Source organism: Xanthomonas vasicola pv. musacearum NCPPB 4379 (assembly GCF_000277895.2).
GTDB classification, from domain to species: domain Bacteria; phylum Pseudomonadota; class Gammaproteobacteria; order Xanthomonadales; family Xanthomonadaceae; genus Xanthomonas; species Xanthomonas vasicola.
In genome coordinates, this window is the sequence record NZ_CP034655.1 from 2,535,190 (window position 1) to 2,592,027 (window position 56,838).

General features: G+C 63.9%; 50 protein-coding genes, 1 tRNA gene, 2 other RNA genes and 6 pseudogenes (1 of these 59 only partly in view). 29 read left to right on the plus strand and 30 right to left on the minus strand.

Annotated elements, in window-relative coordinates; all coding sequences use genetic code 11:
- Positions 1–369: 369 nt before the first annotated feature.
- Positions 370–1,518, minus strand: coding sequence for a pyridoxal phosphate-dependent aminotransferase (locus KWO_RS11835; RefSeq protein ID WP_017112375.1), 1,149 nt, complete (start codon positions 1,516–1,518; stop codon positions 370–372).
- A 227-nt stretch (positions 1,519–1,745) separates the two neighbouring features.
- On the opposite strand from KWO_RS11835, the gene ccmA reads away from it, so the two are divergent.
- The 12 genes from ccmA to KWO_RS11895 all read left to right on the plus strand — a co-directional run bounded on the left by ccmA (position 1,746) and on the right by KWO_RS11895 (position 11,199).
- Positions 1,746–2,390, plus strand: coding sequence for a heme ABC exporter ATP-binding protein CcmA (gene ccmA / locus KWO_RS11840; protein WP_008573812.1), 645 nt, complete (start codon positions 1,746–1,748; stop codon positions 2,388–2,390).
- On the plus strand, positions 2,387–3,082 hold the full coding sequence (gene ccmB, locus KWO_RS11845; protein ID WP_010382229.1) for a heme exporter protein CcmB: 696 nt from the start codon (positions 2,387–2,389) through the stop codon (positions 3,080–3,082). Before ccmA ends, ccmB begins: the two co-directional genes overlap by 4 nt.
- A 94-nt stretch (positions 3,083–3,176) precedes the next feature.
- Positions 3,177–3,929, plus strand: coding sequence for a heme ABC transporter permease (locus KWO_RS11850; protein WP_010382232.1), 753 nt, complete (start codon positions 3,177–3,179; stop codon positions 3,927–3,929).
- Positions 3,926–4,096: a heme exporter protein CcmD gene (locus KWO_RS11855; protein ID WP_010372903.1), complete on the plus strand. Its 171-nt coding sequence runs from the start codon at positions 3,926–3,928 to the stop codon at positions 4,094–4,096. The genes KWO_RS11850 and KWO_RS11855 overlap by 4 nt, the downstream gene beginning before the upstream one ends.
- Complete coding sequence (gene ccmE, locus KWO_RS11860; RefSeq protein ID WP_010372901.1) at positions 4,093–4,563, plus strand: cytochrome c maturation protein CcmE; 471 nt, start codon at positions 4,093–4,095, stop codon at positions 4,561–4,563. The genes KWO_RS11855 and ccmE overlap by 4 nt, the downstream gene beginning before the upstream one ends.
- 171 nt (positions 4,564–4,734) lie before the next feature.
- Positions 4,735–6,672: a heme lyase CcmF/NrfE family subunit gene (locus KWO_RS11865; protein WP_010372899.1), complete on the plus strand. Its 1,938-nt coding sequence runs from the start codon at positions 4,735–4,737 to the stop codon at positions 6,670–6,672.
- Positions 6,665–7,267 carry a DsbE family thiol:disulfide interchange protein gene (locus tag KWO_RS11870; RefSeq protein ID WP_010372897.1) on the plus strand — a complete coding sequence of 201 codons (603 nt, stop codon included), beginning with the start codon at positions 6,665–6,667 and terminating at the stop codon, positions 7,265–7,267. The genes KWO_RS11865 and KWO_RS11870 overlap by 8 nt, the downstream gene beginning before the upstream one ends.
- Positions 7,264–7,698, plus strand: coding sequence for a cytochrome c-type biogenesis protein (locus KWO_RS11875; RefSeq protein WP_010382240.1), 435 nt, complete (start codon positions 7,264–7,266; stop codon positions 7,696–7,698). Before KWO_RS11870 ends, KWO_RS11875 begins: the two co-directional genes overlap by 4 nt.
- Positions 7,698–8,711 (plus strand): tetratricopeptide repeat protein, encoded by a 1,014-nt coding sequence (locus KWO_RS11880; protein ID WP_010372891.1) that lies wholly within the window; start codon positions 7,698–7,700, stop codon positions 8,709–8,711. Before KWO_RS11875 ends, KWO_RS11880 begins: the two co-directional genes overlap by 1 nt.
- Positions 8,712–9,097: 386 nt before the next feature.
- A complete protein-coding gene (gene metX, locus KWO_RS11885) occupies positions 9,098–10,300 on the plus strand; it encodes a homoserine O-acetyltransferase MetX (RefSeq protein ID WP_010372890.1) in 1,203 nt (400 codons plus the stop codon).
- 149 nt (positions 10,301–10,449) lie between these two features.
- A complete protein-coding gene (locus KWO_RS11890) occupies positions 10,450–11,064 on the plus strand; it encodes a DUF1294 domain-containing protein (protein ID WP_010372887.1) in 615 nt (204 codons plus the stop codon).
- 58 nt (positions 11,065–11,122) lie between these two features.
- Positions 11,123–11,199, plus strand: a non-coding RNA gene (locus tag KWO_RS11895) — sX9 sRNA.
- Positions 11,200–11,271: 72 nt separating this feature from the next.
- Here KWO_RS11895 and cydC read toward each other — a convergent pair.
- Both cydC and cydD read right to left on the minus strand, forming a co-directional pair.
- On the minus strand, positions 11,272–12,951 hold the full coding sequence (gene cydC, locus KWO_RS11900) for a thiol reductant ABC exporter subunit CydC (protein WP_010382245.1): 1,680 nt from the start codon (positions 12,949–12,951) through the stop codon (positions 11,272–11,274).
- Positions 12,948–14,660, minus strand: coding sequence for a thiol reductant ABC exporter subunit CydD (gene cydD, locus KWO_RS11905; protein WP_010372882.1), 1,713 nt, complete (start codon positions 14,658–14,660; stop codon positions 12,948–12,950). Before cydD ends, cydC begins: the two co-directional genes overlap by 4 nt.
- 259 nt (positions 14,661–14,919) lie before the next feature.
- Here cydD and KWO_RS23640 point away from each other — a divergent pair.
- The 6 genes and pseudogenes from KWO_RS23640 (at position 14,920) to KWO_RS11930 (ending at position 19,314) form a co-directional block, all read left to right on the plus strand.
- A pseudogene (locus tag KWO_RS23640) lies at positions 14,920–15,713 on the plus strand (cytochrome ubiquinol oxidase subunit I).
- Positions 15,617–16,467: pseudogene (locus KWO_RS23645) on the plus strand (cytochrome ubiquinol oxidase subunit I). The pseudogenes KWO_RS23640 and KWO_RS23645 overlap by 97 nt, the downstream one beginning before the upstream one ends.
- 16 nt (positions 16,468–16,483) lie before the next feature.
- Positions 16,484–17,633 (plus strand): annotated as a pseudogene (gene cydB / locus KWO_RS11915) (cytochrome d ubiquinol oxidase subunit II).
- Positions 17,634–17,717: 84 nt separating this feature from the next.
- The gene (cydX, locus tag KWO_RS11920; RefSeq protein WP_010372880.1) at positions 17,718–17,828 is read left to right on the plus strand and encodes a cytochrome bd-I oxidase subunit CydX; all 111 of its coding nucleotides are present in this window, start codon (positions 17,718–17,720) and stop codon (positions 17,826–17,828) included.
- A gap of 59 nt (positions 17,829–17,887) precedes the next feature.
- Positions 17,888–17,964 (plus strand) — tRNA-Pro (locus KWO_RS11925).
- Positions 17,965–18,087: 123 nt separating this feature from the next.
- Positions 18,088–19,314, plus strand: a complete 1,227-nt coding sequence (locus KWO_RS11930) for a CynX/NimT family MFS transporter (RefSeq protein ID WP_017113931.1) — start codon at positions 18,088–18,090, stop codon at positions 19,312–19,314.
- On the opposite strand, the gene KWO_RS11935 is transcribed toward KWO_RS11930, so the two are convergent.
- From KWO_RS11935 to KWO_RS12000, 14 genes are all read right to left on the minus strand, one after another.
- Entirely contained in the window at positions 19,295–21,208 is a 1,914-nt protein-coding gene (locus KWO_RS11935) for a CocE/NonD family hydrolase (RefSeq protein ID WP_010382252.1), read from the minus strand. The two genes, KWO_RS11930 and KWO_RS11935, sit on opposite strands and share 20 nt — an antisense overlap.
- 359 nt (positions 21,209–21,567) lie before the next feature.
- Positions 21,568–22,812 carry a glutamate-5-semialdehyde dehydrogenase gene (locus KWO_RS11940; RefSeq protein WP_010382257.1) on the minus strand — a complete coding sequence of 415 codons (1,245 nt, stop codon included), beginning with the start codon at positions 22,810–22,812 and terminating at the stop codon, positions 21,568–21,570.
- Positions 22,813–22,971: 159 nt separating this feature from the next.
- Positions 22,972–24,126, minus strand: a complete 1,155-nt coding sequence (gene proB, locus KWO_RS11945) for a glutamate 5-kinase (RefSeq protein WP_017112372.1) — start codon at positions 24,124–24,126, stop codon at positions 22,972–22,974.
- Positions 24,127–24,139: 13 nt separating this feature from the next.
- Complete coding sequence (locus KWO_RS11950; RefSeq protein ID WP_010382260.1) at positions 24,140–24,400, minus strand: YciI family protein; 261 nt, start codon at positions 24,398–24,400, stop codon at positions 24,140–24,142.
- Positions 24,400–24,765: a cupin domain-containing protein gene (locus KWO_RS11955; RefSeq protein WP_010372858.1), complete on the minus strand. Its 366-nt coding sequence runs from the start codon at positions 24,763–24,765 to the stop codon at positions 24,400–24,402. Before KWO_RS11955 ends, KWO_RS11950 begins: the two co-directional genes overlap by 1 nt.
- Entirely contained in the window at positions 24,765–26,060 is a 1,296-nt protein-coding gene (locus KWO_RS11960; protein WP_010372855.1) for an argininosuccinate lyase, read from the minus strand. Before KWO_RS11960 ends, KWO_RS11955 begins: the two co-directional genes overlap by 1 nt.
- A 75-nt stretch (positions 26,061–26,135) precedes the next feature.
- Positions 26,136–27,086, minus strand: a complete 951-nt coding sequence (gene argC / locus KWO_RS11965; RefSeq protein WP_010372851.1) for an N-acetyl-gamma-glutamyl-phosphate reductase — start codon at positions 27,084–27,086, stop codon at positions 26,136–26,138.
- Positions 27,083–27,694, minus strand: a complete 612-nt coding sequence (locus KWO_RS11970; protein ID WP_010382263.1) for a GNAT family N-acetyltransferase — start codon at positions 27,692–27,694, stop codon at positions 27,083–27,085. Before KWO_RS11970 ends, argC begins: the two co-directional genes overlap by 4 nt.
- A 5-nt stretch (positions 27,695–27,699) precedes the next feature.
- Complete coding sequence (locus KWO_RS11975) at positions 27,700–29,043, minus strand: acetylglutamate kinase (RefSeq protein ID WP_010372847.1); 1,344 nt, start codon at positions 29,041–29,043, stop codon at positions 27,700–27,702.
- A gap of 39 nt (positions 29,044–29,082) precedes the next feature.
- Positions 29,083–30,183 carry an acetylornithine deacetylase gene (locus KWO_RS11980; RefSeq protein ID WP_010372844.1) on the minus strand — a complete coding sequence of 367 codons (1,101 nt, stop codon included), beginning with the start codon at positions 30,181–30,183 and terminating at the stop codon, positions 29,083–29,085.
- Positions 30,180–30,641, minus strand: coding sequence for a GNAT family N-acetyltransferase (locus KWO_RS11985; protein ID WP_017112371.1), 462 nt, complete (start codon positions 30,639–30,641; stop codon positions 30,180–30,182). Before KWO_RS11985 ends, KWO_RS11980 begins: the two co-directional genes overlap by 4 nt.
- 247 nt (positions 30,642–30,888) lie before the next feature.
- The gene (locus tag KWO_RS11990; RefSeq protein ID WP_010382269.1) at positions 30,889–32,127 is read right to left on the minus strand and encodes an argininosuccinate synthase; all 1,239 of its coding nucleotides are present in this window, start codon (positions 32,125–32,127) and stop codon (positions 30,889–30,891) included.
- A gap of 51 nt (positions 32,128–32,178) precedes the next feature.
- Positions 32,179–33,210, minus strand: coding sequence for an N-acetylornithine carbamoyltransferase (locus KWO_RS11995; protein ID WP_010382271.1), 1,032 nt, complete (start codon positions 33,208–33,210; stop codon positions 32,179–32,181).
- Between the two features lie 312 nt (positions 33,211–33,522).
- Positions 33,523–34,017 (minus strand): hypothetical protein, encoded by a 495-nt coding sequence (locus KWO_RS12000; protein ID WP_010382274.1) that lies wholly within the window; start codon positions 34,015–34,017, stop codon positions 33,523–33,525.
- A gap of 176 nt (positions 34,018–34,193) precedes the next feature.
- On the opposite strand from KWO_RS12000, the gene cysS reads away from it, so the two are divergent.
- From cysS to KWO_RS12015, 3 genes are all read left to right on the plus strand, one after another.
- Positions 34,194–35,618, plus strand: coding sequence for a cysteine--tRNA ligase (gene cysS / locus KWO_RS12005; RefSeq protein WP_017112369.1), 1,425 nt, complete (start codon positions 34,194–34,196; stop codon positions 35,616–35,618).
- A 213-nt stretch (positions 35,619–35,831) separates the two neighbouring features.
- The gene (locus KWO_RS12010) at positions 35,832–36,269 is read left to right on the plus strand and encodes a SufE family protein (RefSeq protein ID WP_010382278.1); all 438 of its coding nucleotides are present in this window, start codon (positions 35,832–35,834) and stop codon (positions 36,267–36,269) included.
- Positions 36,266–37,516: an MFS transporter gene (locus KWO_RS12015; RefSeq protein ID WP_010382280.1), complete on the plus strand. Its 1,251-nt coding sequence runs from the start codon at positions 36,266–36,268 to the stop codon at positions 37,514–37,516. The genes KWO_RS12010 and KWO_RS12015 overlap by 4 nt, the downstream gene beginning before the upstream one ends.
- 337 nt (positions 37,517–37,853) lie before the next feature.
- On the opposite strand, the gene dksA is transcribed toward KWO_RS12015, so the two are convergent.
- Positions 37,854–38,216, minus strand: a complete 363-nt coding sequence (gene dksA / locus KWO_RS23575) for an RNA polymerase-binding protein DksA (RefSeq protein WP_223293187.1) — start codon at positions 38,214–38,216, stop codon at positions 37,854–37,856.
- A 115-nt stretch (positions 38,217–38,331) separates the two neighbouring features.
- Here dksA and KWO_RS23580 point away from each other — a divergent pair, with 115 nt between their 5' ends.
- The 6 genes and pseudogenes from KWO_RS23580 to KWO_RS12045 all read left to right on the plus strand — a co-directional run.
- Entirely contained in the window at positions 38,332–38,961 is a 630-nt protein-coding gene (locus KWO_RS23580; RefSeq protein WP_227479764.1) for a hypothetical protein, read from the plus strand.
- Entirely contained in the window at positions 38,961–39,260 is a 300-nt protein-coding gene (gene yidD, locus KWO_RS12025; protein ID WP_010372813.1) for a membrane protein insertion efficiency factor YidD, read from the plus strand. The genes KWO_RS23580 and yidD overlap by 1 nt, the downstream gene beginning before the upstream one ends.
- Positions 39,257–40,606, plus strand: a complete 1,350-nt coding sequence (locus tag KWO_RS12030; protein ID WP_010382288.1) for a dihydroorotase — start codon at positions 39,257–39,259, stop codon at positions 40,604–40,606. The genes yidD and KWO_RS12030 overlap by 4 nt, the downstream gene beginning before the upstream one ends.
- Positions 40,606–41,445: a M23 family metallopeptidase gene (locus KWO_RS12035; protein WP_010382291.1), complete on the plus strand. Its 840-nt coding sequence runs from the start codon at positions 40,606–40,608 to the stop codon at positions 41,443–41,445. The genes KWO_RS12030 and KWO_RS12035 overlap by 1 nt, the downstream gene beginning before the upstream one ends.
- Before the next feature lie 624 nt (positions 41,446–42,069).
- A pseudogene (locus tag KWO_RS12040) lies at positions 42,070–43,005 on the plus strand (amino acid permease); the annotation flags it as partial.
- A pseudogene (locus KWO_RS12045) lies at positions 43,002–43,271 on the plus strand (ethanolamine ammonia-lyase light chain EutC); the annotation flags it as partial. The pseudogenes KWO_RS12040 and KWO_RS12045, both read left to right, overlap by 4 nt.
- A 54-nt stretch (positions 43,272–43,325) precedes the next feature.
- Here KWO_RS12045 and KWO_RS12050 read toward each other — a convergent pair.
- Both KWO_RS12050 and KWO_RS12055 read right to left on the minus strand, forming a co-directional pair.
- Positions 43,326–43,616: a hypothetical protein gene (locus KWO_RS12050; protein ID WP_010372801.1), complete on the minus strand. Its 291-nt coding sequence runs from the start codon at positions 43,614–43,616 to the stop codon at positions 43,326–43,328.
- A gap of 352 nt (positions 43,617–43,968) precedes the next feature.
- A complete protein-coding gene (locus KWO_RS12055) occupies positions 43,969–44,472 on the minus strand; it encodes a pyridoxamine 5'-phosphate oxidase family protein (RefSeq protein WP_026112462.1) in 504 nt (167 codons plus the stop codon).
- A 479-nt stretch (positions 44,473–44,951) separates the two neighbouring features.
- Between KWO_RS12055 and KWO_RS12065 the strand changes: the two are divergent.
- Positions 44,952–46,094 (plus strand): annotated as a pseudogene (locus KWO_RS12065) (pectinesterase family protein).
- 344 nt (positions 46,095–46,438) lie between these two features.
- On the opposite strand, the gene KWO_RS12070 reads toward KWO_RS12065, so the two are convergent.
- The 7 genes from KWO_RS12070 to efp all read right to left on the minus strand — a co-directional run bounded on the left by KWO_RS12070 (position 46,439) and on the right by efp (position 51,600).
- Entirely contained in the window at positions 46,439–47,128 is a 690-nt protein-coding gene (locus KWO_RS12070; RefSeq protein ID WP_010382298.1) for an isoprenoid biosynthesis enzyme family protein, read from the minus strand.
- A 28-nt stretch (positions 47,129–47,156) separates the two neighbouring features.
- Positions 47,157–47,849, minus strand: a complete 693-nt coding sequence (locus KWO_RS12075) for a phosphoglycolate phosphatase (protein WP_010382300.1) — start codon at positions 47,847–47,849, stop codon at positions 47,157–47,159.
- Between the two features lie 85 nt (positions 47,850–47,934).
- On the minus strand, positions 47,935–48,654 hold the full coding sequence (gene ubiG, locus KWO_RS12080; protein ID WP_010372777.1) for a bifunctional 2-polyprenyl-6-hydroxyphenol methylase/3-demethylubiquinol 3-O-methyltransferase UbiG: 720 nt from the start codon (positions 48,652–48,654) through the stop codon (positions 47,935–47,937).
- Between the two features lie 30 nt (positions 48,655–48,684).
- Positions 48,685–50,022, minus strand: coding sequence for a TRZ/ATZ family hydrolase (locus KWO_RS12085; RefSeq protein ID WP_026113191.1), 1,338 nt, complete (start codon positions 50,020–50,022; stop codon positions 48,685–48,687).
- The gene (locus KWO_RS12090) at positions 50,019–50,819 is read right to left on the minus strand and encodes a PA3715 family protein (RefSeq protein WP_471629707.1); all 801 of its coding nucleotides are present in this window, start codon (positions 50,817–50,819) and stop codon (positions 50,019–50,021) included. The genes KWO_RS12085 and KWO_RS12090 overlap by 4 nt, the downstream gene beginning before the upstream one ends.
- Positions 50,820–50,831: 12 nt before the next feature.
- Positions 50,832–50,907: non-coding RNA, sX9 sRNA (locus KWO_RS12095), on the minus strand.
- A gap of 126 nt (positions 50,908–51,033) precedes the next feature.
- Positions 51,034–51,600, minus strand: a complete 567-nt coding sequence (gene efp / locus KWO_RS12100) for an elongation factor P (protein WP_010372769.1) — start codon at positions 51,598–51,600, stop codon at positions 51,034–51,036.
- A 101-nt stretch (positions 51,601–51,701) separates the two neighbouring features.
- Here efp and epmB point away from each other — a divergent pair, with 101 nt between their 5' ends.
- A complete protein-coding gene (epmB, locus tag KWO_RS12105; protein ID WP_017112363.1) occupies positions 51,702–52,730 on the plus strand; it encodes an EF-P beta-lysylation protein EpmB in 1,029 nt (342 codons plus the stop codon).
- Positions 52,731–52,851: 121 nt separating this feature from the next.
- Here epmB and KWO_RS12110 read toward each other — a convergent pair whose 3' ends face one another.
- From KWO_RS12110 to KWO_RS12120, 3 genes are all read right to left on the minus strand, one after another.
- Positions 52,852–53,823, minus strand: a complete 972-nt coding sequence (locus KWO_RS12110) for an IS110 family RNA-guided transposase (RefSeq protein WP_010372761.1) — start codon at positions 53,821–53,823, stop codon at positions 52,852–52,854.
- Positions 53,824–54,131: 308 nt separating this feature from the next.
- Entirely contained in the window at positions 54,132–56,249 is a 2,118-nt protein-coding gene (locus tag KWO_RS12115; protein WP_010372758.1) for a putative bifunctional diguanylate cyclase/phosphodiesterase, read from the minus strand.
- Positions 56,246–56,838, minus strand: the 3' portion of a protein-coding gene (locus KWO_RS12120; RefSeq protein WP_017112362.1) for a phosphate/phosphite/phosphonate ABC transporter substrate-binding protein. The gene runs 337 nt beyond the window's last position; the window shows 593 of its 930 coding nt (coding positions 338–930); its start codon lies beyond the right edge, outside the window; the stop codon is at positions 56,246–56,248. The genes KWO_RS12115 and KWO_RS12120 overlap by 4 nt, the downstream gene beginning before the upstream one ends.

The following is a 56,838-nucleotide window of genomic DNA, read 5'->3' on the forward strand; positions in this document are numbered from 1 at the left end:
AACGTACTCCGATGCAAAGCGTGCCAACCAGGCACAGCAACCCTAATGTGGGTGTCACTCAGGGCAGATGGCGAACCAAGCGATTGGCGGTGGTAAGCCGCTCCTCGGGAGTGGATACAGCCAGATAGCGTGCCACATAGCGATCTCTTCGGAACGGCACCACGCCGAAATCCATCCCCACGCGCTGACCTCGGTCAACGAGTCCAGTCATGTCATGACATGGCAATAAAAAAGCGCGCTGTCGACGACACCGCTGGCGAACGCCAATCCGAACGTAATCCCAAAGTAGGTTGCGGTGATTGACATCAACGTGATCCTTTGTGCGCGACGGCTGCAGCTTGCGAACCGTCATTTATCGATTCAATCGCATTACAACCGCTGCAACCGCTCGATCGCGGCATCCAATGTCGCATCGTTCTTGGCAAAGCACAGCCGCGCCAGACGCTGACCAGCCGGTGCATTTTCATAGAACGGCGACAACGGGATCGCCGCTACGCCCTTCTCCACCGTCAGCCATTTCACGAATTCGGTATCCGGCAGATCGCTGATGGCTGAGTAGTCCACTAGCTGGAAGTACCCGCCGGGCACGGGTAGCGGCTTCAACCGGGTGGTCAGCAACTGTTCGCGGAAACGGTCGCGCTTGGCTTGGTAGAACGCGCCGAGTTGCTCGTCGTGCTGGGGCTCGTCGCGGATCATCGCGGCGAAGGCGTGCTGAGCCGGGCCGAAGCTGGTGAAGGTGTTGTACTGATGTACTTTGCGGAATTCGGCCGTGAGCGCGGGCGGCGCGATAGCGTAGCCAATCTTCCAGCCGGTGCAGTGGTAGGTCTTGCCGAAGCTGGAAATCACGAACGCGCGTTCGCGCAGTTCCGGCCAGCACAATACTGATTCGTGCCGGCGGCCGTCGAATACGATGTGCTCGTACACCTCATCCGACAGCAGAAAGATCTCGGTGCCGCGCAGCAGTTCGGTCAGCATCTGCATGTCGTCGGCCAAGAGCATCGCGCCGGACGGGTTATGCGGCGAGTTGATCATCAATAGCCGCGTTTTCGGCGTGATCGCGGCGCGCAGCGCATCCCAGTCGACTGCGAAGGTCTGAGGGTGCAGCGCCACGTGCACCGCACGTGCGCCGGCCAGATCGATCGCCGGCTCGTAGCAGTCGTAGGCGGGGTCCAGCACGATGACCTCTTCGCCGGCGCGCACGACCGCGTGGATGGCGTTGAAGATCGCCTCGGTGGCACCGCTGGTGACGGTGATTTCGGTGTCGACATCGACCTGCGCGCCATAGCAGCGCTGCGCCTTGCCGCCGATGGCCTGGCGCAATGTCGCCACGCCGGTCATCGGTGGGTACTGGTTGTGACCGGCCGCCATGGCCTTGGTCAGTTCGTCGACCAGCCGCTGCGGCACCGCGAAATCGGGAAAGCCCTGGCCCAGATTGACCGCGCCGTGCTCGGCCGCCAGCTGCGACATGACGGTGAAGATGGTGGTGCCCACCTTGGGTAGCTTGGTCGTGAGGGGCATGGTGCCTGTCCGGACAAGAAACGAGGGACCGCGAGTGTACGCAAAGCCGCCAGGCGGTTGCGCCGGGACACTGCAAAACAGCGTTCCCGACCCATCACGGTGCCCGCCACGCTGCCGCGCACGTCCCCGACATGCCACCATCGTCGCTACAATGCGCGCCCGGTCCGGTGCGTCCCCCTGCCCCGGTTCTTCCCCATGCCGTCCTGTGACGTGAGCCTGCTGCACCGATGATCGAACCGCTGCACACCGCGCCGCCGCTGCTGGCAGCGCACGCCCTGGCTTTCAGCCGCAACGAGGAGCCGGTGTTCGGCCCGCTGGATTTCCACGTCGATGCCGGCGAAGCGTTGTTGGTGCAAGGCGACAACGGCGCCGGCAAGACCACGCTGCTGCGCGTATTGGCCGGCTTGTTACATGTGGAGCGCGGGCAGATCCAGATCGACGGCAAGACCGCCAAGCGCGGCGACCGCAGCCGCTTCATGGCCTACCTGGGCCACCTGCCCGGCCTGAAGGCCGACCTCAGCACGCTGGAGAACCTGCATTTTCTGTGCGGTCTGCATGGCCGCCGCGCCAAGCAGATGCCCGGCAGTGCGCTGGCCATCGTCGGCCTGGCCGGTTACGAGGATGCGTTGGTGCGGCAGTTGTCGGCCGGCCAACGCAAGCGGCTGGCGCTGGCACGGCTGTGGCTGTCGCCAGCGCCGCTGTGGTTGCTGGACGAGCCCTACGCCAATCTGGATCTGGACGGCATCACCCTGGTCAACCGGATGATCTCCGCGCATCTGCGCGGCGGTGGTGCGGCGCTGGTCACCACTCACGGCGCCTATGCGGCGCCACCGGTGCGCACCCGCATGCTGACGCTGGAGGCTGCCGCATGAGCGCGCATTCGCCACAACCGTCGCTATGGCAGGCAGCCCGCGCGTTGCTGGCGCGCGACCTGCAACTGCTGTGGCGTCGCCGCGGCGATGCCTTGCAGCCGGCGCTGTTTGCGCTGCTGATCGTCGTGCTATTTGCGTTGGGCCTGGGCGGACGCCCGGACCTGCTGGCACAGGCCGCGCCAGCGGTGTTGTGGCTGTCGGTGTTGCTTGCCGGCCTGCTGTCGCTGGACGCCCTGTTCCGCAGCGATGTCGAAGATGGCTCGATGGAGCAATGGCTGCTCGCGCCGGTGCCGTTGGCCTGGTTGATCGCAGTGCGCGTGCTGCTGCATTGGGCAACCAGTGCGTTGCCACTGATTGCAGTCACGCCGCTGCTGGGCGAATTGCTGCACCTGCCGCATGACCAATTGCCGGTGCTGCTGGCATCGTTGGCACTGGGAACACCGCTTCTGAGTCTGCTCGGCGCCGTGGTCGCGGCACTGACGGTGACGATGAAACGCTCTGGTATTCTCGTGGCGTTGCTGGCGCTGCCGCTGTACGTGCCGGTGCTGGTGTTCGGTGCCGGCAGTGTGGCGGCCAGCGGGCAAGGACAGGATGCAGTGGGTGCGTTGTTGTTGTTGGGCGCCGGACTGGTGATCGGCGTGGTCCTGGCACCGCTGGCTGCAGCGGCCGCGATCCGCATTTCGTTGAGTTGAGCGCTGCAGTCGATGCATTGTCGATAGCACGCCCCGCACAACGCGTTGTTGCTGTTTCGAGAGCCAATGCCATTCCAAAGGCTACTGCCATCGCATGAACGTCGTCGTCCGCTGGTTCCACCAACTCGCATCGCCCCCGATCTTCGACCGTTTTACTGCGCGCTGGGCGCCTTGGTGCTATGCGCTGGCCGCGTTGTTGCTGGGTGTGGGCATCTGGCAAGCCTTGTTTGCGGTACCGGCGGATTACCAGCAAGGCGACAGCTTCCGCATTCTCTACATCCATGTGCCGAGCGCGTGGATGAGCCTGTTCGTGTTCGGACTGATGGCGCTGTATGCGGCCATCGCGCTGATCTGGCGCATTAAAATCTGCGAAATACTGGCGATGGCATGCGCGCCGATCGGTGCGGCATTCACCGTGATCACCCTGCTGACCGGCAGCATCTGGGGCAAGCCAATGTGGGGCGCCTGGTGGGATTGGGACCCGCGCCTGACCACCGAATTGATTCTGCTGTTTCTGTATCTGGGCGTGATCGGCCTGTATCACGCCATCGACGATCGTCGTCAGGCCGCACGCGCGGCGTCATTGCTGGCCATCGTCGGGGTGGCGCTGCTGCCGGTGATCCGCTATTCGGTGGTGTGGTGGAATTCGCTGCATCAGGGCCAGAGCATTCGCTTGCTCGGCCCGTCGACGATCGATGCCAGCATGCTGCTGCCGCTTTGGTTGATGGTGATCGGCACCAAGTTCTGGTTTGCCGGTTCGCTGCTGACGCGCGCACGCGCCGACAACCTGCGTCGCGAAGCCGGCAAGGCCTGGATCGTGCGCGACGCGCCGGAGGGAGCGGCATGAGCTACCTGCCCTACGTCATCGCCGCCTATGCGGTGTTCGTGCTGGTGCTGCTGTGGGACCTGATCGCCGGCCGTTGGCAGGTGCGTCGCGCATTGAAGACCGCCCAGGCGCGCCGCCTGCGTGAGCGCAAGCGCGCGGTGCCCAGCAATGCGGAGTTGATCCGATGAACCCGCAACGTCGACGCCGCCTGTGGCTGGTACTGGCGTTGGTGCTGGCCGGCGGGCTGGCAACCACGCTGATGGCGATGGCCTTGCAACGCAATGTGGCCTATCTCTACACGCCGTCGGAAGTGCTGCGTGGCGACGCCGGCGAGCATTCCCGTTTCCGGCTTGGCGGCATGGTCGAAAAAGGCTCGTTCAAACGCGCGTCCGGCTCGTTGGAAGCGCACTTCAGCGTCACCGATGGCGATGCCCAGTTGCCCGTGAGTTACGACCGCATCCTGCCGGACCTGTTTCGCGAGGGGCAGGCGGTGGTGGCCACTGGCCGCATGCAGCACGGTGTCTTCGTCGCCGAAGATGTGCTGGCCAAGCACGACGAAACCTACATGCCAAAGGAAGTTGCCGACAAGATGGGCAGCGCGCATCGCAAGCACGATGTCCCGGCCGCAGCGGACCAAGCTGGAGAGCTGCATTGATGGCGTGTGTCAGGACGTCGGCATTCCTTCAGAAGGCTGGCTTGCGCGGTGGCTGCATGACTGACAACGTCATTGTGCCTACGCAAGCCCGTACAAATGCTGCAGGGATGAAGCCTCTGCAGTGCGCCCGCCATCGTGGGGCCCCTGCACGCTCACCAACGCGCCAACCCGATGCTTCCTGAGCTCGGCACGTTCCTGCTGGTACTTGCCCTGCTGGTTGCACTGGTGCAGGCGGTGGTGCCGCTGGCCGGCGCACAGCGCGGACGCAGCAGCTGGATGGCCGTGGCGCGACCGGCTGCGCTGGTGCAGTTGGCGTTGATCGCATCGGCCTTCGCCGTGTTGACGCACGCCTTCCTGGTGCAGGATTTTTCGGTGCACTACGTTGCTGAAAATTCCAACAGCCTGCTGCCGGTGATGTATCGCTATTCGGCGGTGTGGGGCGCACACGAAGGCTCGCTGCTGCTGTGGACGCTGGTGCTGGCGTTGTGGACCGGCGCGGTGGCGATCTGGTCGCGGCAACTGCCGGCGCATGTGATCGCGCGTGTCCTCGGCGTCATGGCGCTGGTGAGTATTGGGTTTCTGGCGTTTTTGCTGTTCACCTCCAACCCGTTTGCGCGGCTGTTTCCGGTGCCGCTGGAAGGTGGCGACCTCAATCCGCTGCTGCAGGACCCGGGGCTGATCGTCCATCCGCCGATGCTGTATTGCGGTTACGTCGGCTTTGCGGTGCCATTCGCGTTCGCCATCGCTGCGCTGCTGGAAGGCCGCATGGATGCGCGCTGGCTGCGCTGGACGCGGCCGTGGACCAACGTCGCCTGGTCGATGCTTACCGTCGGCATCGCGCTGGGTAGCTGGTGGGCGTATTACGAGCTGGGCTGGGGAGGCTGGTGGTTCTGGGACCCGGTGGAAAACGCCAGTTTCATGCCGTGGCTGGTGGGCACCGCGTTGCTGCATTCGCAGGCGGTGACCGAAAAGCGCGGCAGCTTCGCCAGTTGGACCTTGCTGCTAGCAATCGCCGCGTTTGCGCTATCGCTGCTGGGCACCTTCCTGGTGCGCTCGGGCGTGCTGACCAGCGTGCATTCGTTCGCCGCCGACCCGTCGCGCGGGCTGTTCATTCTGGTGTTCCTGTTACTCGTGGTCGGTGGTTCGTTGCTGTTATATGCGCTGCGCGCGCCGCGGTTGTCGCTGGTGGATGATCCGCGCCGCGCATTTGCCGGCAGCTCGCGCGAAACCTTGTTGCTGTTGAACAACCTGCTACTCACCTGCGCCTGCGCAATGGTGTTGCTGGGCACCTTGTATCCGCTGCTGGCCGATGCGTTGGGGCTAGGCAAACTGTCGGTCGGGCCGCCCTACTTCGGCACCTTGTTCGTGGTGTTGATGGCGCCGCTGGTGGCGCTGCTGCCGTTCGGCCCGCTCACGCGCTGGCAGCGCGAACAAGCCTCGCGGCCGTTGGCGATGCTGGCGCCGTGGGCAGGTCTGGCGTTGGCGGCGGGCGTGCTGGCCTGGTTCACCGCGCCGCAGGGGCAATTGAAAGCCGCCTTCGGTGTGGTCGGCGCAGCCTGGGTGCTGTTCGGCACGTTGCGTTTTATATGGACGCGGCGCGCGGCCAAGGGGCGCAAATTCACCGCCGAAATGCTGGGCATGGTGCTGGCGCATCTGGGCGTTGCGGTGTTCCTGTCCGGCGCCTTGCTGGTAGAGGGATTGAGCTTGCAGCGCGAAGTGGCGTTGGCGCCCGGACAACAGGTGCAGATCGGCCGCTACGCTTTGCACTTCGATGGGCTGGAAGAGCTGCGCGGGCCTAATTACGTGTCCGACCGTGCCAACCTGCAGGTCTTCAAGGACGATGCGCCGGTGGGCATGCTGCATGCGGAAAAACGCCGCTACGCCAGCGGCGGGCAGACCTTGACCGAGGCGGCGATCCGTCCTGGCCCGCTTGGCGACCTGTATCTCGCTCTTGGCGAACCGCTGGGCAATCAGGCCTGGGCGGTACGCGTGCACCTCAAACCGTTCGTCCGCTGGATCTGGCTGGGAGCGCTGCTGATGGCGCTCGGCGGCCTGGTCACCGCGGCCGACCGGCGTTTTCGTCGTTCTCCGGAGATCCAAGATGGTTGAGTCACGTTCACCCCGCCTGCCCACTGCGGTCCTGGTGGGCGCCAGCGTGCTGCTGCTCGCCCTGGCAGCACTGTTGGTTTACGCGGTGGTGCGCTCCGGTCAGGACGACCGCGATGCACTGCCCTCTGCCCTGATCGGCAAACCGGCGCCGGAATTCGCGCTGCCGCTGCTGCACGATCCCAACATCGTGGTGCATGCGCGCGAGCTACGCGGCGCGCCGTACATCATCAACGTGTGGGGCAGTTGGTGCCCGGCCTGCCGCGAAGAACATCCGGTGCTGAGCCGCTTCGCGCTGACCAAGCGCGTGCGCGTGATCGGCTACAACTGGAAGGACGAGCGCGCCGATGCGCTGCGCTGGCTGGAACAACTCGGCAATCCGTATCTGCTGGTGGTTGCCGACAAAGACAGCCGCACCGCGATCGATTTCGGCATCGCCGCCGCGCCGGAAACCTTTTTGGTCGACGGGCGTGGTGTGGTGCGCTGGAAGTACAGCGGCATGCTCACTCAATCCATCATCGACACCCAACTGATTCCAGCGCTGAGCAAGATCGAACGCTCGCCCACCGCCGCACCGGACCTGCACGCCAAACAATGACGCGCGCCTGGCTGCTCCTGCTGCTGTTGTTGCCCTGGCTGGCCTTCGCCCAGCCGCTCGGCAACCCGGCGCCGCTGCACTACGCATCGGCCGAAGAGGAGGCGCGTTTCCACGCGCTTACCGCCGAGTTGCGCTGCGTGCAGTGCCAGAACCAGTCGCTGGCCGACTCCAACGCGCAGATTGCCCAGGATCTGCGCAGCGAAGTGTTGGCGCTGATGCACGAAGGCCGCAGCGATGCGCAGATCCGCCAGTTCCTTGTCGCACGTTACGGCGAATTCGTGCTGTACCGTCCACGCGTGGAATCGCGCACCTGGCTGCTGTGGTTCGGCCCGCTGCTGGTGTTGCTGCTGGGCCTGGGCGCAGTGGTGCTGGTGGTGCGCAAACGCAGCATGGCGGCGCCTGCCTTGCCCGCCGATGAGCAGGAGTGGTGATGGCCGGCTTTGTCATCGCGGTACTTGTGATTGCGCTGCTGGCCTTCGGCCTGGTGTTGCGCCCGCTGTGGCGCGAGGCACGCGGCCTGGCCGCAAGCGTGGCGATATTGCTGCTGGCCGCAAGTGCGGCGTTGTATTGGTTGGTCGGCACGCCAGGCGCGATCGAGCAGCCAGCCAATCGCCCGGCCGCGCCACGCTCGCTGGATGAAGCAATCATGCAACTGCGCGCGGCGCTGGCGAGCAATCCCGAACAGGCCGAAGGCTGGGTGTTGCTAGGGCGCTCACTCTCCAGCCAGCAAAAATTTGCCGAAGCGCGCGATGCATTCGCACGCGCGGTTGCGCTCCGCCCGGACGAGCCGGACGTGCTGGTCGCCGCGGCGCAATCGCGCATGCTTGCCGATGACAGCGGCCGCCCGGATCCGGAAGCCACGCGCATGCTCGAACACGCGCTGGCGGCGCAGCCAGACCATCAACGCGCACGCTGGTTTCTGGGGGTGGTACAGCGCCAATCCGGTGAGCCGGCCAAAGCCAGCGCTACCTGGGAGCCGCTGCTAAGTGTGGTCGATGCGAAGACCCGCCCCGGCCTGCTTGAACAGATCAACACCGCACGACAGGAAGCCAAGCTCGCGCCGATCCAGGCAACGGCTGCGTCTGCCGCCGAGGCAGCGAAGGGCAAACAGATCCAGGTGCGGGTGACACTGGATGCCGAATTCGCCAAGCGCGCCGGCTTGCCCGGCGACACCAGCGTCTTCGTGATTGCGCGCGCCGCCGACACGCCGATGCCGGTGGCGGTGGAAAAACACGCGTTGGGCGAGCTGCCATTGACCATCACACTGGATGATGGCGACAGCCCGATGCCGACGCGCACGCTGTCGTCGCTCGACAAGGTGCAAGTGTTGGCACGGCTGTCGCGCAGCGGCAATGCCATGCGCCAGGCCGATGACGTTGAGAGCGCACCGGTGATGGTCGAGCTGCCTGCCGCCGCGCCGGTGGAGCTGGTGATCGGGCGCTGATTGCTTGCTGCGTCGCATTGCTGCGTTTCGGACCAGTGGTAGACGAGAATTCCGGGCACCATGCGCGCCCGCCTGGCGGCTGCGCAGTCGTTTGGTTAGCTGCTCTTAGTCAGATGCGTTGTTGAAAACCATGTACACCGACCATCTCGACTGGCCCTTGCCCGCTCAACGTCGCGGGACCTTATGCGGCATGGATGCCGCGTAAGACGTACTTGCGGCGTGTCCCGCAATGGTGGGCGGGCAAGGGCCCTGCAGCCAAGCCGTAGATCCACCGCTCTGCAGAGTGGCATCACACAGCGCATGGCCTCAAATGGCCTCAAACCGATTTTCCATTTCCCATTCCCATCCTGCACACCGGCGCATGCCGTGGCAGATAGAATTGCGACATGACTGAATTCATCCCTGCCGGCACGCTGTACCACGCACTGCCTTCGCCTTTTCCGATGAAACGCGGTGGTGTGCTGCATCAGGCACGCGTGGCATACGAAACCTGGGGCACGCTCGCCGCAGATCGCAGCAACGCGATCCTGATCGTCACCGGCCTGTCACCGAATGCGCACGCGGCGGCCAACCAGGCCAACCCCGAGCCTGGCTGGTGGGAAGCGATGCTCGGGCCGGGTAAGCCGATCGATACCGCGCGCTGGTTTGTGGTTTGCGTCAACTCCCTGGGCAGTTGCAAGGGCTCGACCGGGCCGGCCTCGGTGAACCCGGCCACCGGCGCGCTGTATCGCCTCAGCTTTCCGGACCTGTCGATCGAAGATGTGGCCGATGCCGCAGCCGATGTGGTGCGTGCGCTGGGCATCCAGCAATTGGCCTGCTTGATCGGCAATTCGATGGGCGGCATGACCGCACTGGCGCTGTTACTGCGTCATCCCGGCATCGCGCGCAGCCACATCAATATCTCCGGCAGCGCGCAGGCATTGCCGTTTTCCATCGCCATTCGCTCGCTGCAGCGCGAGGCGATCCGGCTGGATCCGCACTGGAATGGCGGCCACTACGACGATACGCACTACCCGGAATCGGGCATGCGTATGGCGCGCAAACTCGGCGTGATCACCTATCGCTCGGCGCTGGAATGGGACGGCCGTTTCGGCCGTGTGCGGCTGGATTCCGAGCAGGCGGCCGATGATCCGTTTGGCCTGGAATTTCAGGTCGAAAGCTATCTGGAAGGCCATGCGCGCCGCTTCGTGCGCTTCTTCGACCCCAACTGCTATCTGTATCTGAGCCGTTCGATGGACTGGTTCGATCTTGCCGACTATGTCGATGACAAACCGGCCGACGACACTGGTATCGATAGTCCCAATGCCGATGCCCTGCTCGCCTCCAACAAGGCGGAGGCCGGCATTTCGACCGCCGACACGGTGCTTGCTGGTCTAGCGCGAATTCGCATCGCACGTGCGCTGGCCATCGGCGCCAACACCGACATCCTGTTCCCGGTGCAGCAGCAGGAACAGATCGCAGACGGCCTGCGTGCCGGCGGTGCCAACGCACAGTTCATTGGCCTGGATTCGCCGCAAGGCCACGACGCGTTCCTGGTCGACTTTGCCCGGTTCGGCCCAGCGGTGCGCGATTTTCTGCAAGGTTGTTGAGTTCGTTCGGCGACTAGCGTTTGGCCCCTGCTATCGGCCAATTCCGCCGGAACATGCGGGTAATCACCGCGATCTTGCGCACTGATGCAATCGATGTGCACGCCTCAAGACCGCACCAGCAATCCGCACCACCTAACAGAAGACTGCGAATGCGCTATCAAGGACGCCTCAGCGACTGGAATGATCACAAGGGTTTTGGCTTCGTCACGCCCAACGGAGGCGGCGACCGCGCGTTCGTGCATATCAGCGCGTTTGCACAGCAGTCGCGCCGCCCGCGCGATGGCGAGATCATCACTTACGCGATCGAGCGCGATGCGCAAAAACGCTTGAACGCCACGCAGGTGCGGTGGGCAGACCGTACCACCGCTGCCAGGACCGAGCAGCGTCGCAGTGGGTTGCCACGCAAGACGCTGGCCGCGTTGTCGATGTTGGCGTTGGCGGCTGCCACGTGGATGCACGTGGTGCCGGTGATCGTGCCGCTCTGGTACGCAGCAGCTAGCCTGATCACGCTGCTGATCTATGCGATGGACAAATCTGCCGCGCAACGCAACCAACGGCGCACACCCGAAGCCAGCTTGCATCTGTTGGCTCTGATCGGTGGCTGGCCGGGTGCGTTGCTGGCGCAGGAAATCTTCCGCCACAAATGCAGCAAAGCGGCGTTTCAGATGAAATTCTGGGTCACAGTCGCATTGAATGTCAGCGCATTGGTGCTGGCGGTAACCGAGACCGATATGATGGCGTCGCTTCCGGTGTTGTTCGATTAAGAGCGCTGATCAAACCGCTGCGCAGCCGCCAACGGGCGCAGTCCGTTCCCGGTGTGGCATGTACCAACTCGCACACTGCAGTTGCTGCGCGCCGGCCACACCTAACTGACAGGTGCTCGCTACGTTGTGTTAGCCCGCTCCAAGCGCGCTAACAACGCATCGACGCGCTAACGTCGCATGCCCGCTTTCGATAAACGCAGCGGCTCGCTACGCACTCTGGTCCAACAACTCCAACCTTCCCTCACGCATCCGGTAATGCCGCTGCACCACGCCCGGCGGAAGTACGTCGTGGGTGATCATCACCAGGCTGCGCTCGCCAAGCGCTGTGGCTAAGTCGAGTAGCAGCGCGTGTGCAGTGTCCACATCCAGGCCATCGGTGGGCTCGTCAAGCAGCAGAATCGGCGCATCGCGCAGCAGTGCACGTGCAAGTGCGAGGCGGCGCGCCTGGCCGGCAGACAGCGTGCCGCCGTTTTCGCCGATCCAGGTGTCCAAGCCATCTTGGGCGCTGGCCCATGCGCGCAAGCGTACCTGGTCGAGCACCTGCCACAGTGCGGCATCGTCGGCAGTGGCGTCGCCGATGAGGAGATTTTCGCGCACGCTCCCGGCAAATACCGGCGCGTTCTGCGGCAGCCAGGCAATCCGGTGATGCCATTGCGTTTGTGCGATGTGGCGCAGGTCGATGCCGGCGTAGCTTAGCTGCCCGGCATGCGGATCCCACAGCCGAAGCAGCAGCGCCGACAACGTACTTTTGCCGCTGCCGCTGTCGCCGCTGATGGCGATGCGCTCGCCTGGCGCCAATGTGAGATCGAGCGTCTGCAGTATTGGGCGCACGCTACCGGGCCACTCGAACGACACCTGCTGCAATTGCAACTTGCCCGTGCGTGGCACATCGATTGCCTGCACTGGATCGCTCACCGATGGCGCCTGATCAACAATGGCTTGCAAGCGCTTCGCTGCAACACGCGCGCTTTGTAGCGCCTGCAATGCCAGCCCGGCACCGGCCCAGACTTCCAGCAGGGCCATGGTCAAGAACATCAGACCTGCGGCCAGCTCGGCGGCGATCAGCCCGCGTTCGGCGGCGCTGAGTGCGAGCCACAGCATGCCGGTCAGACCCACACCCCCACAGAGCGCATGCAGCAGGTTGCTAGTGATCAGCCGGCGCCGCTGGATGCGGTCGCCGTCGACCGCCGCCGCGGCGTCGATCTGTTGCAGCCAGGCGCCTTGTGCATCGACCGCAGCAAGATCGGCCGCGCCTTCCAAGCCTTCGAACGCCTGCGTGCGCAAGGCGGTACGTTGCTGTGCACGTAACTGCTCGCGCTGTGCGCCGCCGCGTGCCACCTGCCACGGCACCAGCCCGCCGATCAACACACCGAGCACCAGCAGCAACCCCGCAGCGGGCAGATAGATCAGTGCAGCGGCGGCAATACCGGCCAGCCAGATGCCGAGCAACGCGGCCAGCGGCGCCAATGCGCGTACGCTGAGGCCATCGACCTCACCGATGTCGGACATCAGCCGCGCCAGCAGATCGCCGGTGCGGGTGGCCGACAAGCGCCCTGGCGCCAGCGGCAACGCGCGGCGGAAGAACCACACCCGCAGATCGCGGGCGATACGCAAGGTGGCATCGTGCCCGATCAATTTCTCGCCGTAGCGCGAGGCGATGCGCGCGAAGGTCAAGGCGCGAATGCCCGCCGACGGCGAGAAGAAATTGAAGCCGGTGCCCATGCCGGCAACGCCTGCCAGCGCGGCTGCGGTCAGGAAGCTGCCCGACAAGCCGAGCAAGCCGACACCCGCAAGCATGGTGACCAGCACCAATAACGCGGACAGCAATAGACGCCAGGCATGCCGACGAAACACATCGCGCAGACGATCAGGCCGGACGCGGCTCATGGCAACTCCGCCTTCATCACTGTGGCGCCGCGCAGATCGATCACCGTGTCGGCCCAACCCATCACTGCAGCACTGTGCGTGGCCAGAACGACTGCGCGGCCGCGTGCGAACACGCCCAGCGTGCGCAGCAATTCGGCTTCGGTCTCCGGATCGAGAAAGGCGGTGGGCTCGTCCAGCAGCAACACATCCGGCTCGCGCAACAACAACCGCGCCAATGCGACACGGCGTGCTTCGCCACCAGACAGGCCAAAGCCGCGCTCGCCGATCACCGTGTCCAGGCCAGCCGGCAGGTGCGCGGCAAAACGCAGCACTTGCGCTGCCTCAGCCACCGCGTGCAGGCGCGCGTCGCTGGCGTGCGGGTCGGCCAGGCGCAGGTTGTCGGCAATGCTGCCGTGAAACAGATACGGCCGCTGCGTGGCATAGCCGATGCGCGCCCCGGGGCGCAGCGCCACACTGCCCGCCTCGGGTGCGAGCCAACCGGCAAGCCCTTCCAACAGCGTGCTCTTGCCGCTGCCGCTGGCGCCGATCACGGCGACGCGCTGCCCGGGCTCTAGCGTCAACGCAAAATCCTCGACCACCACCTGCGGTGCGCCAACAGGACGCAGCACCAGCCCACGCGCTTGCAACAGGGGCGCATGCACTTGCGCTGGTTCCAACGCGCGCGCGGGTGCACCGGTGTGCGCAGCGGCAGGCGGCTCGAAACCGTGTAGCAAGCGCTCGGCCTCGGCCACTGCCGCCAAGGCATTTGCACGGTCGTGGTAATGCGCGGCCAGGCGCCGCAGCGGCGCGAAGAATTCCGGGGCCAACAGCAGGCAGAACATCCCCACCGCCAGCGACGGCACGCCGTGCAGCGTAAGCATGCCCAGATAACTCAGGCCGAAGTACAGCGCCACGATCGCCACACTCACCGAGGCAAAGAATTCCAGCACGGTGGAAGACAGGAACGCGATGCGCAGCACTTTCAGCGAACGTTCGCGCACGCCCTCGGCCGCGGCGGCAATGCCGTGCAATTCGGCCTCACCGCGTCCATACACGCGCAACAATCCAAGGCCCTTGAGACGATCGGCAAAGTGCCCGCCCATGCGCGCCAGCTCGCCGAGCTGTTCGCGGCCTGCGGCCTCCGCGCCCCACCCCACCAGCATCATGAAAAATGGAATCAACGGCGCGGTAAGCAACAACACCAGCCCAACCACCCAATCGACCGAAAACACCGCGATCAAGATCAGTGTCGGCACCAGCAGCATTTCGGTACGTGCGAGCTGGTAGCCGACGAAATAGCCTTCCAGCGCGTCGGTATGCGCCAGGCTCAGTTCGCCCAGTTCGCCGCTGCGTTGCCGGCGCAACCACAACGGTCCGTGCTGCACCAGGCGTCGCGCAATGCGCGCGCGCAGTTCGCGTTTGGCCACATCGGCCACTGTACCGGTTAGCGATTGCGCCCAGGCGTTGAGCAGCGCGCGCCCGATCAGCGCAACCAGTAACCCCACAGCCACGTTGCGCACTTGCACCAATGGCAGGTGCTGCACCAGCAACGCCTGCAGCAGCCAGGCAATCGCAGCCGATTGCACCAGCAACAACACGCCCGACAACGCCACCGCCACGCCGGCAAGCCGCCGCGCACGCGTGGCCGGTGCGGCGAGCGCATCCAGCCATTGGCCGCGTTGACGGCGCTGGGCGGGCGTTTCGCTGGTTTGCACGCTGGGCTGGCTCACGTTGCTCTTTGGAGGCTGCGCATTGCAGACGATTGTAAATCGCTGCCCTCCGGTCGGGGATGGACAGTCTGCCGCACCCATACAGCGCCGCATTGATTTGGATCAACGCGCCCGGCGCGCTAGCGGCAGATGATCGCCACGTTCCTTGCCGACACTCAAACCAGGCCCACCCGCCATGATCGACTCGACAGTTGTCGAACTGTCGCGGCTGCAATTCGCAGTCACCGCGATGTATCACTTCATCTTTCCACCGCTCACCATGGGCTTGTCGTTCCTGCTCGCCATCATGGAAAGCGTCTATGTCATACCGGCAAGCAGATCTGGCGGCGCATGACCATGTTCTGGGGCGTGCTGTTCGGCATCAACTTCGCCATGGGTGTCGGCACCGGCATCGTGATGGAGTTCGAGTTCGGCATGAACTGGTCTTACTACAGCCATTACGTGGGCGACATCTTCGGCGCGCCGCTGGCGATCGAAGGGCTGATGGCGTTCTTTCTGGAAGCCACCTTTCTGGGTCTGTTCTTTCTGGGTTGGAATCGCCTGAGCAAGGTGCAGCACCTGATCATCACCTGGCTGGTGGCGCTGGGTAGCAACTTCTCCGCGTTGTGGATCTTGATCGCCAACGGCTGGATGCAGAACCAGGCCGGCGCGGTGTTCAACCCGGACACCATGCGCATGGAAGTGGTGGATTTTGTGGCGGTGCTGTTCAACCCGGTGACACAGGCCAAGTTCGTGCACACCGTCAGCGCGGGCTACGTGCTCGGCGCGGTGTTCGTGATGTCGATCAGTGCGTTTTACTTGTTGCGCGGCAAGCACATTGAAATGGCGCAGCGCTCGTTTGCGGTGGCTGCGGCGTTCGGTCTGTTGTCGTCGTTGTCGGTGGTGGTGCTGGGCGACGAGAGCGGTTATGCCGCCAGCGAACACCAGAAGATGAAACTGGCAGCGATCGAAGCGATGTGGGAGACCGAGCCGCACCGGCCGACTTCACCGCGTTCGGCATCCCCAACCAGACCACCCATCGCAACGATTACGCCATCAAGATTCCATACCTGATGGGCTTGATCGCCACGCGTTCGCTGGATGAGCCGATCCCGGGGATTCTCGAATTGGTCGGCCGCGCCGAACACCGCATCCGCGGTGGCCAGATCGCCTACGGCGCACTGCAACGCATCCGCGCCGACAAAAACGATGCCGAAGCGCGCAAGGTCTTCGATGCGCATTGGCGGGATCTGGGCCACGGCCTGCTGCTCAAACGCTACCGCGACGATATCGGCAATGCCACACCGGAACAGATTTCCCAAGCGGCGATGGACACCGTACCGCGCGTACTGCCGCTGTTCTGGACCTTCCGCATCATGGCGGCAATCGGCATCTATCTCATCGCCTTCTTCGCCATCGCATTCTGGTTTGCATGCAAGCACAACTTTCAGGAAAAACGCTGGTTCCTGACGTTGGCACTTGGACGTTGCCGCTGCCGTGGATCGCGATCGAATGCGGCTGGTTTGTGGCCGAATACGGCCGCCAGCCGTGGGCGGTGGAAGGCGTGTTGCCGACGTTCTACGCCGCTTCGGGTCTGGAGTTGTATGAGATCGTGATGACGCTGGTGGGCTTCACCGCGCTGTATACGACGCTGCTGGTGATTGCGATCAGGTTGTCGCTGAAGACCATCCGCAAAGGTCCGGACCTGTTGTTTCCACCGGCGCGCCCCAACGAACCGCATGCCTCACCACACCATGCCCCGCAAGGTTATGCCCGGTCGCGTCACGCATCGTTGAGTCCCGGCGCCGCGGCCGGCAGCGCACCGTAAGCGAAGGAGAGACATCATGAATTTCGTATTGCTCGATTACACAACCTTGCGCGTGATCTGGTGGCTGCTGCTGGGTGTGCTGCTGTCCGGTGACACGGTGATGGGCGGCTTCGACTTGGGCGTGGGAGCATTACTGCCGTTCGTCGCCAACAACGATGCCGAGCGCCGGCTGGTGATCAATACCTTCGGCCCGGTCTGGGAAGGCAACCAGGTGTGGTTGATCCTGGGCGGCGGCGCGATCTTTGCCGCGTTCCCACCGTTGTATGCAGTGAGCTTCTCCGGGTTTTATTTGGCGATGTTTCTGATTCTGTTCGCGCTGATCCTGCGCCCGGTCGGTTTCAAGTTCCGCGGCAAGCTGGTGAGTCCGCGCTGGCGCCGCAATTGGGATTGGGCGCTGTTCGTCGGTGGTTTCATTCCGGCGCTGATCATGGGCGTGGCGGTCGGCAATGTGTTGCTGGGGGTGCCGTTCCACTTCAACGACAGCATGCGCACGTTCTATACCGGCAACCTGCTCGGCCTGCTGACGCCGTTCGCGTTGCTCGCCGGCATGCTCAGCGTGGCGATGTTGGTCGCGCACGGTGCTGCGATGTTGGTGCTCAAGACCGATGGTCCGGTGGCCGCGCGCGCAGCACGTTTTGGCAGCATCGCCGCGCTGTGTGCGCTGGCATTGTTGCAGCGGGCGGCGCATGGGTGGCGCTGGGTCTGCCTGGTTATGCGGTGACCTCGGTGCTGGCGACCGATGCGCCGACCAACCCGCTTGGCAAAACCGCTGCACTCACCGCTGCTGGCGGCTGGCTGCATAACTACAGCAGCATGCCGGCCACGCTGATGGCGCCGCTGGCAGGCCTGGTCGGGCTTGCGATGAGCGCGGTGTTGTTACGCGTGCGACGTGGCGGCCTGGCCTTCATCGCCTCCGGCAGCGCCATCGTCGGCATCGTGATCACCGTGGGCTTTGCGTTTTTCCCGTTCCTGCTGCCCTCCTCCACCGCACCGAGCGTGAGCCTGACGCTATGGGATGCGTCCAGCAGCCGTATCACATTGTGATCATGTTGCTGGCCACCGCCGTATTCATGCCGATCGTGCTCGCGTACACCGGGTGGGTGTATCGCGTGCTCAACGGCAAGGTCACCGACGATGCGGTCACGGCCAATCCCAATGCTTACTGAGCGCAGCGGCAGCAACAGCAGTGCATGCGCCTGTGGTGCCGCATCGCTTCACCATTACTTTTCGACGATTCGAGGAACACACCAATGTGGTATTTCGCATGGAGCCTGGGCACCGGCCTGGCGGCATTGGCCGCCGTGCTCAACGGCATGTGGTTCGAAGCATGCGAGCCCGAGCGTGGCGAACTGCCTCACTGAAATAATTTCATCGGATGCTTGCCGATTCCCCATTCCCTATGTAACATACGCGGCTCCTTCGGGGTGTAGCTCAGTCTGGTAGAGCGCTACGTTCGGGACGTAGAGGTCGCAGGTTCGAATCCTGTCTCCCCGACCAGTTTCAAAACACAAAACCGGCCTCGTGCCGGTTTTGTGTTTCCAGGCGTCGATGCACACACGTGTACGGCGCGGATGGGTTGTCATGTCTGTTGTCACTAGTGCGTCTTCTTCGTCCGCCCAGTTGCGTGGTCGCGGCTTGGTGCTGGCCGCAATTCTGCTCTCCGCATTCAACTTGCGCACCGCGGTGACGTCGCTGACGCCGCTGCTGGAACGCATTGCCGACGAGTACGCCTTCGGCGCGCCCACCATGGGTGCGCTCGGCATGTTGCCGACCGCAGCGTTCGCACTCACCGGCGTGGCAACACCCGCCTTGCTGCGCCGTTTCGGCTTGCTGTGCGTGGCGCTGTTGTCGATGGCATTGGCCACGCTTGGATTGGTGTTGCGCCCGCTGCTGCCGGGCACCGCCGGGCTGCTGGTCGGCTCGCTGGTGGCGTTGGCCGGCATGGGCATGGGCAACGTGGTGTTGCCGCCGCTGGTGAAGCGTTACTTCGGCGATCGTGTGGGCCGCGTCAGCACCCTGTACATCACCGTACTGCAGGTAGGCACGCTGTTGCCCGCGCTGCTGGCAGTGCCGGTGGCCGATGCGCTGGGTTGGCGCAGTTCGATGGTGGTGTGGGTGCTGCCGGCCCTGCTGGCATCGGCGGCCTGGGCATTGGTGCACGCCAACCACCGCCGCATCCGCGCTACCGGCCCGGCACCGGTTACACCGACGCCCGAAGCCGAAGGTCGCGTTGCACGTACTGCGCTGGGCTGGAGCATGGCGATCACCTTCGGCATGACCTCGCTGGTGACCTATTCGATGTTCACCTGGCTGCCGACGCTGCTGCGCGAAGCCGGTGCATCGCCGGCGTTCGGCGGCACCATGGTGGCGTTGTTCGCGGCCTTGGGCATGGTCGGCGCGCTCACCATGCCGGCGTTGGCGGTGCGCATGCGTAACCCGTTCCCGATCGTGCTGCTGTGCGCAGCCTGCCATCTGGTGGCGTTCGCCGGGCTGTGGTGGGCGCCGCTGGCCGCACCGGTGCTGTGGGTCACCCTGCTCGGCCTGGGGCCGAGCACGTTTCCGTTGGCATTGGTGCTGGTGAACCAGCGCAGCCGCACGGCGGCCGGTTCGGCGGCACTGTCCGGTTTCTCGCAAGGCGTGGGCTATGCGGTGAGCTGCCTGGGGCCATTCCTGTTCGGCTGGCTGCACGCGCACAGCGGCGGCTGGACTTCCCCGTTCGTGTTCCTGGTCATCTGCCTGCTGGTGCAGCTGGCCGCCGCCTGGGTGGTCTGCCGCCCACAGCTGCTGGAAGACGTGTGGGCGCCACCGGCACGCGGCGCCCGCGCGGTCAACGTACCGGCAGACTGATGTAGCTGGGCTGCTCGGGGGACACGTACACCCGCTGAGTGGCTTTTTGATAATCGCCAGGCTTGGCGAAGAAGATATTGGGCACGTAGGTCTGCGGGTTGCGGTCGTAGAGCGGGAACAGGCTGGACTGCACCTGCACCATCACCCGATGGCCCGGCTGGAAGGTGTGGTTGGCGGTCGGCAGGCCGAACTGGAATGCCAGCGGCTGATTGGACGCCAATGGCTTGGGCGTGCTGAAACTCTCGCGGTAGCGGCCGCGGAAGATCGCCAGCGACACCGGCAACTCATAGCCGCCCATCTTCGGGTTCGACGCCATCTCGTCCGGATACACATCGATCAGCTTCACCACCCAATCGCTGTCGCTGCCGCTGGTAGAGGCTTGAAGGTGCACTTGGGGGGCACCGGCGATCTGCAGCGGCGCGGTCAGCGGCTCGGTGACGAAGGTCAGCACGTCGGGGCGGCCATCGACAAAGCGCTGGTCGTGCACCAGCCAGGTGGTCCACATCGCGCGGTCGGCGAAATCCACCGGGCGCGGCACGAACGGCACCGGCTTGGCGGGGTCGGACACGTACTCTTCAAAGCCCGCCTGCCCGGCCACCGGTTGCTGGAACGACAACTTGCCGCCGGCCTGCAGATACAGCGGCCTGCTGGACGAGGCGCAGCCCTTGTCGCAACTGCGCGGCCACGCCTTGAGGCGGTCCCAGTGGTTCTCGCCGGTGTTGTAGATGAATACCGGCGGCGTGTCTGCCTTGGGCGCGCCATCGACCAGGTACTGGTCGAAGAACGGGCGCAGCACGTCATGGCGGAACTGGCGCGCAGTGTCGCCTTCGAAATTCAGCGCACCCAAGGCGCTGCCGTCGTAGTTCACCTGACTGTGCCGCCACGGGCCCATCACCAGGTAATTGAGCGTGTTGCTCTTGTCGCGCTGCTCCATCGCCGCGTAACTGTGGATCGCACCCCACATATCTTCCTGGTCCCATAGGCCTTGCAGCCACATCGTGGGCACCTTCAGCGGCGTGCGCGCCATCACCTTGTCCAGCGCCTGCTCCTGCCAGAACGCATCGTAGGCAGCGTGTTCGGTCAGCTTGTGCCACCACGGCAACTGCTCCAGACCCGCAGCCTTGGCGAAGTCGCCAGCGGAGCCGGCCTGCAGGAAATTGCTGTAATCGTCGTGCCCCTGACGCGGGATGACGCTGCCCTTGCCGCGCTTGCTGAGCTGGCCGGTGAAGTAGTCGAAATTGACTTGGCGGAACGCACCGTAATTGAACCAGTCGTCGCCCATCCAGCCGTCGATCATCGGGCTTTCCGGCACTGCGACCTTCAACGCAGGATGTGGATTGGTCAGCGCCATCACCACGGTGAATCCTTCGTAGGACGAGCCGATCATGCCGACCTTGCCATTGGATTCCTTGATGTTCTTCACCAGCCAATCGATGGTGTCCCAGGCATCGGTAGCATGGTCGACCTCGCTGGCATTGAGCGGCCCACGCAGCGGGCGCGTCATCACGTAATCGCCTTCGGACCCGTACTTGCCGCGCACGTCCTGAAACACGCGGATGTAGCCGCCTTCGACGAACACGTCGTCGCCCGCCGACAGCAGGTCTTTCATATGTGGCGAGGCCATCCGCTCGGTGCGGCCACTGGCATCGTAAGGCGTGCGTGTCAGCACAATCGGCGCGTTTTTCGCACCCTTGGGCAGCACGATCACCGTGTGCAGCTTGACCCCATCGCGCATTGGGATCATCACCTCGCGCTTGATGTAGTCGTTGCTGGCATCGGCAGCCACGAACGGTTTGCCGGTGATGTCTGGCGTCATCGGCGAGGTTTGCGCCCAGGCGCTGCCGGTGGCGGCGGCAATGGCGGTGGCGAGCAGGCAGGTGGCAAGGCGGCGCATCGACGACTCCGAAAGTGCGGGGGGCAGTCGTCGACTGTAGGCAGATGGCAGGCTGCCGGGGGAGTGTCAAAGGTCGTGGTTGCTGCAGGTTCCAGGCGCAGTGGCTGCGGGATGGCGTGCAACCACGTGCGCGTGCCTGATGTGCGGTGTCAGCCTGCGGCGTGCATGCGCGGCGGCTCCTGGCTGAGAGCCGCCTGTGCTCAACGGCACGCGACACCGCATTGCGCGGCTACAGGCCAGGAGACCAGCCGCGCCTGGCAGGCCAAATCACCGCGAGGCAACCGCGACCTTGGTGCCGGTCCAGGCGTGGAAGCTGCGTAGGGCGCTCAACCGGCATGCGTAACGTGCGTCATTGCCGATCAGTGCCGCACCTGCCCCTCACCGCGCACCACGAAGCGCTCCACAGTGAGCGCTTCGAGGCCCATCGGGCCATAGGAATGCAGGCGCGTTGTGGAGATGCCGATCTCAGCGCCCAGGCCAAGTTCGCCGCCGTCGGAAAAACGCGAAGACGCATTTACCATCACCACTGCCGAGCGCAGCGACTGCACGAACCGCTCCGCATTGCCGGCCTCCTGCGTGGCGATGACTTCGGTGTGGTCCGAGCCGTACTGGCGGATATGCGCCAGCGCCGTATCCAGATCCGGTACCACGCGCATGGCCAGGATCAGATCGAGAAATTCCGCGGCATAGTCGTCGTCGCTGGCGGGCGCGATATCGGGCAGCACCGTGCGCGTTACCGCATCGCCACGCAGTTCCACCTTGCGTTCACGCAATGCCTGCGCGGCAAGCGGCAGAAAGCGCTCGGCGATGTCTGCATGCACCAGCAAGGTCTCCAGCGAATTACAGGCCGCCGGCCGCGTCGCCTTGCCATCGATCAACAAACGCAGCGCAAGCTCCAGGTTGGCCGACGCATCTACAAACAGATGGCAAACCCCCTTGTAGTGCTTGATCACCGGCACACGCGCGTGCTCGGCAACAAATCGGATCAAGCCTTCGCCACCGCGCGGAATTGCCAGATCGACGATGTCGTTGAGCTGCAGCAATTCCAGCATGGTCTCGCGGCGCAGATCCTCGACCAGGATCAACGCGGCTTCTGGGACATTGGTCTCGCGCATGGCGCGCTGCAGTGCGCGTGCGATGGCGGTATTGGAATGGATTGCCTCCGAGCCGCCGCGCAGAATTACGCCATTGCCGGCCTTGATGCACAGCGCTGCGGCATCGGCCGTCACATTCGGGCGCGCCTCGTAAATCATTGCGATCACACCCAGCGGCACGCGCACTTTCTGCACGCGAATGCCATTGGGGCGCACATCTTCGCGGGTGATTTGGCCTACCGGATCAGGCAACAACGCCACCTCGCGCAACGCAGCAGCAATGCCGGCCAGACGCTTGTCGTCCAGCGCCAGCCGATCGAGCATCGCGCTACCGGTGCCCTTGGCACGTGCCGCCTCCAGGTCGCGCGCGTTTGCCGCCAGGATCGCCGCAGCATCAGCTTCCAGCGCGACAGCCATTGCTTCCAACAAGGCGCGCTTGGCCTGTGCAGACAGTTGCGACACCACGTGAGCGGCATCACGGCATTGGAGAGCGAGCGTTTTGATGTTCATTTGGGGGCCGGGATTGGGGAGTCGGGATTAGGGATTTGCAAAGGCGAGCGAGATCGTTTTATCACCACAAGGGATCAGTCGTTGAGACGGAGAGGCAACGTTTGAGAAACGCAGTGCACATGCTGTTGCGAATCCCCAATCCCAAATCTTAAATCCCCGCTACAACAGCACCAAATCATCGCGATGCACCACATTCTCGCCATAGCTGTAACCGAGCACGCTCTCGATCTCGCGCGAGTGGCGGCGTGCGATGCGACGGATATCCAGGGCCGAATACTGGCTGACGCCGCGCGCCAGACACCGTTCGCCCTCGTCATTGCGCAGGCGAATCTCCACCATGTCGCCACGACGGAAATCTCCTTCAGCACCGGCAACACCGCCCGGCAACAGCGAGGCGCCCTTGTCGCTTAGCGCGGCTGCAGCGCCGGCATCGACCAGGATCGCGCCCGCTTCCACCAGTGCGTGGCGAAGCCAGTACTTGCGTGCGGCAATGCGCGTACGCGCAGCATGGATGCGCGTGCCGCGCAGCCTATCCTGCGCCAGAGCGCGCACCACATCGCCGCTGCGGCCGTTGAACAGATAGGTTTCGATACCGGCCGCACCGGCCTTTGCAGCGGCTTCCAGCTTGGTGCGCATGCCGCCGGTGCCCACACTGCTGCCGCTACCACCCGCCATCGCCAATACCTCGGGGGTGAGTTCGGACACGTCATCGAGCGGCCGCGCCGATGGGTTGCTGCGTGGGTCGGCGCTATACAAGCCATCGATATCTGTGGCGATGAATAAGGCATCGGCATCGACCAGGGCGGCCACGATGGCAGCCAGGTTGTCGTTGTCGCCCAACTTCAACTCGTCTACCGAGACGGTGTCGTTTTCGTTGATCACCGGCAACGCGCCCAGCCGCAGCAGCTCGCCCAAGGTGGCGCGCGCATTGAGATAGCGGCGACGGTTGCGCAGGTCATCATGGGTGAGCAGCACCTGCGCCGCTGGGCGCTCGAAAAAGCGCTGCCACAGCGCGATCAACTGCGCCTGGCCAAGCGCCGCCAGCGCCTGACGTGCCGCGATCGGCGCACCGGCATCCACAGCTTTGGGCAGGATGGCGCGGCCGGCCGCCACCGCACCCGACGACACGATCACCAGCTCGCGCCCCGCAGCCAGGTTGGCCGAAACGAACTGCGCCAGCCCCAGCGCGAAGCGCGGCGACAGGCCACCGCCATCGGCGGCGAGCAGGCTGCTGCCGACCTTGAGGACAGCGCGCCGCCACGGCGGCAGTGCTTGCTCGGTAAACGGCGACAATGTGCTGGCAGGTGTGCTCATGGCGGCGGCGTACTCAGTGCGTGTTCCACTCATACACGGTCAGTGCAGAAGCATCGCGTAGCACCAATGGATCGTGTGCAACGATCTGCTGCGCCTCTTCGAGCGTGGCAACATTGACCAGCACATACGCGCCACCGCTGCGATCGCTGAAACCACCGGTCAATTCGAGCTGCCCGGCGGCGCGCAGCGCATCCAGAAACTCAAGGTGCGGCTGCACCACATCGGCAGGAAAATGCGACTTGCGCAGCGCAAGCACCAGGTAACGGGTCGTCATCAGCCTGCATCCTTGTTGCGCACCGCCGCAGGTGTGCGTTCGGCACGACCGTGTGGTGCGGAAATCACCAGAAAGCGTGCTTTCACGTCAGCGAGATTGTGCACCTGGTGCGTAGAGCCCGGTGGCACGTGCAAGCTCTGCCCGACCCGCAGCACGTGTTGTGCGCCCTCCAGCTTCAGCATCACCTCGCTGGCCAGCACATAGAAGAAGTGCCGGGCGCGGCTATGCCGATGGCGCAATTCCGACGCGCCCGGTGGCATGTGCTCTTCGAGCACACTGAGGTTGGGATCGCGCAACAGGGGCCAGCCATTGCAAGCCTCGCCCCAGGGATAATGCTCTGCGGTGTCGGTGCTGATGACGGCCATCAGCGCAAGGCCTCCCAGCGGGCACGCAGTACGTCCAGTTGCAGGTCGGCTGCGGCACCGGGCGAGACGCGCGCAGCCAGGCTGCCTTCCGGTGTACGCCCCTGCCCTGCAGTGTCGGACGCCTCGGCTGCAGCCTTGTAGGCGTCGCGGAACGGCACGCCGGCCACGGCCGCTTCCACCGCCACATCGGTGGCGTACATGCCCGAATCGATGGCTGCGCGTAGTTTGTCCGGGCGCCATTCCAGATTGGCAAGCAAAGCCGGCAGCAGTTCCAGCGCGGCAAGTCCGCGGCCGAATCCGTGCACAATTGCGCCCTTGCTGCTCTGCAGATCGCGGTGATAACCGGACGGCAGCGACAGCAACTGTTCGATCTCGGTGCGCGCCGCCGCTACACTGGCATGCGTTGCGCGCATCAGTTCGATCACGTCCGGGTTGCGCTTGTTCGGCATGATCGAGCTGCCGGTGGTGTACTGCGCCGGCAGCGCCACAAAAGCGAATTCGCCGCTGGTGAACAGCGATAAATCCCAGGCGATGCGGCGCAGATCCAGCGTGGCGCTGCCCAGCGCTTCGAGCGCGGCCAGTTCGTATTTGCCGCGCGAGAGCTGGGCATAGATCGGCGAAACCTGCAGGCGTGCAAAACCCAGTTCGGCAGTGGTGTGCGCACGATCCAGCGGCAGGTTCACCCCATAACCGGCGGCGGTGCCGAGCGGATTGCTGTCCACCAGCTGCAAGGTGTCGGTGGCGCGCACGGCATTGTCGATGAAGGCTTCCGCCCACCCCGCCCACCACATGCCGGCCGACGATACGACCGCACGTTGGATATGCGTGTAACCCGGTACCGGCAGCTCAGCCTCGGCATGCGCGCGGTCCAGGGCCACCTTGGCAATCTCTGCGCTGAGCGTTGCCACACGCTGCAGTTTGTCCTTCAACCACAAACGCGTGGCAACCAGGATCTGATCGTTGCGGCTGCGGCCGGTGTGGATCTTGCGGCCCGCATCGCCCAGACGCTCGGTCAATCGCGCCTCGATGGCCGAGTGGCAGTCTTCGTACTGCTCATCGAGCACGAACACGCCGCTACGAAAATCTTCCGCCAGCAGATCCAGTTGTTCGCTCAAGCCGCCCAGTTCCTGCAAGGACAGAATGCCGATGTGCTGCAGCCCCTGCGCATGCGCCTTGCTGGCAGCAATGTCGTACAGGAAGAATTCGCGATCCAGAATCACGTCGTCGCCGGCCAGAAAACTCTGGATCTTGGCGTCAACGGCAACGCCGGGTTTTTGCCACAACAAGTTGGTCATTGGAAAGCGTCTCGAATAAGTCGTCTAGTTTCAATCTCCGCACACAACTGTGCGGGCGCTTGCGAGAGATTCGCATCAACCAATCGCAGTCAATTCGCCCCAGCCCAACGCCAGGTTGAGGTTCTGCATTGCCTGCGTCGCCGCGCCCTTGAGCAGGTTATCCAGCGTTGCCACCACCACCACGCGCTTGTTGCCGGGCGCCAGCGTCACCCCGCCGATCTGCACGCCGTGCTTGCCGGCAATGCGGCTCACCCAAGGCGCTTCGTCGACGATCTCGATCAACGGCTCATCGACATACCGCTGCGCATAGCGCGCCTGGATCTGCTCACGCGTCAGCGGCTGCTGTAACCACATGTTGACAGTCATGGTGATGCCGCGGAAATGCGGCGCCACATGCGGCATGAACTCCACCGGCACGCCCAGCTGCGCAGATACCTCGCGCTCGTGCATGTGGTTGGTCAGCGCATACGGCATCACGTTATCGGCAAGCAGCTCGGGGTTGTTCTTGTCCGAGGGGGAGGTGCCCGCGCCCGAATACCCAGACACTCCGAAGCACTGCGGCGGGCCAGCCAACTGGTCGAGCAAGGGCGCGATGGTCAGCTGCATGGCAGTGGCATAGCACCCCGGGTTGCTGATGCGCTTTTGCCCGGCGTAGTTACCACGCGTCAGCTCCGGCAAGCCGTAATACCAGGCCGGATCGAAGCGATAATCCGCGGAAAGGTCGATCAGCAGTGTCTGCGGCTTTGCAGCGTCGATCGCCGCCACGAACGGTTCTGCCTTGCCATTCGGCAGCGCCAGGATCACCACGTCGGCAGCCTTGGCGGCGACTGCGTCGGCATCCAGGCTTTCATAGCGCAACTCGTCCCGGTAGGCATCGTTATGCTCGGCCACGCGCTGCCCGGCCAGCTCGCGCGAGGACACGAAGCTCAATTGCAGCTGCGGGTGCGCCGCCACCAGTTTGATCAATTCCGAGCCGGTATGCCCGCGGGCGCCGACAATGCCGATGGTCTTTGGTTGAACAGTCATGCGTTTGCTTCCAGACGGAACTGCAAGTGCCGCTTCACACCGGCCCATTCCGTATCGATGATGAAGAACACCACGGTATCGCGTGGCGTACCGTCGGCGTGGCGGGTGTGGTTGCGCAGCACGCCGTCCTGTTTTGCGCCCAGCCGCGCGATCGCCGCGCGCGAGGTGTGGTTGAACCAGCTGGTCTCGAACACCACGCTCAGGCAGCCCAGCGTTTCGAAGGCGTGCTGCAGCAGCATCAGCTTGGCTTCGGTATTGACGCCGCTGCGCTGCGCACGCGGTGCGTACCAGGTGTAGCCGATCGACAGCCGGGGCACCGCTGCATCCAGCGCGTAATAGCGCGTGCAACCGACGATGTCGCCGGCCGCATCGCGCACCACAAATGGCAACGCCGCACCATCGGCGCAAGCGGCCAAGGCTGTAGCAATGTAGGCGTCAACCTGCTCCGGTGCAGGCACGCTGGTGTACCAAAGCCGCGACAACGCGCCGTCGCCCACTGCCTCACGCAAGCCATCGGCATGCGCCGCCTGCAACGGCTCCAGCGTCGCATGCTGTCCACGCATGGTGGGCAGTTCGCGCCAACGCAGTGGCAAGGCGGCGGCAGTCATCGCGCTCAGCCCAGCAAGGTCGGCTGACGCGTCGCGCAGTGTGCGACGCAATGCTGGATCTGCTCGAAATTTTCCAGCCCGTACCAGAACACCTTCCACTTCTCCTGCTTGATGCAACCGTCGGATTCGGCGTAATAGAAGATATTGACCTGATTGTTGTGACGCGAGCGCCAGAACAGCTGCGGGGTCTCTTCGCGCATCACGTTCCACACCGCCCGGCCAAGACCTTCGCCCTGCGCATCGTCGAGCACGGCGAACTTGTCCAGATAGGTCAGCCTGCCCGCACCGAACTGGCCTTCGTCAGTCAGGATCACCGCCGCGCGGTAGTTTTCGCTGACATACGCGCGCAGCAGTTTGGTGTTGGCGAAATAATCCGGCACCAGCGTGCGGCCGAAGCTGGATTCGATCAGCGACTTCAGGCGAGGCAGTTCCAGTTCGTCCCAGGAGGTCGCACGCAACACGCGCTCGCCACGCCGCACCAGCGTGCCCGAGCCCTTGTGGGTGAACAGTTCCTTGGCCAGATCCGCCGGGCGGGTGATCGATACTGACGATTCCAGCGGCAGACGGTCGAGCAAATCCTTGATCTGCTCGATCTTCACCCGCATGCCGCCGTTGATCCACGGCTGCTGCATCAGGTGATCGAATTCGGTGGACAGGTTGATCGAATCAATCAGCTTGCCATCGGCATCCAGCAGGCCGCCGGTGCCGGTGAGGAAAATGATCTTGTACGGCTGCAGCTCCTGCACCAGCTCGTTGGCAGCAAAATCCGCATTGACGTTGAGGATCTGCCCGCTGGGCGTTTCGCCCAGGCTGGTGATCACCGGGATGGAGCCTGCCTGCAGGCTGGCTTCGATCGGTGCCAGATTCACCGCCTTGACCTCACCAACCAGGCCGTAGGTGTCGCGATCCAGGTACTCGGCCTCGAACACGCCGCCGGTGATCGACGTCGCACGCGCGCCGTTTTGCTGCAGCGCTTCGACCAGCTTGAGATTGGAGGCTTGGAATACCTTGCGCACGATCGCTAATGCTTCCGGCGAGGTCACGCGCAGTCCGTTGACGGTGTGCTTTTCGATGCCGGCTGCCGACAGTTCTGCATCCAGCTGCGGGCCGGCGCCATGCAGCACGATCGGGGTCAGGCCCACTTCCTGCAGGAACGACAGCGACGAGGTCAGCGCTTCCAGATCGTCGCGCAACACGGCCCCCCCCACCTTGACCACCGCAAAGCGCTTGGCATCCACCTGCGAAAAACGCTTGAGGTACTGGCTGATTTCCTTCGCGCTGGCCATGCTCGAAAGCAGGCGCACGATGGTTTGACGGGTCTGTTTGTGGGGCTGTGCTGGGAGGGACATTGCCGTGATCGAAAGAGGAAGAAAGGCGCCAGGGGCGGTTTAGTGGGAACCGTTGATGATGCGATGCACCGATTCGGCGTAACGCTGCAGTTGGTCCAGCGTGACGAATTCGTCGGCGGTGTGCGCCTGGGCGATATTGCCCGGGCCATACACCAATGCGGTGTAGCCGCCGGCCGAAAACAGCGAGGCCTCGGTCCAGAAGTCCACCGCGTTGCCGATCGGCAGGTCCAGCGCATCGGCGACATCGCGTGCAGCCAGGCGACGCTCTTCTGCACGCGCGATATCACCCGACGGCAAGCTCGGCCCGCGAAAGGTTTCTTCGAAATGCGCTGCCGCCGGATTGGCAAACCCGGCGAAGGTGGCCAGCAATCCATCCACGTCCATCGACGGCAGCGGACGAAACCCGAAACGCACCTCAGCCGCCGGCGCGATCATATTGGCCTTGATGCCGCCTTCGACGCGACCGATATTGAAGCGCAAGCCGGTCAAACCACCGAAGCGCGCATGCGCCAGCGATTGGACATGGTCCAGTGCCTTGCCACCCCAGCGCATTGCCTGATGCAAGGCACTTGCTGAGGGGTCCTGCTTGCCTGAGGCATGCCCGGCGCGCCCTGCAAACCGCATCAGTACCGAACTGATGCCGCGATGCGCCAGCACCGCTTCGCTCATGGTCGGCTCGGCGACCAATACAGCTTCGTATGGCACGCCGCGCGCCAAAAACGCCGCGATACAGCGCGGATCGTTGGCTTCTTCGTCAGAAGAAAACAGAAACGCCGAGTCGCCATCGCCGGCGTTGGCCGCTGCCACCAGCGCCGCTACCGCACCCTTGATGTCGCAGACGCCCAGGCCGATCACACGGTCTTCGGTGCGTCGCATCACGTGCGGATTCGCACTCCAGTGCGGCGAATCCGGCACGGTGTCCAGATGCACATTGAATAGATACTTCGGCGTACCACGCACCGCGTACAAGCTCACCGCCCCGGCACCGTGATCGACCACCTCGACCTGGAACCCCGGCAGCTGCGCGCGCAGATAATCGAAAATGCCGCCTTCCGCGGCAATCGCACGCGGCGGATTACGGGTGTCGAAGGACACCAGCGCCTGCAGGTGGTCGAGCGTGGAGGTGAGCAGGTCAGTCATGTGTGTGAGGCAGCCGTGGTGGTGGAGCGGTAGAGATCGGGATAGGCGATTTCCATCAATGCCTGCGGTCGCGCGGGCGTGGCAAAGCCGTGCGGTGCGTACAGCGCATGCGCATCGGAGGTGGCGAGCATGAAGCGGCGAAGGCCTTGCAGATGCGGATGGGCCATCACTGCCGCCACCAGTTGCTTGCCGTAGCCGCGCCCACGGTGTGCATCAAGCACGAACACATCGGCGAGATAACCGAAGGTGGCACCGTCGGTGATCACTCTGGCGAACGCCACTTGCCCTAAGCCCTCGCAATAACCGCCGAAACACAAGGAGCCGGCAATCGCCCGCTGCACCGTATCCAGCGGGATGCCCAGGCACCAATACGCCTGCTCGCTGAGGAAGCGATGGATCAACGGCAGATCGAGTTGCTGCTTGTCGGTACTGATGCGTAGTGCGGGCATGGGTTCCATCGCGGTGGCCCTTGTCTCCCACCGGGAGAAGGTGCCCCAAAAGGGTGGATGAGGGGCGCATCACGAAACGTCGAGAAGCAACCCGGTCGAACGCGTCGCCACGCGCCCAGATGGAGAACGATGCAAGCAAATACTGCAGTAGTTCACCCTGACTGGCGCGTGGCGACGCGTTCGTCATGATCGATCCTGAAGGTTTCCTGCGGCACCCAACCCTCCCCCGAAGGGAGAGGAGCTTTGCCGTCAGACCTCAGCGATTCACCTGCGCATACAGCGTCGAGCTCATTCCGAACAACTTGATGAAGCCCTCGGCCTCTTCCACGCCCCAATCAGCCGATTGCGCGTAAGTTGCGCCCTTGGTGTTGAGCAGATGCGGCGAACGCACCGCCACCGCATCGACGCGGCCGCCGCGGGTTTCCAGCGTGACTTCGCCGTTGACCTTGGACTGCGAGGATTTCAAAAACGCCTCGATATCGGTCTTGAGCGGGTCGTGATAGAAGCCTTCGTAAACTAGCTCCACCCACTTGCGCGCCACGTCCGGCTTGAAGCGGTTCTGCTGCTTGGTCAGCACCGCGTCTTCCAGCGCACGGTGCGCGGTGAGCAGCGAAATCAGGCCTGGCGCTTCGAACACGATGCGCCCCTTCAAACCGATGACGGTGTCGCCGGTGTACACCCCGCGGCCCACGCCGTACTGCGCGAACAAGGTGTTGAGCTTGGCCAGGATCTTTGCGCCCGGCAACGGCTTGCCATCCAGTTCCACGGCTTCGCCTTCGACGAATTTCAGCGTCACCGTCAATGCTTCGGTCGGCCAGGCATTACGCGGCGCGCACCAGCCACGTGCACCCTCGCCCGGCGCTTCCCAACGATCGATTTCGCCGCCGGACATCGTCAGCCCCAGCAAATTCTCGTTGATGGTGTAGGCCTGCTGCTTGGCGCGCACGCCAAAGCCGCGTGCTTCCAAATACTTCTGTTCGTAGGCGCGGGTCTGGGTGTGTTCTTTCTGGATCTCGCGGATCGGCGCAACGATCTGGTAATCGCCCAGCGCCTTCACTGCCAGGTCGAAACGCACCTGGTCGTTGCCCATGCCAGTGCAGCCGTGCGCAATGATGCGCGTGCCCAATTCTTCGGCGCGCTTGAGCGCGGCATCCACGATCAGATAACGGTCGGACACCAGCAGCGGATACTGGCCCTGATAGCCCTCGCCTGCCCACACGAACGGCTTGACGAAGCCTTCCCAGATCGCCGGGCCACCATTCACGGTGACGTGGCTGGCCGCACCGAGTTCGGCGGCACGCTTCTCGATGAACTCACGCTCTTCGGCATCCACGCCACCGGTGTCGGCGAACACGGTGTGCACCGCATAGCCGCGCTCCTGCAAATACGGAATGCAGAAGCTCGTGTCCAGGCCACCGGAGAACGCCAGGACGATGTCCTTGGTGCCGGGAGTCGTGATCGGGGATTCGGGAGTGGTGGAAGCAGCGCTCATCATTGTTCCTTAGTACGTACATGTGGGGGCCAAGGGTGTTGCTGTTGCGATTCTCTAATCCCGATTCCCGATTCCCCCTTGCAAAGCAAGCGCCGCCATGATCGCCTTCTGCACATGCAGGCGATTTTCGGCTTCATCGATGGCAATGCAGTTGGGCGAATCCATCACTGCGTCGGTGGCCTTGACGTTGCGACGCAGCGGCAGGCAATGCGAAAACACGCCGTTGTTGGTCAGCGCCATCTTGCGTTCGTCGACGATGAAATGCTGGTACTGGTCGCGGATCGGTTTTTCCGGTTCCCAGTTGCCGAAGAACGGCAACGCGCCCCAGCTCTTGGCATACACGACATCGGCAGCGGCGTAGGCGCTGTCGATGTCGTGGCTCACCTGCAGCGAGCCGCCGCTTTCGGCCACGTTCTGCGCGGCCCAGTCCATGTAGCGCTGATCCAGGACGTAGTCCGGCGTCGGGCACAACAGGGTCACGTCCATGCCCATGCGGGTGGCGATCGTCAACGCGGAATTAGCGACCGCGGTGTTGAGCGGCTTGGGGTGATAGGTCCAGGTCAGCACATACTTCTTGCCGCGCAGATCTGGCGTACCGAAGTATTCCTGCAGCGCCAGCACATGCGCCAACTCCTGGCACGGGTGGGTAATGGTTTCCATGTTGATCACCGGCACCGGCGAGTACTTGGCGAAGCTCTTGAGCACCTGGTCTTCGCGGTCCTTCGACCAGTCGACGAACTTCGGAAACGCGCGCACGCCGATCAGGTCGACATAGCGCCCCAGCACGCGCGCCACTTCGGCGATGTGCTCTTCGGTGTCGCCATCCATCACCGTGCCCAGATTGAATTCAATCGGCCACGCATCCTTGCCCGGCTGCAGTACCACCGCATGCCCACCCAACTGAAACGCGCCCAGCTCAAAACTGGTGCGGGTACGCATGGACGGGTTGAAGAACACCAGCGCGATCGACTTGCCCTTCAGCTCGCTTCCCAGCTTGTTGCGTTTGAACAACGCGGCCTGGGTCAACAGCGCGTCCAGTTCGGCGCGGCTCCAGTCCTGGGTGTTCAAGAAGTGCTTCAGTGACATCGATCGATCCTTTGCTGCCTGCTACTGCTGCGTTGGTCCGCCAGAAGCGACGGGATGCGCGACATGCGCGTTTCTTGCGGTTGAAACTTTTGTGACGCCAAAACGAAAAAACCCAGCCTGTAGGCTGGGTCTTCAACGTCGGAACAGCAAAACGCTCCGGTTACCCAGCGAAAATGTGGGATTCCGGTCGGCGGGCACGCGAGGTCATGCCGGAGGCCATCCGGGCGGCGCTGGTGTCGTGCTGAAAGGCGTTTGCTTGCATAGGGCGCGAATCCTCGCACGCATGCGGACACGGCGCAACCGCTAAGCGTCTCATCGCGGCGGCGCGACGATGGCGTCGGGAATGTATGGGGTGACCGAAACCCGGATGCGCAGCCGGTTGCCCGGATCTTCCGGCAACCGCGAGCGGTATTTGGTGCCCTTGTAGACGTAGTCCACGTCGAAGGCGATCGGCCGGCGGAACTCGCGTGGTACTTCCACCACCTTGCAATTGCGCCGTGTGCTGGTTGGCGGCACCGCGGCGGGCGCGGCCGGTTCGGGCCGACGCGAGAACATTTCCTTGACCGAATCCACCATGCGGTTGATGCGGCCCTCGTCTTCGGCCGAAGCGGCGGCAGCCTGTGCGGCCTGCTCGGCTTCGCATTGTTCTTCGATTCGCGTGGCGCGCAGGGTCTGGTAGACCGGCTCGACGTTGAGCACCTGCGCGTAATCCAGTTTCACGTTCTCGATCAACACCATCCGGTTCTCGGGATCGGTTTCTGCCGCATGCGCCGGAATTACCTGCCAGGCAAACGTACACAGCAGCATCAAGAACGGAGAAGGTTGCATCAGTACCAGGGAGGCGCAGCCAGGCAATACGTAAGTGTATGGAGCTTGCGACAGCCTGGGCTGAACGCAGCCCATCCGGTCGCTATTGTCCGCTGGCGATTCGTCATCGCGCCGCAACCAGCTAGAATCGCGCGATTGCCCTTTTTCGGATGCCGATGAGCCTGCGCCTGCACAACACTCTGACGCGGCGGGTCGAGCCGTTTGCGCCGCTCGATCCATCCAGCCCCACCCTGTATGTCTGCGGGCCTACCGTTTACAACTACGCACACATCGGGAACGCCCGTGGTCCGGTTGTGTTCGATGTGCTGAGCGCGCTGCTGCGTCGACGCTACGGCGCCTTGCGCTACGCGCGCAACATCACCGACGTGGACGACAAGATCAACGCCGCCGCGCAGGCGCAAAACGTGCCGATCTCGACGATTACCGACCGCTTCGCCGCCATCTATCGCCAGGACATGGCGGCGCTCGGTGTGATGCCGCCGGATATCGAACCGGAAGCCACCGCGCATATCCCGCAGATCGTGGCGATGATCGAACAACTGATCGCCAACGGGCATGCCTACGCCGCGGAAGGCCACGTGCTGTTTTCGGTGTCCAGCTTCGAGGACTACGGCAAGCTCTCGCGGCGCGACCCGGACGAAATGCTGGCTGGCGCGCGCGTGGACGTGGCGCCGTACAAGCGTGATCCCGGCGATTTTGTGCTGTGGAAGCCCTCCAGCGACGACCTGCCCGGCTGGGAATCGCCCTGGGGCCGCGGCCGCCCGGGTTGGCATATCGAATGCTCGGCGATGGCTGCGGCGCATCTGGGCCCCACCATCGACATCCATGCCGGTGGCGTAGACCTGCAGTTTCCGCATCACGAAAACGAGATCGCGCAGAGCGAGTGCGCGCATGGCGGCGCCACTTTCGCGCGGTTTTGGCTGCACAACGGCATGCTCAATTTCAGCGGCGCGAAGATGAGCAAATCGCTGGGCAACATCGAAACCGTGCACGACCTGATCGCCAAGCATCCGCCTGAAGCGCTGCGCTATGCGCTGTTGAGCGCGCATTACCGTCAGCCGCTGGATTGGTCGGATGGTTTGATCGAGCAGGCCAAGAACACGCTGGACCGCTTGTATGGCACTTTGCGCGATCTGGCCGCGCTGGACGCCGATGGCGGCAGCGATGTCGGCAGCTCGAAGACGATTCCTGCCGAGGTGGAGGCCGCTCTGGATGACGACCTCAATACACCGCTGGCCTTGTCGGTTATCGCCAGCATCGCGGCGGAAGCACGCGCGTTGCGCAACGAGCTCGTTCATGGCGGCGAACCTTTGGGGCGCATGAACGAACTGCATGCGGTGCGCGCAAAGTTGCTGGGCGCCGGCATGGCATTGGGGTTGCTGCAACAGGACCCGGCGGCATGGTTCGCGCGCGGCACCGACGCTGGCGACGATGCACGCATCACCGCATTGGTGGAAGAACGCAACGCGGCGAAAAAAGCAAAGGATTTCGCTCGCGCTGACGCCATCCGCAAGCAACTTGCCGACCAAGGTATCGTGCTGGAAGACACGCCGCAGGGCGTGCGCTGGAAGCGTGCTTGACTCTTTTCCCTTCTCCAACCGGGAGAAGGTGCCCCGCAGGGGCGGATGAGGGTGCAGGCGAAGCCAAGTGCACTTGCCTGAGGTAAAAGCGAAGCTACCCGCATCGACTTTCACCGAAGCTGCGCCCTTACCCTCACCCCACCCCCTCCCGGAGGGCGAGGGGCTTGACCGAGATCGACCCTGGATTTTTCGCGAACTGATTCTGGATGTTAGATGACCACCTCCCCCTTCCCGCTCGAACCCACTGCCAGCGACGCGCAGGCCGCCATTGCCGAGGAATTTTCCTTCTTCGGAGACTGGTCCGAGCGCTACCAGTACCTGATCGATCTCGGCCGCAAGTTGCCCGCCTTCCCGGAACAGTGGAAGACCGAAGAACACCGCTTGCATGGCTGCCAGTCGATGGTCTGGATCGTGCCGGAAGGCAATGCCGAGCGGCTCGACTTCCATGCCGTCAGCGATTCGGCCATTGTCTCCGGCCTGATCTATCTCGCATTGCGCGTGTACTCCGGGCGTAGCGCGCAAGAGATCCTGGCGACCGAGCCGGACTACATTGCCGGGATCGGCCTGGCCAAGCATCTGTCGCCAACCCGCAGCAACGGCGTGGCCGCGATGCTTGCCTTCATTGGCGACACCGCGCGCGCGCAGCAGTGAGTACGCCCACATCCTCGCCCGCCGATTCGCTGCGCACGCTGTTTGCCCATCCAGGCTTCGGCCTGGTGCTGCTGTACCGCGTGGCGGCGATGCTGTCGTACCAGATCGTGGCGGTGACGGTTGGTTGGCATATCTACGAAATCACCGGCAATCCGCTCTCGCTCGGGCTGATCGGCCTGGCCGAAATCCTGCCGTTCTTCTGCATCGCCCCGTTTGCCGGCTACCTGGTCGATCACCTGCCGCGCCGCCGGCTAGGCATGGTCTTAGCGCTCGGACTGACCGCCACCGCGCTGCTGCTGTTGGCGCTCACGCAAAGCTGGCTGCCAGTGAAAGGGGTGTGGCCGATCTATGCCGCCATTTCGCTGACCGGCGCGGCGCGCTCGTTCCTGTCGCCGGTCTACAACGCCTTGTTTGCACGTGCGCTACCGCGCGAAGCGTTCGCGCGCGGCGCCAGCATCGGCAGCGTCACCTTCCAGGCCGGCATGGTGATCGGCCCGGCGCTGGGCGGCGTGCTAGTCGGCTGGGGCGGCAAGGGGCTGGCCTATGGTGTAGCTGCCGGCGTGGGGATGCTGGCGATCCTGGCACTGGCGCTGCTACGGGTCAGCGAGCCAGTCAGCGAGGGCCCGCGCGCGCCAATTTTCCGCAGCATTGCCGAAGGCGCGCAGTTCGTGCTGTCCAACCAGATCATGCTGGGTGCGATGGCGTTGGACATGTTTTCGGTGCTGCTCGGCGGCGCGGTGTCGATGCTGCCGGCCTTCATCCACGACATCCTGCACTACGGCCCGGAAGGCCTGGGCATCCTGCGCGGCGCGCCGGCGCTGGGCTCGATCGTGGTCGGCATCTGGCTGGCGCGGCATCCGCTGCAACGCAACACCGGGCGCGTGCTGCTGCTCTCGGTCGCTGGCTTCGGGCTATGCACCATCGCCTTCGGGCTGTCGCGCCATTTCTGGCTTTCGGCGGCGATCCTGCTGGTGTACGGCATGTGCGACGGCGTCTCGGTGGTGGTGCGCCAGACCATCCTGCAACTGGCGACACCCGATGCCATGCGTGGGCGCGTCTCTTCGATCAATGGCATCTTCATCGGCTCGTCCAACGAGCTGGGCGCGTTCTACGACGGCGTGATGGCGCGCCTGGTCGGCCTGGTGCCGGCCGTGGTGATCGGCGGCTGCGTTACTCTAGGCGTGGTGGCCACCACCGCCTGGAAGGCGCCGCGCCTGCGTAAGCTGGATCTGCGCGATCTGCAGTGAGCTGGGGGCGGCGTGAGTGTCTGTGCTAGTTAGATGCAGTGCAGTGGTAAGACCTCGTGCCGCCGGTAGCACGCTTAACTGCAGCAGCAAGCGCCGTCGCCACGATGTAACTGCGCGCGACGGCGCCTGCGCTTCAAACGGGATTACCGCAAAGGCAGCGGACATAAGCGCTTGGCAGGCGGCTTCTGCAAGCCGCCAACAGCGGCAGCATGCACCGCGGCTACTTTCGCGCGGTCGATAAAAGCGCGCTATCCCGCAACCGCATTGGCAGATGCATAGATCAGGCAAGCATAAAAAACCCCGCACATGGCGGGGTCTTTCAGTGAGCCAGGGACGATCAGTCGCCCTGCTGCTTCTGCAGATGCTCCCAACGCTCCTGGGCGTCGATGGTGCGCTCGGCGGTCAGACGCGCTTCCAGGCGGTCCAGGCCGATTTCTTCGCCGGTGTCCACGCAGTAGCCGTAGTCACCGTCTTCCAGACGCTTGAGCGTGCTGTCGATCTTGGAAATCAGTTTGCGGGCGCGATCACGGGCACGCAATTCCAGCGAGTTTTCGGTCTCGCGGGTGGCGCGCTCGGCTTCGTCGCCGATGTCGCGGACTTCTTCGCGCAGGTTTTCGATGGTCTGCTTGGATTCCTCCACCATCTCGTTACGCCAGCTCTGCAGACGCTGACGGAAGTATTCCTGCTGCAGCTTGTTCATGTACTCCTCGTCCGCAGCAGGCTTGTAGCCCTGCGGCAGGATCGGGCGACCGGTTGCTTCGTCGGTCTTGTACTCGACCACCTTGTACTTGGTCTTGGGTGCCGAGCTGGACGGCTTGGAGGTCACAGCCACAGCCACCTTGCCGACCGGACGGGTCGCAGCAGGCTTGGCGGGGGCTTCGGTTTTGGTTGGCGTTTTTGCGGAAGATTTCGAAACGGGCACGGGATTCTTAAATGACGGGGTCGCAGGCTTTGCCGGCTTCGCAGGGACGGCCTTGGGGGCCGGTGCGGGCGCGGGCTTTTCAGCCTTGACCGGGACTGACTTGGCCGGAGCCGGCTTGGTGGCCGGCTTCGGTACGGACTTGGGCGCCACCGGCTTGGCAGCCGGCTTGGCGGCAGCCGGAGCTGCCTTGTTCGCCGCCGGCTTGGCAGCACTCTTGGCGACGGGTTTCACTGGCTTGGGGGCTGCGGACGCGGTGGTCTTGGAAGCCGGCGCCGGCTTGGCAGCGGCCTTCGTCGCAGGTGCCTTCTTGGGAGCCGGCTGCTTGGTCGCCGGCTTGGCCGGTTTTGCAGCGGCAGGCGCCGCTGCCTTTTTCGCAACGGGTTTGGCGGACTTCTTGGCGGCCTCTACGGCCTTTTTTGCAGGTTTTTTAGCAGCCACGAAACGCTCATCCTTGGTTCCCCCGGGGCCCGGGAAAGCGGGCCTTTATAACGTACCCCGCCGACCCCCGGCAACCACCTATTAATGCAAGTGGCATATCATTGGCTAGTGATCGGTCGCCTGCTCATCGCGCTGCTGCGCTTCTACAAGCTGTTCATCAGCCCCCTGCTCGGGCCGCGCTGCCGTTTTGCGCCCAGTTGCTCGGAGTACGCGATGACCGCCATCGGCCGCTTCGGCCCGCTGCGCGGCAGTTGGCTTGCCGCGTGCAGGCTCGGCCGCTGCCACCCCTTCCATCCGGGCGGGTTCGATCCGGTGCCCGAGGCGCCCGCGTCCGCTTCCCCGTCGCCCTCTTCTTCCTGCAGCTGCAAAGGACCCCATCCATGAGCCGAACCGTCATCGTCAACGCCCGCCTGGTCAATGAAGGCAAGGAATTCGACGCCGATCTCCTGATCGAGGGCGGCCGCATCGCCAAGATCGACAGCAAGATCAACCCTGCCCCTGACGATACCGTGGTGGACGCTGCCGGACGCTGGGTGCTGCCAGGCATGATCGACGACCAGGTGCACTTCCGTGAGCCTGGCCTGACCCACAAGGGCGACATCGCGACTGAATCCGGCGCCGCTGTTGCCGGTGGCCTGACCAGCTTCATGGACATGCCCAACACCAACCCGCCGACCCTGAACGCGGCCGCGCTGCAGGCCAAGTACGATGCCGCCGCCGGGCGCGCGTGGGCCAACTATGGCTTCTACATGGGTGCCAGCAACGACAACCTGGCCCACATCCAGTCGCTGGACCCCAAGACCGCACCGGGCATCAAAGTGTTCATGGGCGCGTCCACCGGCAACATGCTGGTCGATAACCCGGAAACGCTGGACGCCATCTTTCGCGACGCGCCCACGCCGATCATCACTCACTGCGAAGACACCCCGACCATCGATGCGACGATGGCGCAGTACAAAGAAAAATACGGCGATGCACTGACCCCGGAGATGCATCCGGACATCCGTTCGCGCGAAGCCTGTCTGAAGTCGTCGAAGTTGGCGGTCTCGCTGGCGCGCAAGCACAACACCCGCCTGCATGTGCTGCACATCTCTACCGCCGACGAGCTGTCGCTGTTCGAAGCCGGCCCGCTGGTCGACGCCAACGGCAAGTTGCGCAAGCGCATCACCGCCGAGACCTGCATCCACTTCTTGCGCTTCGATCGCAGCGATTACGCGCGGCTGGGCAACCTGATCAAGTGCAACCCTGCGATCAAGGACGCCGAAGATCGTCTGGCACTGATCGATGCACTGGCCGAAGACGTCATTGACGTGCTCGCCACCGACCACGCCCCGCACACCTGGGAAGAAAAGCACAAGCCTTATGCGCAGGCGCCATCGGGCCTGCCGCTGGTGCAGTACGCGCTGGTCGCGGCATTGGAGCTGGTGCACGAAGGCAAGCTGCCGATTACCCGCATCGTGCAGAAGTTCGCACATGCACCAGCGCAGTTGTTCGATGTGGAAGAACGCGGCTTCCTGCGCGAAGGCTATTTCGCCGATCTGGTGATGATCGACAACACCCCATTCACTGTGAAGCGCGAGCAGGTGCTGTCCAAGTGTGGTTGGTCGCCGTTCGAAGGCACCACCTTCCGCTCGCGCATTGCGGCAACCTGGGTCAATGGCCAGCAGGTATGGGACGGCGAGCAATTGGTGGGCAGCGCTGCCGGCCAGCGCCTGACCTTCGACCGCTGATGCGCGCAGCCCTGTTGGGTGCCTGGTTGATCCTGGCACCCGTGTCGCTGGTTGCTGGCCACGCGCAGGCGCAAACCGCCGCCGCAGCCGACATGGTATTTCCGCAAAGCGCATCGCAAGGTGCGCTGGTGATCGGCAAGGTGCCGGCCGGCAGCAAGGTGCAGTACGCCGGCCGCACACTGCGTGTGAGCGGTTATGGAAGCGTGGTGTTCGGTATTGGCCGCGATGCCACCGGGCCATTGCAGGTACAGATCACCCAGCCCGATGGCAGCACACAGACCGTCAGCATCGCAGTGACCCCGCGCGATTGGCCGGTGGAGCGCGTCAATGGCGTGCCGCCCAAGACGGTCAACCCGCCGGCCGACATTGCCGCGCGCATCAAACGCGAACAAGCACAGGTCACGGCGGCGCGCGATCGCGACGATGCACGTACCGATTTCGCCCAGTCGTTCATCTGGCCGGTGCAGGGCCGCATTAGCGGCCGCTTCGGCAATGCGCGCGTGTACAACGGCCAACCCGGTGCCGGCCATTCGGGTATGGACATCGCCGTGCCAACAGGCACGCCGGTGAAAGCACCGGCCGCCGGTGTGGTGACGTTCGCAGCACCGGATCTGTACCTGACAGGTGGCACAGTGCTGCTGGATCACGGCTTTGATGTGAGCTCGAATTTTTTGCACTTGTCGCGGATCGACGTGAAGGTGGGTGATCGGGTCGAGCAAGGCCAGGTCATCGCTGCCGTCGGCGCCACAGGTCGCGCAACTGGGCCGCATCTGCATTGGGGAATGAATTGGTTCGATGTGCGAATCGACCCGTTGTTGGTGCTTGAGCGGCCGAAGTAGAGCCTTGCGGGACTGCCCTTTCTGCCTTGCAATGGCACAGCGCAGATGCTTTGGCTGCGCGTCTGTGCTGCACGGTTGGATAGCAGGTCGAGTCGGTATTGATACTTGAGTGCGGCAAGTGAATGCGCTTGGCGGCTGGGGGGTAGAGCAGCCCTATTCGCTGAGTAATTGGCTAGCGAAACGTGCGTGCCCCGCGACTTACCCGGTATGCCGTTGTTTTCTGCTTGCTGGCATTAGTTGGCTGGGTCACCAAAGCAATCGACGATGTGGGGATGCGCTTGCGTTGCTTGTGTCGGTACACGCTGGCATTGGTGCGTTGCATGATTGTGTGCACATGCACGCTTGCTCGCTGCGCGCTTGATGAGGGGCCGTACCTCACCCCAACCCCTCTCCCGCAGGAAGGGGCTTACGCTCGATGGTCTGATCCCTCAGCCGGCCGTTGCGCCGTTGCGCTGCACAACCCGGTCAGCGGCGACCTATCCGTTGGGCCTGGGTTCGCCAACGGGCTTGGGGGTACAACCGGAAGGACCGTCGAGCGTCGCTGCACGTGGCCGCTCGGCTACTGACGGTCGGTCCGTCGCTCCGGCGCCGGCGTGCTTCATCTCCCTCCCACGACTGCAGGAGATGTGCGACATGAGTAACGAGCAACTCAAACCGACCCCGGGCACCTGGCAACGGTGGGGCACCGCTGTGGGTCTGGTGATTTCCGGCGAGTATTTCCGCTGGAGGTACGGCTGGGGCACCGCAGGCACGCTCGGCTTTCTGGTGACCACGCTGCTGGTCGCGGTCATGCACACCTGCTTCGTCTTCAGCTTTACCGAACTGACCACCGCCATTCCCAATGCCGGCGGGCCGTGCCTATAGCCTGCGTGCGTTAGGCTCCTATGGCGGGATGCTGGCGGGCCTGGCTACGTTGATCGAATTCGTCTTTGCGCCACCGGCCATTGCGATGGCGATCGCCGCCTATCTGAATGTGCAATACCCCACGCTGGATCCGCGCATCGCAGCGATCGGCGCGTACCTTGTTTTTATGAGCGTGAACATCGTTGGCGTGGCGATTGCGGACACCTTCAAACTGATCGTGACCTTGCCGGCAGTGCTCGAACTGTTGGTGTTTATGGTGTGGTGGCACCGGGCTTCGGCGTGGTGCGCTCCGCGGCCAATGGCTGGGCCGGCAGCGACGTGTCCGGGCCGGCGGCCATTTCCGGCATCTTCGCCGCGATTCCGTTTGCGATCTGGTTCTTTCTGGCGATCAAAGGCGCAGCGATGGCGGCCGAAGAAGACAAGGACCCCAGGCGCACGATTCCGCGCGCCTGCATCGCCGGCATTCTCACCCTGGTGATCTTGGCGCTTGGGGTGATGGTGTTCGCCGGCGGCGTCGGCGACTGGCGCCAGCTCTCCATCATCCTGGGTTATTCGCGCCAATTCTTTGCGTTGGCGCGTGCCGGCTTCTTGCCGCATGGGCTGGCCAAGCTGTCGCGTTTTCGCACGCCGCATCGCGCGATTCTGGCCGGCGGCGTCATCGGCATTGCCGCGATCTGCAGCGACAGCGTGGTCCAGGCTTGAGCTCACCCGACAGCCTGGGCCTGTATCTCACCTACACGCCCCGGGTCGGGTTCACCGATGCCGCGCGCAACTGCATTTTTAATATTCGCGGCGAAGGATTGAGCTACGCGGAGGCGACCAACAAATTGGGGTATCTGCTGCGCGAAGCATTTCGCCGCAAACTCTCAGGCGTACAACTGAAAAACGAAGCCGAACAGCCTGCGTTGCTATCGGCAGGGCCTGCCGATGTTGCGCTGCGCACCTTTCTGCTGCCGGACTGAACTGCGCGGCAGCTGTCGATTAGGAATCGACCACACTCAGCCCGCAGTCAGCCATTACTTCAGTGCGCCATCCTGTGGATTGCTCGCAGCATAGGTGCTGGTCTGCAACTCGCTGTCATGTAGATGGCGCAAGGCATTACGCACCTCATCAGGAAGCTGGTCGACATCCAGCATCACCTTGCCCGAGTGCACATCGCGCACCACTGAGGCAGGCAGCACGAAGTCGCCACCGTTTTCGATATTGATGACCAGTTCGCCACCCTCATTGCGGATATCGCGGATGGCACCCACGCCGACCGCGCCATCGCGTAGGAACACCATCTGTCCGATTTCAAGCTGTTGCATGTTGCATCTCCTGAAGTAGCATTACCGCGCAGCGCGTCGTGCCGGTGACAGATCATCGTCTCCCGGCGTGTTGGAACGTGGTGAAGCGCAGATCAGCGCGGCGTAAGCATGGACACGCGCCAATCAGCCTGTAGACCAGCTGCCAAATAGCGCACTCGAACTTTGCGTGTTAGAGCAAGCGAACGCATCCAGCCAATCGGGGCAGCATAGCCACCATGTGCGCAGGCGTTTTTAGTGAGTAATTTGTGCGGCTCGACCATCGTCCAATATCGATTTGGCAAACCACAGTGCGGTCAGAGGCAACACGCACACGCACACACAACCTTGAGGCTGCGTGTGCGTGTGGAGCACCTCAGCGCAGCGGGACGTCCGCCACTTTGTCCTGATAGTCCTTTTTCGGGTCTACGCCCAGCAACACCTTGATCCCCGCCAGCAGGCTCGACTCATTGAGCCAAATCTGCGCGTGATCGGCGTCCAGGCGCAGCAGCGCCAGTTTTGGATCGGTCTTGCCGCCTTCGTACCAGGCGGCGACATACGGGTTCCACAACCGCTCGACCATCGCCGGGTCGGTGTCTTCGCGCAGCGAGCCGCTGATGCTGGCGAACAGATCGTGGCCCTTGCTACTGAAGGCGCCGATGACGCGACGGCCCTGCCCCAGCATCGCGATCAGTGCGTTGTCCTTTGACGTGAAGAACCAGATTGGACCACCGCTATCGCCTTCGATCTGCGCGGTCATCGGACGCGCGTGACCGTCTTCAACACCGTCCAGGCCCAGCATCACGGTGCGATCGGATTTGAGTGCCTTCCAAAATTTTTCCTGCAACTCTTTGGTGTCTGCCATCTCGATTCCTGACATGCGCGTCGTACGCGGGTAAGTCAGTCTGAGAGGCTGCGCGCCCACGGCATGTGAGGACATGCATACCTGCCGAACGCCGTTGCCATTTGTGCAACCACAATATCTTTTGCTCATGCGCGCAGCCGGCTGCGACATTATCGGGTTCAAAGCGTGACCAACTCGCAGATCCAGCACATTGCCTCATCCCTCACCGGCCGAAAAACGAACACGGCAGTAGCATCAGCCGGCCGCTCATGCGGCACGAACGATCACCGCGCATGGCAACAATCTTCGTTGCAGTTGCGCTGCTTTGCTTGGCAACCTGAAGCGGCCGGACACTGTTGCGATTGCCTGTGAGGCGAGCGCGCAACAGCTGATTGGTCGCTACTGGCTCGCCTGGCATCTGCCGCGTGTTGCGTTGCGCACGCGTCCCCTTCTGAGAGAGCGAGCGCCACCACATGTCCGCATCGCACATTCGTACGACCTGTCTCGCTGCCGCAGTGCTGAGTTTTGTTAGCGCCACGGCAATGGCATTGACCGGCACTGCCACGCGACAGCAAATCATCAGCAGCGAAGCAAGCACCTACACCATCGCCAAAGCCTTGGCCAGGGCCAAGGCCGGGCCCATCAACGCATTGGTGACCGATAACGGGAGCCCCACCGCCGGTGTCGCCTTGTTCACTGCCGACTATGCGGTGGCAGCCGACGGCCCCACGCGCTATCGCAGCGTGCAATCTGCCATCGATGCCGCGGTCGCTGCAGGCGGGAACACGCGTCGCTACATCAGCATCAAGGCGGGCACCTACACCGAGTTGATCTGCGTGCCGAGCAATGCGCCACCGTTGACGCTGTCCGGGCTGGGCACAAACACCGGCGACACCATCATTCGCTTCAACAACGCCAACCCCACTCCCAAGCCGGCCGGCACCGCAAGCCACCCATGTGCCAGCAATGCATCGGCCACCACGGTGTGCACCTCCAACAGCGCGACAGTCACAGTGCGCGCGGCAAATTTCGAGGCGCCCCACTTACGCGTGGACAACGACTATGTGGAAGGCACCTACACCGATAACAATCAATCGGCGGTGGCGCTGGCAGTGCGTGGCGACAAGGCCAATTTCCAAGATGTCTTGGTGAGCAGCAACCAGGACACTTTGGTGATCAGTGCGAGCAGTGCGTCGGATGTGATCCGTGCCTATTTCAAGAGCAGAACCATGGGGGGCGATGTCGATTTCAGTTTCAGCTCCGGTGCGTTTTCGATGGTGCCACCATCCGCTCCACCGGAGCACGCCTGGGCAGCAGCCGCGGCGGCTATATTTTTGCGGCCAGCACGCGCCCCGGCAGCAGCTACGGGTTTCTGGCGATCAACGGCAGCTTCAGCGGTGTCTCCGGCTCTCCAGACAACAATACCTATCTTGGACGTGCCTGGGATGAAAGCGTCGGTAGCCTGAGCTCCTACGTCAACGGCACATCGCCCAACGGCCAGGTGACGGTGCGCGATTCAACACTGTGCAGCCATATCCGCAAGACCGCGCCATGGAATGCATCAACGGTCAGCCGCCCGTATTGCAGCAGTAACTGCACCAATTCGGCGAACCGTTTTTTATGAATACAAAAATAGCGATGCCGGCGCAGCGAATTGATTCAGCACGTCACGTGGACTGTGCAGCAAGCCGGGCATTGCCCGTGCTTGCTGAGTGGCATGAACTACCTTGAATTGCTATCGCGATGCCGTCGCGTCATTCGTGTCACCCACGACCGTCATACATATTGGCCGCGACTACAGCAGCTCGCGAAGCGTCATTCAGCGCGTGTGCCAACGGCACGACTGCGGCGTCTTGATCTACGACCTATGCGCTGTCGGCGTTGGCACTGCCCGCTAGGCGGTGCTGCCGTATTCGCCGATCTCAGCACAACCGACTGAGCCACCGCGCTCGCCGCACACAACCAGCGCGCACGCTGAGCGCAGCTGCAGAATGGGCTACGCTTAATCGGTGCCGCTGGCCGCACGCCAGCTATGCCATAGCTGTTGCACCGGTGGCGGATACGCCGGTTTACCCGCCAGCTCGCGCTGCAGACGCAACCGCGCCAGTCGCGACCACACTCGATGCGGACGCGCCAACGCGACTTTGCGTGGCCAGGCCTGCAACAACTGTGTGCGCCACGCAGCCGTAGCTACGCCGCCCGGGGCTGCGCTGTCGCCAGCCACGCGCTGGCGTGCGTCAAGCCATTGCACTGCCACCGCGGTCGCATCGCCAGGCCGCGTGCGTGCGAACAACACCGCTTCCACCGTAACCGCGGCCTCGGCGAAGGTGCGCAATGTCCCCAGCGCATGCTGCAGCGACTGCGGCTGCACACGTGCGGCCTGCATCGCCGGCAGGGTGTCGGCCAGCTGTGCCCACGGCGCACGCACGGGCTCCAGCACGCGCCCCAGCGGATGCCGCGAGCGTTGATTCGACCAGTCGCGCAGTTCCTGTTGCCACCATGCCAGCTTGGCATCGGCCGGCAACGGGTCGCCGGCGACGTTCATGATGTCTTCCCATTCCTGCAGCAACGCGAACCATGCGGAAGCCACACGCCGCTGGGGTTCGGGAATGAAGGGCTCGGCAACCGACCATTCCGGCCAGCGGGTTGCCCACTTGTCCAGAAAACTGTCGAGAGCGCTGGATTGGCTCATGGCGGGTCCAGAAAAAAACGAAGAGAGGTCAGATCTGCGGCCACGTTGCCGCATTCCAAAGCGCCTGCGGCTGGTCGACCAGCACGTCGGCCTGCCAGCGCGACGGGTCGTCGTCATCCAACCGATAGCCCCACAACACCGCGACCGACGGCATCGCTGCCGCGCGCGCAGCCAGAATGTCGCGCTCATCGTCGCCGACATACACGCATTGCGCAGGCGCAACGCCAATACGTTCGGCAGCCGCCAGCAGTGGCAACGGATGCGGCTTGCGCTCGGCCAGCGTATCGCCGCCGATCAGTACCGCGCAGCGCTGCTCCCAGCCTGACTGCGGCAGGATCAGGCGCGCCAGATATTCGGGCTTGTTGGTGACGATGCCCCAGACGCAACCTGCAGTCTCCAGCCGCACCAGCATCTCCTCGACACCATCAAACAGCTGCGATTGCGTGCCGATTACGCCTTCGTAGCGCTGCAAGAATTCCGGTACCAGTGCAACGCACGCTTCGGGATCAAGCTCGGCAAACGCCACACCGAGCATCGCACGCGCACCTTTGGAGACCACCGGGCGCAACGCGGCCAACCCAATCGGCGCACGGCCACGCGCATCCAGCATCGCGTTGACCGTCGCCAGCATATCCGGCGCACTGTCGAGCAAGGTGCCATCCAGATCGAACAGCACCGCCCGCGGAAAACTCGCAGCAGCAACACCTGCACTCAATTGCATATCGCCCGGCACGCAACCGAGATTATCAGGATCGCAGCCACCTGCCGTTGCGAATCCCGAAGCTCCACTGCCCAATCCCCGCCCATCACGGCCTCACCGCATAGGCCAAATAATTCACCTCAGTACGCGAGGACAACCGCGCGCGATTACGCCACGGCTCGTAGAGCATGCCGCTGACGTCTTCAAGCCGCAGTTCTGCATTGCGCAACCACGCCGCAAGCTCGGCCGGCTTGATGAAATCCTTGTAGTGGTGTGTGCCCTTGGGCAACAGGCGCGCGATGTATTCGGCGCCGACCACGGCCAGCGCGAACGCGGCCGGGGTGCGATTGAGCGTGGACAGGAACAGCTTGCCGCCCGGCTTGAGCAGGCTGGCGCAGGCACGGATGATCGCGGTCGGATCCGGCACGTGCTCGAGCATTTCCATGCAGGTCACTGCATCGAAACTGCCCGGCTGTTCGGCGGCCAGGTCTTCCACCGATTGCACGCGATAGTCCACCTGCACGCCGGATTCCAGGCTGTGCAGACGCGCCACCTTGACCAGCTCCGGCGCAAGATCGATCGCAGTCACCTGCGCGCCCAGACGTGCCATCGATTCGCTGAGCAACCCACCACCGCAGCCGACATCGAGTACGCGCGCACCGGCAAGGTCCAGCCGCGCGGACACATACTCCAGACGCACCGGATTGAGCGCATGCAGCGGCTTCTGCGGGCCGTCGGCATCCCACCAGCGGTTGGCCAGCGCGGCGAATTTATCCAGCTCGCTCTGGCGGAAATTGCCGGACGTGGATTGCGTATTCGAATTCATGCGGAGGCTCCGTGATGCGGTGACGCGCTCTTAGGCGCGGACGGTGCGGATGCGTTCGCGCCACTGCCGCGCGTTCGCGACCAGGGCGGCGGTATCCATGTCGATGAGCTCGCGCTGCACCAGTTTGGGCTTGCCGGCGATCCACACATCGGTGACCTGATGGCGGCCGGCCGAGTAGATCAACTGCGACAACACATGGTGCAGCGGCTGGGTTTCCAGTGCGGCCAGATCCACGCAGATCAGGTCGGCCTGCTTGCCGATTTCGATCGAGCCGATGGTGTCGCCGAAGCCCAGTGCGCGCGCGCCGCCCAGGGTGGCCGCGCGCAAGGTGGTGGCCGCGTCCAGCGCGGTCGCATCGTTGGCCACGGCCTTGGCCAGGATCGCGGCAGTGCGGTTCTCGCTGAACATATCCAGGTCGTTATTGCTGGCGCAGCCATCGGTGCCGATCGCCAGATTCACCCCGGCACGCTGCAGCGCACACGCCGGGCAAAAACCCGAGGCAAGCTTGAGATTAGATTCTGGGCAATGCACTACGCTGACGCCGCGCTCGGCGCACAGATGGATTTCCGCATCGGTAAGCTGGGTCATGTGCACCGCAATCAAGCGGTCGTTGACCAGGCCCAGGCGGTCCAGTCGCGCCAGTGGACGCTGGCCATACTGTCTGATCGAATCGGCCACCTCCTGCGCGGTTTCGTGAGTATGCAGATGCACCGGGATGTCGAGCTGGTCGGCCAGCATGCGCACGCGTTCGAAGTTGGCATCGTTCACGGTGTACGGCGCATGCGGCGCGAACGCGGTGCTGATCAACGGATCGTCGCGCCACTGGTCGTGCAACTCGCCGACACGCGCGAAGTATTCGTCGTCCGAAGAGGCCCAGGCAGTCGGGAAATCGATGATGACCGCGCCTACCAGCGCACGGAAGCCGTGCTGCTTGTACACCGCGGCCTGCACATCGGCGAAGAAGTAGTTTTCGTTGACGCAGGTGGTGCCGCCACGCAGCATTTCGGCGATCGCCAGCGTGGTGCCATCGGCCACGAACTCCGGCCCGATCACCGCCGCTTCCACCGGCCAGATGTGCTGCTGCAACCACACCATCAGCGGCAGGTCGTCGGCAATGCCGCGCAGTAGCGTCATCGGGTTATGCGTATGCGCATTGACCAGGCCCGGCATCAACGCAGCGTCCGGGCGCGACACGGTCTGCTTCGGCGCAAAGCGCATGCGTGCTTCAGCGGTCGGCAGCACGGCAACAATCACGCCGTTGCTGACCGCAACCGCGTGGTCTTCCAGCACCACCGCATGCGGTTCGATCGGGACGACATAGCCGGCCTCGATCAGCAGGTCGCAGGGTTCGGGCGGGGCATTGGTCATGAGCGGATCCATTGAAGTGAGTTGCCGAACGGCCAGGAGTCGTCGGAGCGTGACACAGACACATACCGCGTGCCGTCGTAGCGCAGCACCTGGCGTTGGCGGCGCATGCGTTCGGCGTCGTCTGCATCCTTGACGGTGGTGGAGGTCACCAAGTTGGCAGTCAGTGCGATGTCGGCGTAGCCAGCGTGGACTGGTGTGTCCATCGCCAGTGTGAGCGTGCCGCGCTCGGTCACCACGCCTGTCGCGCCCCAGTCGCATGGCTCGCCTTTCACCCGCCGCCAGACACTCAGATCCCGCTGCAGCACCGGGCGCGAACGGCGCCCTTCGCGCACCAGCAAGGTCAGTGCGTCCTTGCTGTGGAAGTCCGGGCAACTGGCGCCGCGCGTAACGCTATGCACCACAACGCCCACCGCGCGGACGCCCTTGGCCAGGTCATAGCGTGCGGTATTCAGGCGCAGACTGTCGGCGGCAAGCTCGAAGCCGGCGTCCTCGCCCATTTCCTGCGCGTACAACGCTACGACCTGGTTAGTGCCGGCATTGAGCATCGCAACGCGCAATTCAAGGTTGCGCTCGCCAGCCTCGGTTGTGGCATCGTCAGCAACTGCAACCGCCGCCAGCCGTAGCGAGTCATATGGCCACGGCTTGCAGGTCTGCGCCACGACACGCTCGACCGGCACCGCCTTGGCGGCGGCACTAGCTCCGCCGGAAGTCGTACCCGCTGCAACCGCCGCCACACTCTGCGTGTCACAGACAGGAGTGGCAACGGTTTGCGCAAACACCGGGGACGGCGCAAGCATGCCACTCACAGCGGCTAGCAACACGTAGCGCGCCGTCGTGAGGTGAGTGCTGCCGGCGCGCAGGAACCGCAGTGTAAGAGTGGTAAATGCCAATTCCGAACACAGGCCGCGCCCGCCGGGCGGCTGCGCAGTAGTGCTGTTAGCTGCTCCTAGCGCCATCAGGACACTGGCATTGCGTACTGTTCGGCCGGACCGGCGTCCCAGGCGCATTGGCTTACTTGACGCGCGCCGAGTATTCGCCCGAGCGGGTGTCGACCTTGATGATTTCGTCCTGGTTGACGAACAACGGCACGCGCACCACCGCGCCGGTTTCCAGCGTGGCCGGCTTGCCGCCACCGCCGGAGGTATCGCCGCGCACGCCCGGATCGGTCTCGGTGATCTTCAGTTCGACGAAATTCGGCGGCTGCACCCAGATCGGCGTGCCGTTCCACAACGTCACGATGCAGTCTTCTTCGCCCTTCAGCCACTTTTCGGCGCCGCCCATGCCGGCCTTGTCGGTCTGCACCTGCTCGAAGGTTTCCGGGTCCATGAAGTGCCAGTACTCGCCATCGCTGTAGAGGTAGCGCATGTCGGTATCGACCACGTCGGCCACTTCCACATCGTCGGTCGCCTTCATGGTCATTTCGACCACGCGCCCGGACTTGATGAAGCGGTACTTCATGCGGGTGAAGGCCTGGCCCTTGCCCGGCTTGACGTATTCGGTCTCGGTGATGACCGCCGGCTCGTTGTTGACCAGGATCTTCATGCCGTTCTTGACGTCGTTCATGCCAACAGTGGCCATGGTGCAGCTCCTCGATAAGACCACGACCCGCCACGCGGTGGCAGGTCGGATTAGAATGGGGCGCCCGCCACAACTGGCGGGCATTGGTTTTGTGACCGCACATGATAACCGCAGCCCCCCTCGCCTTACAGCCATCCCCGGCCCCTGCCCTGCAGCCCTCGCGCTGGCAGCAGCAGTGGCGCGACGCCGTGCGCGACCCGCGCGTGCTGCTGGAGCAGCTGGGCCTGGATGCGCAAGCCGCGGCGATCAGCGATGCCGCCGCCGCGCAGTTTCCGCTACGGGTGCCACGCGCGTTCGTAGCGCGGATGCGCCATGGCGACCTGCACGACCCATTGCTGCGCCAGGTGCTGCCGCTGGATGCGGAAATGCAGCCGGTGCCGGGCTTCGGCCTGGACGCGGTGGGCGATGCCGCCGCCAAGACCGCCGCCGGGGTGATCCAGAAATACCGCGGCCGCGCCCTGTTGATCGCCACCGGCAGCTGCGCCGTGCATTGCCGCTACTGCTTCCGCCGCCACTTCCCATATGCCGAAGAGACCGCTGCGCGTGATGGTTGGCGTGAGGCGGTGGCCGCAATCGCCGCCGACCCCGGCATCGATGAAGTGCTGCTCTCCGGCGGCGACCCCCTCTCGCTGGCGACGCCCAAGCTGGCCGAACTTACCGACGCCCTGGCGGCCATTCCGCATCTCAAACGCCTGCGCATCCACAGCCGACTGCCGATCGTGTTGCCCGAGCGCGTGGATGCGCCACTACTGGCCTGGCTGCGCCAGCTGCCATGGCCGGTGGCGTTCGTGCTACACGCCAACCACGCCAATGAATTCGATTCTTCAGTGGACGCGGCCATGCACGCGTTGCGCGACGCCGGCGCGCACTTGCTCAACCAGGCCGTGCTGTTGCGCGGGGTCAACGACAGCGTGGACGCGCTGGCGGCACTGAGCGAGCGCAGCTTCGCTGCCGGCGTGCTGCCCTATTACCTGCATCAGCTCGACCGGGTCGCCGGTGTGGCGCATTTCGAAGTGGACGATGCCCTCGCACGTGCCATGCATACCGAGCTGGCCACGCGCCTGTCGGGATATTTGGTGCCGCGACTGGTGCGCGAAATTCCCGGCGATACCGGCAAGCGGCCGCTGTAACCATCCTTACCTCAGCCAATCCGTTGTAGCAGCGCACGCTGCTATCGGGCACTGCGCGAAGTCCCTGTTGATGATCGGATGCAACAACCCAAACACGCTCTCGTAGATACCGTCTTGCCCCTTATCTGGCAAGAGCTTTGTGCGGGTCAAATGCAGTGCCGGATTTGAGCACGCCGTAGGCCAGATGCAGCAGCTTGCGCATGGCGGCGCAGACGATCTGCTTGCCGTGCTTGCCGCGGGCATGCAGACGCTGTTTGAGCGCCGTGACCACCGGGTTATGGCGCATGGCCACCAGGGCTGGCATGTACAGTCCGGCGCGCAGCCGCGCCGAGCCGGTGCGGGAGATGCAGACCTTGCTCTGGTACCTGCCCGATTCGTGCAGACGCGGATTCAGGCCGGCAAAGGCCGTGACCGCGGCCGCGTCGGCGAAGCGCTTCACCGGCCCCAACTCGGCCAGCAGCAGGGCGGCGCTGATGTCACCGATGCCGTCGATGCTGGTCAGCAGACTGCGCTGCCGGCGCAGGTCCGGATCCTGGTCGATATGGTCGTCGATGGCCTGCTGGATCTCGCTGATGCGGGCATGCAGATGGTCGATCAAGCCCTGGATCGAGGGCTGTACATTCGCCTGCGCAACCTCCAGCCGGTTGCGTTCCATCTGCAGCATCTGCAGCAGGTCATCGCGGCGGCGCACCAGCGCCTTGAGCGTCTTCAGGGCCGGCGGATCGGGATGCCAGGCACGCAGTTGGTCGCGGTGGCGCAAGCCGTAGCTGGCGATCAGCTTCGCATCGCTGCGGTCGGTCTTGACCCGCTGCAACTGGCGACGCGCGTACAGCGCCACCTGCGCTGGATTGAGTACGCACACCCGGTAGCCGTGCGCGTATAGGAACTCGGCCAGCGCCTGGTGATAGATGCCGGTGGCTTCCATCACGACCCAGCTGTCAGGCTGGGCGTGGGTGCACAGCCAGGCGTGCAGGGTCGCAAATCCTTTCGGATCGTTGGAGAGCTTGGCCTTAGTGCGGTGCTTGCCATTGTCCAGCTCGATGGCCAGATCCACGCTGTGCTTGGCGACGTCGATGCCCACGATGGGGGACATGGAAACCTCCTCAGACGGAATGGACGACGATCAACGCCGGTCCTGGTCCTGCCTTGTGATGCGAGTTCACGCCTGCGGCAGACTCTGGATACCGTGCGGACACCCAGGGCCAGCAAGTACAGATGCAGAGCCGATCTACGAGACAAGCTCGAAGCTTCAGGAGCGCATGGGCTTCTTGCATCTGCTCCGATGATCAGTCGGAAGACATACCGCTGTTCGGCGGTGGTGTCCAGATACAAGGAGCGCACCCGGGCGCGATGAAGCCTTACCAATAAAGCCCGTTGCGCTCAGGCACGCTCCGACCGAACTCACCCCGCCGCAATCAGCTTGACCATATCGGCAGAACTCAACGGTCGGCTGAACCAGTAACCCTGACCCAGATCGCAACCGCGCTCGCGCAGCAGATTGAATTGCGCCTCCTGCTCGATGCCTTCGGCAACGACGGTGATTCCCAACGAATGCGCCATGTTGATGATCGCGGTGGTCAGCGCCAGATCGTCCGGGTCGCGCTGCAGGTCGGCGATGAAACTCTTGTCGATCTTGACCCCATCCACCGGCACCTGGCGCAGATGGCTCAGGCCGGAGAAGCCGGTACCGAAGTCGTCCAACCATACCTTCACGCCGGTGCGGTGCAGTTGATCAAGCAAGCTGGCCGCCATCATTTCGTCGCCGATCACCGCGGTCTCGGTCAGTTCCAGGTGCAGGCGGGCGGCCGGAAGCCCGGACTCGGCCAGGCACTCGGCCACGGTATCGATCAGGTCGCCGCTGCGCAGTTGCCGCGGCGAGACGTTGACCGAAATAAACAGGCCCTCGCCCACCAGCGGCCACTGTGCCGCCTCCAGGCAGGCCGCACGCAGCACCTTCGGGCCGATCACTTCGATCAGCCCGCTCTGCTCGGCAATATCGATAAACGTAGACGGCGCAATCGTCCCAAGTGCCGGGTGCTGCCAGCGCAACAATACTTCCACGCCCACCAGCACGCGGTCGCTGGTGCGATAGATCGGCTGATAGACCAGGCGCAGTTCGTCGCGTTCCCAGGCACCGCGCAACTCGTGCTCCATGTGCACGCGGCGCTCGACGGCATGGTCGGCAGCGCGGCTGTAGAAACGGTGGCAATTCTTGCCGGCCACCTTGGCCTGGTACATCGCGATGTCGCCGTTCTTCAGCAGCGCGGTGGCATCGCGGGCATCGTCGGGGAACAGCGTGATGCCGATCGAGGTGCCCAGGAACACTTCGCGGCCTTGCACGTTCAACGGCCGGCTCAGCTCATGTACCAGACGCTCGGCCAACTGCGCGGCCAGCAGGCTAACGTCGCCGCTCTGCAACAAGATCACGAACTCATCGCCACCGAAGCGCGCCAGAATCGCATCGTCGCCACCCAGCGCGGCAACCGCACGGCCGATGCGGCTGGCGAACTGCAGCAAGGCTTCGTCACCGGCTTCGTGGCCAAGCGTGTCGTTGACGCGCTTGAAGTCGTCGATATCGGCGAACAGCAAGGCCAGCTTGCTGCCGGTGCTGCGCGCGGTGTTGAGCAGGTGATCCAGCCCCTCGCGGAAGCCTAGCCGGTTGGTCAGCCCGGTCAGCGCGTCGGTGTAGGCCATGTGCCGCACTTCGCGGTCATGCCGCGCGATACTTTCGCTCATGCGCCCGAACGCGGAAATCAGCTCGCCGATCTCGTCGTTGCGCGGGTGCGGCGGCAGCTGCACTGCGTAATCACCACGTTCGATCTGCTTGGCCGCGGCCGCCAGCAGCCGCACCGGCGCCACCAGCGTGCGCTGCACGTAAATGGCAAGCAACACCCCCAGCCCGACCAATGAAGCCAGCAACACCAGCAGCCAACCCAGATCACGCTTGCCGATGGCGTTGAGGTTCTGCACCAAGGTCAAATTGGCGCCGGACTCAATCTTGCGCACCCGCTCACGCGACATGCCCACCCGCACGCCACCGATGCGCTGGTCGCCGATCTTGATCGGCACCATCACATCCAACACCTCTGGCGAGTACTGCAACACCATCGCCTGCGCCGCCAACGCCTTGGCCGCGAGCGGGTCGGTCATGGCCTGGCCGTAACGCTGCAAGGTTGGGGTGCCGTCGTGCACCAGCCGGCCATGGCGGTCGAACACCAGCACATAGCTCACCACATGCTGGCGCGAGGCATTGCGCACCAGCGCGCCCACCGCGCCCAGGTCCGAGTAATACAAGGGGTCGGCCAGCCCGGAGGCCAGCTCGGTCGCCAGCGTTTCGCCGCGCGTGCGCAGGCTACGGTCGAATAGCTCATGCAGGATCTGCGCGCTCAAGCCGCGCACCTCGCGCTGCATGGCGCTTTGCCGCTGCAACAGCGAGGCCAGGATCGCACCGACCAGCAGCAGCGTCAGCGCCATCACCACTAAGAAGCGTGCCTGCAAGCCGAAGCGCACCTGAGTCATTCCACGTGTTCCCTGACACGTTGCACACCCGCGCTCAACTCTTGCAGACGTCGGCGGCTGGTGGGATCCAGCGGACGGAACCCGGTGGTGTCGAAGAAACGTTTCAATGCAGGCGCAGCATTGGGATCGGAGGCGGCCTGCAGCAACACCATCCGCAAACGCTGTTCCGCTGCCGGGTCCATCCCTGCGCGCACCATTTCAACCGCGCGCGGCACCGGCGCAGTGCGGTGCACGATGCGGAAGTCGCGCTTGAACACCGGCGGCATATGGCGTTCGTCACCCCAATCCACGTTGCTGAGCGCGCCCACGTCTATCAGCCGGTTGTGCACGAACGCGGCAACATTGAATTGGGAACCGACCATCAGATAGCCGGCCGATCCGCGCGCCGGGGCGTCGTCCGCCGACAGCAGCACATCACACGCAATGCCGTTGCGCAGCAGTTCAAGCATCGGCAGCAGATAGCCACTGGTGGACGAAGTGTTCTGCAATGCCAAGGTATGGCCGCGCAACTGCGCAAGCGTCTGGATCGGACTGTCGCGGCGCACGAAGAACAGCGTGTGGAAGTCGCGCAGACCGCCACGTTCGGTCA

Bases quoted from the DNA above. Each gene is read 5' to 3' on its own strand.
- proB (WP_017112372.1), bottom strand. From the start codon at position 24,126: ATGAGCACACCTGCCAGCACATTGTCGCCGTTTACCGAGCAAGCACTG.
- KWO_RS11985 (WP_017112371.1), bottom strand. From the start codon at position 30,641: ATGGAACCCATGCCCGCACTACGCATCAGTACCGACAAGCAGCAACTC.
- metX (WP_010372890.1), top strand. From the start codon at position 9,098: ATGACTGAATTCATCCCTGCCGGCACGCTGTACCACGCACTGCCTTCG.
- KWO_RS12075 (WP_010382300.1), bottom strand. From the start codon at position 47,849: ATGCAATTGAGTGCAGGTGTTGCTGCTGCGAGTTTTCCGCGGGCGGTG.
- KWO_RS12035 (WP_010382291.1), top strand. From the start codon at position 40,606: ATGCGCGCAGCCCTGTTGGGTGCCTGGTTGATCCTGGCACCCGTGTCG.
- dksA (WP_223293187.1), bottom strand. From the start codon at position 38,216: ATGAACAAGCTGCAGCAGGAATACTTCCGTCAGCGTCTGCAGAGCTGG.
- KWO_RS12085 (WP_026113191.1), bottom strand. From the start codon at position 50,022: ATGACCAATGCCCCGCCCGAACCCTGCGACCTGCTGATCGAGGCCGGC.
- ubiG (WP_010372777.1), bottom strand. From the start codon at position 48,654: ATGAATTCGAATACGCAATCCACGTCCGGCAATTTCCGCCAGAGCGAG.
- ccmE (WP_010372901.1), top strand. From the start codon at position 4,093: ATGAACCCGCAACGTCGACGCCGCCTGTGGCTGGTACTGGCGTTGGTG.
- KWO_RS12010 (WP_010382278.1), top strand. From the start codon at position 35,832: ATGACCACCTCCCCCTTCCCGCTCGAACCCACTGCCAGCGACGCGCAG.
- cydC (WP_010382245.1), bottom strand. From the start codon at position 12,951: ATGAGCCGCGTCCGGCCTGATCGTCTGCGCGATGTGTTTCGTCGGCAT.
- KWO_RS11990 (WP_010382269.1), bottom strand. From the start codon at position 32,127: ATGATGAGCGCTGCTTCCACCACTCCCGAATCCCCGATCACGACTCCC.
- cydX (WP_010372880.1), top strand. From the start codon at position 17,718: ATGTGGTATTTCGCATGGAGCCTGGGCACCGGCCTGGCGGCATTGGCC.
- KWO_RS11975 (WP_010372847.1), bottom strand. From the start codon at position 29,043: ATGTCCCTCCCAGCACAGCCCCACAAACAGACCCGTCAAACCATCGTG.
- KWO_RS11940 (WP_010382257.1), bottom strand. From the start codon at position 22,812: ATGAACATCAAAACGCTCGCTCTCCAATGCCGTGATGCCGCTCACGTG.
- KWO_RS12070 (WP_010382298.1), bottom strand. From the start codon at position 47,128: ATGAGCCAATCCAGCGCTCTCGACAGTTTTCTGGACAAGTGGGCAACC.
- KWO_RS11955 (WP_010372858.1), bottom strand. From the start codon at position 24,765: ATGGCCGTCATCAGCACCGACACCGCAGAGCATTATCCCTGGGGCGAG.
- KWO_RS12030 (WP_010382288.1), top strand. From the start codon at position 39,257: ATGAGCCGAACCGTCATCGTCAACGCCCGCCTGGTCAATGAAGGCAAG.
- KWO_RS11950 (WP_010382260.1), bottom strand. From the start codon at position 24,400: ATGACGACCCGTTACCTGGTGCTTGCGCTGCGCAAGTCGCATTTTCCT.
- KWO_RS12090 (WP_471629707.1), bottom strand. From the start codon at position 50,819: ATGCTTGCGCCGTCCCCGGTGTTTGCGCAAACCGTTGCCACTCCTGTC.
- KWO_RS11865 (WP_010372899.1), top strand. From the start codon at position 4,735: ATGCTTCCTGAGCTCGGCACGTTCCTGCTGGTACTTGCCCTGCTGGTT.
- KWO_RS11980 (WP_010372844.1), bottom strand. From the start codon at position 30,183: ATGACTGACCTGCTCACCTCCACGCTCGACCACCTGCAGGCGCTGGTG.
- KWO_RS11880 (WP_010372891.1), top strand. From the start codon at position 7,698: ATGGCCGGCTTTGTCATCGCGGTACTTGTGATTGCGCTGCTGGCCTTC.
- KWO_RS11935 (WP_010382252.1), bottom strand. From the start codon at position 21,208: ATGCGCCGCCTTGCCACCTGCCTGCTCGCCACCGCCATTGCCGCCGCC.
- KWO_RS12110 (WP_010372761.1), bottom strand. From the start codon at position 53,823: ATGTCCCCCATCGTGGGCATCGACGTCGCCAAGCACAGCGTGGATCTG.
- KWO_RS12000 (WP_010382274.1), bottom strand. From the start codon at position 34,017: ATGCTGCTGTGTACGTTTGCCTGGCAGGTAATTCCGGCGCATGCGGCA.
- efp (WP_010372769.1), bottom strand. From the start codon at position 51,600: ATGGCCACTGTTGGCATGAACGACGTCAAGAACGGCATGAAGATCCTG.
- yidD (WP_010372813.1), top strand. From the start codon at position 38,961: ATGCAAGTGGCATATCATTGGCTAGTGATCGGTCGCCTGCTCATCGCG.
- cysS (WP_017112369.1), top strand. From the start codon at position 34,194: ATGAGCCTGCGCCTGCACAACACTCTGACGCGGCGGGTCGAGCCGTTT.
- ccmA (WP_008573812.1), top strand. From the start codon at position 1,746: ATGATCGAACCGCTGCACACCGCGCCGCCGCTGCTGGCAGCGCACGCC.
- KWO_RS11870 (WP_010372897.1), top strand. From the start codon at position 6,665: ATGGTTGAGTCACGTTCACCCCGCCTGCCCACTGCGGTCCTGGTGGGC.
- KWO_RS11850 (WP_010382232.1), top strand. From the start codon at position 3,177: ATGAACGTCGTCGTCCGCTGGTTCCACCAACTCGCATCGCCCCCGATC.
- KWO_RS11875 (WP_010382240.1), top strand. From the start codon at position 7,264: ATGACGCGCGCCTGGCTGCTCCTGCTGCTGTTGTTGCCCTGGCTGGCC.
- KWO_RS12115 (WP_010372758.1), bottom strand. From the start codon at position 56,249: ATGACTCAGGTGCGCTTCGGCTTGCAGGCACGCTTCTTAGTGGTGATG.
- KWO_RS11995 (WP_010382271.1), bottom strand. From the start codon at position 33,210: ATGTCACTGAAGCACTTCTTGAACACCCAGGACTGGAGCCGCGCCGAA.
- KWO_RS11855 (WP_010372903.1), top strand. From the start codon at position 3,926: ATGAGCTACCTGCCCTACGTCATCGCCGCCTATGCGGTGTTCGTGCTG.
- epmB (WP_017112363.1), top strand. From the start codon at position 51,702: ATGATAACCGCAGCCCCCCTCGCCTTACAGCCATCCCCGGCCCCTGCC.
- KWO_RS12050 (WP_010372801.1), bottom strand. From the start codon at position 43,616: ATGCAACAGCTTGAAATCGGACAGATGGTGTTCCTACGCGATGGCGCG.
- KWO_RS11890 (WP_010372887.1), top strand. From the start codon at position 10,450: ATGCGCTATCAAGGACGCCTCAGCGACTGGAATGATCACAAGGGTTTT.
- KWO_RS12055 (WP_026112462.1), bottom strand. From the start codon at position 44,472: ATGTCAGGAATCGAGATGGCAGACACCAAAGAGTTGCAGGAAAAATTT.
- KWO_RS11835 (WP_017112375.1), bottom strand. From the start codon at position 1,518: ATGCCCCTCACGACCAAGCTACCCAAGGTGGGCACCACCATCTTCACC.
- ccmB (WP_010382229.1), top strand. From the start codon at position 2,387: ATGAGCGCGCATTCGCCACAACCGTCGCTATGGCAGGCAGCCCGCGCG.
- KWO_RS11960 (WP_010372855.1), bottom strand. From the start codon at position 26,060: ATGACCAACTTGTTGTGGCAAAAACCCGGCGTTGCCGTTGACGCCAAG.
- KWO_RS11970 (WP_010382263.1), bottom strand. From the start codon at position 27,694: ATGACTGCCGCCGCCTTGCCACTGCGTTGGCGCGAACTGCCCACCATG.
- argC (WP_010372851.1), bottom strand. From the start codon at position 27,086: ATGACTGTTCAACCAAAGACCATCGGCATTGTCGGCGCCCGCGGGCAT.